The following is a 55,038-nucleotide window of genomic DNA, read 5'->3' as shown; positions in this document are numbered from 1 at the left end:
TACACGAGACCCCGTGTGAACACCTTTAACCGGGTGCTGCAGGGTGCCGTTGTTCAGCGCGACGTTAATCATATTGCGACGGGCTTTTTCCATCGCTTTCTGGATCGCTGCTGGAACTTCACGCGCTTTACCGTAACCAAAACCTACGCGACCGTTACCATCGCCTACTACAGTCAGAGCTGTGAAGGAGAAAATACGACCACCTTTAACGGTTTTAGATACGCGGTTTACCGCGATCAGCTTTTCCTGCAGTTCGCCAGCTTGTTTTTCGATGTGAGCCATCTTACACCTCTACCTTAGAACTGAAGGCCAGCTTCACGGGCAGCATCTGCCAGTGCCTGGACACGACCATGATATTGGAACCCGGAACGGTCAAAGGACACATCTTTGATGCCTTTTTCCAGAGCGCGTTCAGCGACAGCTTTACCCACAGCTGCAGCCGCGTCTTTGTTACCGGTGTACTTCAGTTGTTCAGCGATAGCTTTTTCTACAGTAGAAGCAGCTACCAGAACTTCAGAACCGTTCGGTGCAATTACCTGTGCGTAAATATGACGCGGGGTACGATGTACCACCAGGCGAGTTGCGCCCAGCTCTTTGAGCTTGCGGCGTGCGCGGGTCGCACGACGGATACGAGCAGATTTCTTATCCATAGTGTTACCTTACTTCTTCTTAGCCTCTTTGGTACGCACGACTTCGTCGGCGTAACGAACACCCTTGCCTTTGTAAGGCTCAGGACGACGGTAGGCGCGCAGATCTGCTGCAACCTGGCCGATCACCTGCTTATCAGCGCCTTTCAGCACGATTTCAGTTTGAGTCGGACATTCAGCAGTGATACCTGCCGGCAGCTGATGGTCAACCGGGTGAGAGAAACCTAAAGACAGGTTTACTACATTCCCTTTAACCGCTGCACGATAACCTACACCAACCAGCTGCAGCTTCTTAGTGAAGCCTTCGGTAACACCGATAACCATTGAGTTCAGCAGGGCACGCGCGGTACCAGCCTGTGCCCAACCGTCTGCGTAACCATCACGCGGACCGAAGGTCAGTGCATTATCTGCATGTTTAACTTCAACAGCATCGTTGAGAGTACGAGTCAGCTCGCCGTTTTTACCTTTGATCGTAATAACCTGACCGTTGATTTTGACATCAACGCCGGCAGGAACAACGACCGGTGCTTTAGCAACACGAGACATTTTTTCCTCCGATTAGGCTACGTAGCAGATAATTTCGCCACCAAGACCAGCCTGGCGCGCTGCACGATCAGTCATAACACCTTTAGAGGTAGAAACAACTGCGATACCCAGACCGGCCATAACTTTCGGCAGCTCATCTTTACGTTTGTAGATGCGCAGACCTGGGCGGCTGACACGCTGAATGCTTTCTACAACAGCTTTACCCTGGAAATACTTAAGAGTCAGTTCCAGTTCCGGCTTGGTGTCGCCTTCAACTTTAAAATCTTCAATAAAACCTTCTTCCTTCAGCACGTTGGCAATTGCCACTTTCAGCTTGGAGGAAGGCATGGTGACCGCAGCTTTGTTCGCGGCCTGACCGTTACGGATACGGGTCAGCATATCCGCGATCGGATCTTGCATGCTCATCTGTCTTTACTCCCGTGATTCAATTGGTGACAATTACCAGCTAGCCTTTTTCAGACCCGGAATTTCACCGCGCATAGCGGCTTCACGGACCTTAATACGGCTCAACCCGAACTTCCGCAGGAAAGCGTGCGGACGACCAGTTTGACGGCAGCGGTTACGCTGACGTGACGGGCTGGAATCACGCGGCAGAGTCTGCAGCTTAAGAACCGCATTCCAACGATCTTCGTCGGTTGCGTTCACATCAGAGATGATCGCTTTCAGTTCAGCGCGTTTCGCGAAGTATTTATCAGCTAAAGCTACGCGTTTTACTTCGCGTGCTTTCATTGATTGCTTAGCCATTTAGTAACCCTACCTTACTTGCGGAACGGGAAGTCAAAGGCAGCCAGCAGAGCACGGCCTTCTTCGTCAGATTTCGCAGTAGTGGTAATGGTAATATCCAAACCACGAACGCGGTCGACTTTATCGTAGTCGATTTCTGGGAAGATGATCTGCTCACGGACACCCATGCTGTAGTTACCACGACCGTCGAATGACTTAGCGGACAAGCCACGGAAGTCACGGATACGAGGAACAGCAATAGTGATCAGGCGCTCAAAGAACTCCCACATGCGTTCGCCACGCAGAGTTACTTTACAGCCGATCGGATAGCCCTGACGGATTTTGAAGCCTGCAACAGATTTGCGTGCTTTGGTGATCAACGGTTTTTGACCGGAGATTGCTGTCAGGTCTGCTGCTGCGTTATCCAGCAGTTTTTTGTCAGCGATCGCTTCACCAACACCCATGTTCAGGGTGATCTTCTCGACCCGAGGGACTTGCATGACAGAATTGTAGTTAAACTCAGTCATGAGTTTGTTAACTACTTCGTCTTTGTAGTAATCATGCAGTTTCGCCATCGTACTACTCCAAATTACTTGATAGTTTCGCTGTTAGACTTGAAGAAACGGACTTTTTTGCCGTCTTCGAATCTAAAGCCTACACGGTCAGCCTTGCCGGTTGCCGCATTGAAGATTGCAACGTTAGAAACCTGAATTGCAGCTTCTTTTTCAACGATGCCGCCCGGTTGGTTCAGAGCCGGAACCGGCTTCTGGTGTTTCTTAACCAGGTTGATACCTTCAACAATGACCTTGCCGGAAGACAGGACATTCTTAACTTTACCGCGTTTACCTTTATCTTTACCGGTTAACACGATAACTTCGTCATCACGACGGATTTTCGCTGCCATGATTCGCTCCTTAGAGTACTTCTGGTGCCAGAGAGATAATTTTCATGAACTTCTCGTTACGAAGTTCACGAGTTACCGGCCCAAAAATACGCGTACCGATAGGCTGCTCGCTGTTATTGTTTAAAATAACGCATGCATTACCATCGAAGCGAATGACAGAACCGTCCGGGCGACGAACACCCTTCTTGGTGCGCACCACTACCGCCTTCAGCACATCACCTTTTTTGACCTTACCACGCGGAATCGCTTCTTTGATGGTGATCTTAATGATGTCGCCTACGCCTGCGTAGCGACGGTGCGAGCCACCCAGAACCTTGATACACATTACGCGACGTGCACCGGAGTTGTCGGCGACGTTCAGCATAGTCTGTTCTTGGATCATTTTAGTGCTCCGCTAATGTCAACTACTACTGAGACCCGAAAATCAGGTCGTTAAAAAAACCCCATATCGAGGGCGCGGCATTATAACACCGCAAATCAGATATGGGTAGAAAAAATAAACGGCCCATCGCTGAGCCGTTTATTCGTTGAGAATGCGTACTGTATTACAGAACCGCTTTCTCTACAACGCGAACCAGAGTCCAGGATTTGGTCTTGGACAGCGGACGGCATTCGCGGATTTCAACCACGTCGCCGATACCGCATTCGTTGTTCTCGTCATGTACGTGCATTTTGGTCGTACGCTTGATGAATTTACCGTAGATCGGGTGTTTCACAAAACGTTCGATAGCAACAACAATGGATTTCTCCATTTTGTCGCTAACCACGCGACCTTGCAGAGTACGGATTTTATCGGTCATTACGCACCCGCCTTCTCAGTCAGTAAAGTCTTAACGCGTGCGACATCACGACGCACTTGCTTCAACAGGTGAGACTGTTGCAGCTGGCCACTTGCAGCCTGCATACGCAGGTTGAACTGCTCACGCAGCAGGTTCAGTAGCTCGGTGTTCAGCTCTTCAACGCTCTTCTCACGCAGCTCTTTTGCTTTCATTACATCACCGTCTTAGTTACAAAGGTGGTTTTAATCGGCAGTTTCGCTGCTGCCAGCTTGAATGCTTCACGGGCCAGCTCTTCCGGTACGCCGTCCATTTCATACAGGACTTTACCCGGCTGAATCAAGGCAACCCAATACTCCACGTTACCTTTACCTTTACCCATACGCACTGCCAGCGGCTTTTCAGTGATCGGTTTGTCCGGGAATACACGGATCCAGATCTTACCTTGACGCTTAACTGCACGGGTCATAGCACGACGTGCTGCTTCGATCTGACGGGCAGTCAGACGACCACGGCCAACAGCTTTCAGGCCGAAGCTGCCGAAGCTAACATCCGCGCCTGCAGCCAGACCACGGTTGCGGCCTTTGTGCATTTTACGGAATTTTGTACGCTTTGGTTGTAACATCAGCGACGCTCCTTATTTACGGCCTTTACGCTGCTGCTTTTTCGGTTGAGCAGCCGGTTTTTCCGGTTGTTCAACAGCAGCCATACCACCCAGGATCTCGCCTTTGAAGATCCACACTTTAACGCCGATTACACCATAAGTGGTGTGCGCTTCAGAGGTGTTGTAGTCGATGTCAGCACGCAGAGTGTGCAGCGGTACGCGACCTTCGCGGTACCATTCGGTACGTGCGATTTCCGCGCCGCCCAGACGGCCGCTAACTTCAACTTTGATACCTTTAGCGCCCAGACGCATGGCGTTCTGTACAGCACGCTTCATCGCACGACGGAACATAACGCGACGTTCCAGCTGAGAAGTGATGCTGTCAGCAACCAGTTTAGCGTCCAGTTCAGGTTTACGAACTTCGGCGATGTTGATCTGTGCAGGAACGCCAGCGATATCCGCTACGACCTTACGCAGTTTTTCTACGTCTTCACCTTTTTTACCGATAACGATACCCGGGCGAGCGGTGTGAATAGTCACACGAATGCTCTTAGCCGGACGCTCGATAACGATACGAGATACAGACGCTTTAGCCAGTTCCTTCGTCAGGTACTGACGTACTTTAAAATCGCTGTCCAGGTTGTCAGCGAATTCTTTGGTGTTCGCAAACCAGGTAGAGTTCCATGGTTTTACAATACCCAGGCGAATACCATTAGGATGTACTTTCTGACCCATTGCTAGTCTCCAGAGTCTCAGCGATCGGACACAACCACAGTGATGTGGCTGGTGCGCTTCAGGATGCGATCTGCACGACCTTTTGCACGCGGCATAATGCGCTTCATGCTCGGGCCTTCGTCTACGAAAATTTTCGTAACTTTCAGATCGTCAATGTCAGCGCCATCGTTGTGTTCAGCGTTAGCAATGGCAGATTCCAGAACTTTCTTGACCAGTACAGCCGCTTTCTTGTTGGTGTAGGTCAGAATATCCAGAGCCTGCGACACTTTCTTACCGCGAATCAGGTCAGCAACAAGGCGAACCTTCTGAGCAGAAGAACGAGCATGGCGATGTTTAGCGATAGTTTCCATCTCTTCCTCCTACCTTATTTCTTCTTCGCTTTTTTATCAGCAGCGTGGCCGCGATAAGTACGAGTCGGTGCGAATTCACCCAGTTTGTGACCGACCATTTCGTCGGAAACAAATACCGGAACGTGCTGACGACCATTATGGACAGCGATGGTCAAACCGATCATGTTAGGAAAGATCGTTGAACGACGGGACCAGGTGCGCAGGGGCTTCTTGTCTCCGCTTTCCACCGCTTTCTCTACCTTCTTCAGCAAGTGCAGGTCAATAAAAGGACCTTTCTTGAGAGAACGTGGCATGGCTTATCCTCTAAAATTATTTGCTACGGCGACGTACGATGAATTTATCAGTACGCTTGTTGCTGCGGGTCTTCTTACCTTTGGTCTGAACGCCCCACGGAGTTACCGGGTGCTTACCAAAGTTACGACCTTCACCACCACCATGTGGGTGGTCTACTGGGTTCATCGCAGTACCGCGAACGGTAGGACGAACGCCACGCCAGCGTGCAGCACCTGCTTTACCCAGAACGCGCAGCATATGCTCAGCATTGCCAACTTCGCCCAGGGTTGCACGGCAGTCTGCTTCGACTTTACGCATTTCACCAGAACGCAGACGCAGGGTGACATAAGCGCCATCGCGAGCAACGATCTGAACGTAAGTACCAGCGGAACGCGCCAGCTGACCGCCTTTACCTGGTTTCATTTCTACGTTATGAACGGTAGAACCAACCGGGATATTGCGCATCGGCAGGGTGTTGCCTGCTTTGATTGCAGCATCAACGCCAGACTGAATCTGGTCGCCAGCTTTCAGGCCTTTCGGGGCCAGGATGTAACGGCGTTCGCCGTCTTTGTACAGAACCAGCGCGATGTTCGCGGAACGGTTCGGATCGTACTCAAGACGTTCAACAACTGCCGGGATACCGTCTTTGTTGCGTTTGAAGTCAACAATACGATAAGCCTGTTTGTGACCACCACCGATATGACGAGTGGTGATACGGCCATTGTTGTTACGACCACCGGATTTGCTGTTTTTTTCAACCAGCGGAGCAAAAGGTTTGCCCTTGTGCAGCTCTGGGTTGACCACTTTAACGACGTGGCGACGACCCGGAGATGTCGGTTTACATTTAACAACTGCCATTGTATTACTCCTCCGACTTACTCAGCGCCGCCGACGAAGTCCAGATTCTGGCCTTCTTTCAGGGTGACGTAAGCTTTTTTCCAGTCGCTACGACGACCGATACGCTGTCCGTGACGTTTAACTTTCCCTTTAACGACCAGGGTGTTAACGACTTCGACTTCGACTTCAAACAGTTTCTGCACAGCAGCTTTGATTTCTGCTTTGGTCGCGTCTTTAGCAACTTTGAGAACGATGGTGTTAGTTTTTTCCATCGCAGTAGACGCTTTTTCAGAAACGTGCGGTGCGCGCAGCACCTTCAGCAGACGTTCTTCACGAATCATGCCAGCATCTCCTCAACTTGCTTAACAGCATCAGCAGTCATTACGACTTTGTCGAAGGCGATCAGGCTAACCGGGTCGATACCAGTCGCATCGCGTACGTCAACCTTGTGCAGGTTACGTGCGGCCAGGAACAGGTTCTCGTCCAGCTCACCGGTGATGATCAGCACATCTTCCAGAGCCATGTCTTTCAGTTTCTGTGCCAGCAGCTTAGTTTTCGGCGCTTCTACAGAGAACTTCTCGACAACGATCAGACGATCCTGACGTACCAGTTCGGACAGGATGCTTTTCAGCGCGCCGCGGTACATCTTCTTGTTAACTTTTTGACTGTGGTCCTGCGGACGAGCAGCGAAGGTCACGCCACCGGAACGCCAGATCGGGCTCTTGATAGAACCTGAACGCGCACGGCCAGTGCCTTTCTGGCGCCACGGTTTTTTACCGGAACCAGTTACTTCAGCACGAGTCTTCTGAGCACGAGTACCCTGACGAGCACCAGCTGCATAAGCAACAACAACCTGGTGAACCAGCGCTTCGTTGAAATCACGACCGAAGGTAGTTTCGGAAACAGTCAGCGCGCTCTGCGCGTCTTTCAATACTAATTCCATTGCTATCCCCTTACGCCTTCACAGCTGGTTTAACGATCAGGTCGCAACCGGTTGCACCCGGAACACCACCCTTAACCAGCAGCAGGTTGCGCTCAGCGTCAACGCGTACTACGTCAAGGCTCTGAACGGTTACGCGCTCATTACCCATCTGACCTGCCATTTTCTTGCCTTTGAACACTTTGCCCGGAGTCTGGTTCTGACCGATAGAACCCGGAACGCGGTGAGACAAGGAGTTACCGTGAGTAGCGTCCTGGGTACGGAAGTTCCAGCGCTTAACGGTACCAGCGAAACCTTTACCTTTAGAGGTACCGGTTACGTCAACTTTTTTAACGTCAGCAAACAGTTCAACGCTGATGCTCTGACCTACGGTGTATTCTTCGCCTTCAGCCAGACGGAATTCCCACAGACCACGGCCAGCTTCTACGCCAGCTTTAGCAAAGTGACCCGCTTCCGGCTTGGTGACACGGTTAGCTTTTTTAGCACCCGTAGTAACCTGAACAGCGCGGTAGCCATCGTTAGCCAGGTCTTTAACCTGAGTAACACGGTTTGCTTCAACTTCGATTACGGTTACTGGGATAGAGACGCCATCTTCAGTGAAGATGCGGGTCATACCCACTTTTTTACCGACTAAACCAATCATTGTATCAACCTCTCAATCGCTCGATGACCTGATTAACCCAGGCTGATCTGCACGTCTACACCGGCAGCCAGGTCCAGACGCATCAGAGCATCAACGGTTTTCTCGGTTGGCTCAACGATGTCAACCAGACGCTTGTGAGTGCGAATTTCGTACTGATCGCGCGCATCTTTGTTAACGTGCGGAGAGATCAGAACGGTAAAGCGCTCTTTGCGGGTCGGCAGCGGGATCGGACCGCGAACCTGCGCACCAGTGCGCTTGGCAGTCTCGACGATTTCCGCGGTTGATTGATCGATCAGACGATGATCAAACGCTTTCAGGCGGATACGGATTCTTTGGTTCTGCATGAGACCAGAGCTCCAATTATTTTATAAACGAAAATGATTACTCCTCACACCCATTACGATTGATGGGAGAGTGTAACCGTTCTTACGTAGCTCCCCGATTGGGAGCATTGTTAAATAGCCAAATCGGCTATTCGAGGTTCAAATCGAACCTGCCGTCAATTACGACAAGCCCGCGCATTATACGTAAATCTCAGCCTGACGCAAGTGTCGAATAGAAATTAAGCGCTTTATTCTTATGCGAGCACGATTCCAGATGGTACGCATGGGATGGTAACGCGCATCTTTTCTTTGGAAGGCATCAGGCAAACCTGGCAATACGTCGTTGTCGCTGTCGCATAAATCTATAAAGGTGAGCACAAGCCTTGACGAGGATTTGCTTATGTTTGTTGCCCTCCCCTTTCTCATTTTTTATGCGTCGTTCTCTTTATTACTTGGCATATACGACGCGCGTACCGGACTGTTGCCTGACCGGTTTACTTGTCCATTACTGTGGGGGGGTCTGCTTTATCACCAGATTTGCCTGCCGGAGCGTTTACCGGATGCGCTTTGGGGCGCTATCGCCGGCTATAGCGGATTCGCGTTAATTTACTGGGGCTATCGCCTGCGTTATCAGAAAGAGGGGCTTGGATATGGCGACGTCAAGTACCTTGCTGCCTTAGGGGCGTGGCATTGTTGGGAAACACTGCCGTTACTGGTTTTCCTTGCCGCCATGTTGGCCTGTGGCAGGTTTGGCGTCGCGCTACTGGTGAGAGGTAAATCGGCATTAATAAACCCGCTACCTTTTGGGCCATGGTTGGCGGTGGCGGGTTTCATAACAGGTTGGAAAGTTTTCTTTCCAGACGGTTAATCGGTAACCTTAATTTGTGATTGCAGATAATTTTGCATACCAAGTTTGGCAATCAAATCCAGCTCAGTTTCCAGCCAGTCGATGTGGCCTTCCTCGTCGGCAAGAATTTCAATCATCATATCCCGGCTGACATAATCATGAACGCTATCGGCATAGGCTATTGCCTCACGTAGATCTTTTGCGCCTTCCAGTTCGAGCCGGAGATCCGATCGTAGCATCTCTTCGACATCTTCACCGATGCCCAGCTTGCCCAGATCCTGTAGGTTCGGTATGCCTTCCAGAAATAAAATACGCTCAATATACTTATCGGCGTGTTTCATCTCATCAATGGATTCATGGTACTCAACATCATTAAGCCGGGTCAGGCCCCAGTTTTTGAACATACGGGCATGAAGAAAATACTGATTAATTGCGACAAGCTCATTTCCCAATAGTTTATTGAGATAATTTATGATTTTAACATCACCTTTCATTTTATAGTCCCTCCGCTTCCACTCTCTAGAGCGTAGATGGGGCTACAGGGATGTCAAAAAAAAGAGTGTGACTCAGGCGATCTCTTTAAATTCCGGCATTTGCGTTAACTCATCCTGCATCACTTCTCGCGCGGCGCGAATACACTTACCACATTGATTTCCCACAGGAATAAATTTACGCAACTGTTGAAATGACTGTGGATGAAATTGTCGTACAGCCTGGCGGATTTTTTTATCGCTTATACCATTACACAAACAAACGTACATGATCGCTCCCGTTCAATTTCCGCACAAAGTGTAAATGAGAATGGTTATGATTACAATAGCACAAAGCGATTTACGCCACGGGAGAAGCGTTAAAAAAGGCAAATAAATATAACAGCGGCTAAATAGCAGGCAACAAAAAGGGCGCCGAAGCGCCCTCTTCAATTCAAAACTAATTAACGAGTAATTAGCCCAGAACTTTAGCAACAACGCCCGCGCCAACGGTACGGCCGCCTTCACGGATTGCGAAACGCAGACCGTCGTCCATCGCGATCGGGTGGATCAGGGTAACAACCATTTTGATGTTGTCGCCCGGCATTACCATCTCTACGCCTTCCGGCAGTTCGATGGTACCAGTCACGTCAGTAGTACGGAAGTAGAACTGCGGACGGTAGCCTTTGAAGAACGGAGTATGACGGCCGCCTTCATCTTTGGACAGAATGTACACTTCAGATTCGAACTTGGTGTGCGGCTTGATGGTGCCCGGCTTAGCCAGTACCTGACCACGTTCGATTTCTTCACGTTTGATACCACGCAGCAGAACACCTACGTTCTCACCGGCACGGCCTTCGTCCAGCAGTTTGCGGAACATCTCAACGCCAGTACAGGTAGACTTCTGAGTCTCTTTGATACCAACGATTTCAACTTCTTCGCCCACTTTGATGATACCGCGCTCTACACGACCGGTAACAACGGTACCACGACCGGAGATGGAGAATACGTCTTCGATCGGCAGCAGGAACGGCTTGTCAATCGCACGCTCTGGTTCCGGGATGTAAGAATCCAGGAAGCCAGCCAGTTCGATGATTTTCGCTTCCCACTCTGCGTCGCCTTCCAGCGCTTTCAGAGCAGAACCACGAACGATCGGAGTGTCGTCGCCCGGGAAGTCGTACTGAGACAGAAGTTCACGAACTTCCATTTCAACCAGTTCCAGCAGCTCTTCGTCATCAACCATGTCGCATTTGTTCAGGAACACGATGATGTACGGAACGCCTACCTGACGACCCAGCAGGATGTGCTCACGGGTCTGCGGCATCGGGCCGTCAGTCGCAGCAACAACCAGGATCGCGCCGTCCATCTGCGCAGCACCGGTGATCATGTTTTTAACATAGTCGGCGTGCCCCGGGCAGTCTACGTGTGCGTAGTGGCGGGTCGGGGTATCGTATTCAACGTGAGAAGTGTTGATGGTGATACCACGCGCTTTTTCTTCCGGTGCGTTATCGATCTGGTCGAATGCACGAGCAGCACCGCCGTAGGTTTTAGCCAGTACGGTGGTGATTGCAGCGGTCAGGGTAGTTTTACCGTGGTCAACGTGGCCGATGGTGCCGACGTTAACGTGCGGTTTTGTACGTTCAAATTTTTCTTTAGACACGGCTATATTCCTTACTATAGCGCTCTCCCCTTCAGGAGAGAGCACGGGATTTTGGTTTTTAACCCTGCGGCTTATTTACCACGGGCTTCGATTACGGCCTGAGCAACGTTGTTCGGCGCATCATCATACTTCAGGAATTCCATAGTGTACGATGCGCGACCTTTGGTCAGAGAACGCAGCTGAGTTGCATATCCGAACATTTCAGACAGCGGTACTTCAGCGTGGATCTTAACGCCTGTAACTTCAGATTCCTGACCTTTGAGCATACCACGACGGCGGCTAAGGTCGCCGATAACGTCACCGGTATTCTCTTCAGGTGTTTCTACTTCAACCTTCATGATCGGCTCAAGCAGAACTGGTTTTGCTTTCTTAAAGCCTTCTTTAAAGGCGATAGACGCAGCCAGTTTAAACGCCAGCTCAGAGGAGTCAACGTCATGGTAAGAACCGAAGTGCAGACGCACACCGAGATCAACTACCGGATAACCCGCCAGCGGGCCAGATTTCAGCTGCTCCTGGATGCCTTTATCAACGGCCGGGATGTATTCGCCAGGAATTACACCACCTTTGATGTCGTTGATGAACTCGTAACCTTTCGGGTTAGAGCCCGGCTCCAGCGGGTACATGTCGATAACAACATGACCATACTGACCGCGACCACCAGACTGTTTCGCGTGTTTACCTTCGATGTCGGTAACTTTCGCGCGAATCGCTTCGCGGTAAGCAACCTGAGGTTTACCCACGTTAGCTTCAACGTTGAATTCACGCTTCATACGGTCAACGATGATATCCAGGTGAAGTTCACCCATACCAGCGATGATGGTCTGGTTAGATTCTTCATCAGTCCATACGCGGAATGACGGGTCTTCTTTCGCCAGACGGCCCAGAGCCAGACCCATTTTTTCCTGGTCAGCTTTGGTTTTCGGTTCTACCGCGATGGAGATTACCGGCTCAGGGAATTCCATACGTTCCAGAATGATCGGGTTTTCCGGATCACACAGGGTGTCACCGGTAGTCACGTCTTTCAGGCCGATAGCAGCCGCGATGTCGCCCGCGCGAACTTCTTTGATCTCTTCACGTTTGTTAGCGTGCATCTGAACGATACGACCGAAACGCTCACGTGCGGTTTTCACGGAGTTCAGTACGGTATCACCAGAGTTAACCACACCGGAGTACACACGGAAGAAGGTCAGGTTACCCACAAACGGGTCGGTAGCGATTTTGAACGCCAGCGCAGAGAACGGCTCGTCGTCGCTTGCGTGACGCTCAGCCGGAGTATCTTTACCGTCGTCCAGAATACCGTTGATCGCAGGTACGTCTACCGGGGATGGCAGGTAATCAATTACCGCATCCAGCATCGCCTGAACACCTTTGTTCTTGAATGCAGAACCACAGGTTACCAGGATGATTTCGTTGTTCAGAACGCGCTGACGCAGAGCTTGTTTGATCTCTTCTTCAGTCAGTTCTTCACCACCCAGGTATTTTTCCATCAGCTCTTCAGAAGCTTCTGCGGCGGACTCGATCAGGTTCTGGTGCCATTCGTTAGCCAGGTCCTGCATGTCAGCCGGGATATCTTCGTATTCGAAGGTAACGCCCTGGTCGGCATCGTTCCAGTTGATGGCTTTCATTTTCACCAGGTCAACAACGCCGGTGAAACCTTCTTCAGCACCAATTGCCAGCTGCAGCGGAACCGGGTTCGCGCCCAGACGGGTTTTGATCTGACCAACAACTTTCAGGAAGTTCGCGCCCATGCGGTCCATTTTGTTAACGAACGCAATGCGCGGAACTTTGTATTTGTTTGCCTGACGCCATACGGTTTCAGACTGCGGCTGAACACCACCAACTGCGCAGTAAACCATTACCGCACCATCGAGAACACGCATGGAACGTTCTACTTCGATAGTGAAGTCAACGTGCCCCGGGGTGTCGATGATGTTGATGCGATGCGGTTCATACTGCTTAGCCATACCAGACCAGAATGCAGTAGTCGCTGCGGAGGTGATAGTAATACCACGCTCCTGCTCCTGCTCCATCCAGTCCATGGTAGCTGCGCCGTCATGAACTTCACCGATTTTGTGGTTTACACCGGTGTAGAACAGAATACGTTCGGTAGTAGTGGTTTTACCGGCGTCGATGTGCGCACTGATACCGATATTACGGTAGCGTGCGATGGGTGTTGTACGAGCCATTTGATTCCTCGTTGATATCTTTAGGCGTTCAGTTAAGTTATCCAAAACGGGCGACTTACCTGAAGCGCCCGCCTGGTGACTATGACTCCGAAGGGATTACCAACGGTAGTGTGCGAACGCCTTGTTGGCTTCTGCCATACGGTGAACGTCTTCACGTTTCTTAACTGCAGTACCTTTGTTGTCTGCAGCATCAGAAAGTTCGTTCGCCAGGCGCAGAGCCATGGATTTATCACCGCGTTTACGAGCAGCTTCTACGATCCAACGCATTGCCAGAGCATTACGACGGACCGGACGGACTTCAACTGGTACCTGATAAGTAGAACCACCTACACGGCGGGATTTAACTTCTACAGTCGGGCGAACGTTTTCGAGAGCGACTTCGAAAGCTTCCAGTTCAGATTTACCAGAACGCTGAGCCAGGGTCTCCAGCGCGCTGTATACGATTGATTCTGCAGTAGATTTTTTACCATCTACCATCAGGATATTGACAAATTTAGCCAGCAGTTCTGATCCGAACTTCGGATCCGGCAGAATTTTACGCTGACCAATGACGCGACGACGTGGCATGGAAATACTCCGTTGTTAATTCAGGATTGTCCAAAACTCTACGAGTTTAGTTTGACATTAATTTAAAACGTTTGGCCTTACTTAACGGAGAACCATTAAGCCTTAGGACGCTTCACGCCGTACTTAGAACGAGCTTGCTTACGGTCTTTAACGCCGGAGCAGTCAAGCGCGCCACGAACGGTGTGGTAACGAACACCCGGGAGGTCTTTAACACGACCGCCACGGATCAGGATCACGGAGTGCTCCTGCAGGTTGTGACCTTCACCACCGATGTAGGAAGTCACTTCAAAACCGTTAGTCAGACGAACACGGCAAACTTTACGCAGTGCGGAGTTCGGTTTTTTAGGAGTGGTAGTATATACACGAGTACATACGCCACGTTTTTGCGGGCATGCTTCCAGCGCAGGCACGTTGCTTTTCGCAACTTTGCGAGCACGTGGTTTGCGTACCAGCTGGTTAACTGTTGCCATTAAATAGCTCCTGGTTTTAGCTTTTGCTTCGTAAACACGTAATAAAACGCCCTCACACAATATGAGGACGCCGAATTTTAGGGCGGTGTCGAAAAGGTGTCAAGAAATATACAACGATCCCGCCATCACCAGGCCATCTGGTTGGCATACTTAACCGTGAGTCTGACAAACTCAGTATAGTCAACCCTGACGACACTGTCTGAAATTTGACCACCCAGGCCACGGGCGTCAATATCTTCTTTCAAGGCATAGACCGTTATGGGGGCATCGCGCAGACTTTCAAGGAAGCGGTTACCTTCAATCGCGACGGTAACGCCATCCTGGAGCAACAAAAGCGCATCGCCCTCTTTTAGCAGGCGCAGCAAAGCGGGAAAATCAACGCTCGAAGCGCAATGAGGTAAGGTATGCAGCATAAACGCCTCAGAATCTCAGGATGACATCATAGTTGCCAAGCTCGCGGCGTAATACCACGGGTTCCAGCGGCGTGGCGTCTACCACAAAATTAACGTTTTCCAGACCACGCTCGCGCAGCGATGCCGCGCAGATCCAGCATTGATCAATATCGTACAAATCAAAGAGCTTGAAAGTAGCAATATAGTCACGCGCCAGCACAGCGTCTGGTTTTTGTCCCGGTAATAACTGAAAGACGCCGTCACTGATAAAAAAGACGCCCAGCGCTTCCGTTAGCGCTGACGTCGCCAGCAGCGCATCCAGTCCTTCACGGCCTGAGGCGCTGCCGTGCGGCGCGGTGGAAAAGACAAATGCAATACGTTTCATTAAAACTGCACCACCCGATCGCAGGTGAGAGATGCCTCCGCCAGCGCGCCCAGTCCGCTTAACGTAAAGCCCGGCTGAAGATTGGCGGACGGCAACGCCAGTCTGCCGGCTTCAGTTTCATCAATAATACCGCGACGAAGCGCCGCCGCGACACAGATGTTCAGCGCTACGCCATGCTGCGTATTCAATTTCTGCCAGGCGCGTACCAGATCATATTCATCGCTCGCCGGCGAGGTCAGGAGATTGGCGTTATAGACACCTTCCCGATAGAAAAAGACGCTGGCTAACTCATGCCCCTCATTGAGCAGCGCGTGGGCGAACTGCAATGCGCTGCTGGCCTGCTGGGTGCCATATGCCGGCCCGGTGACCATAATGGCATAACGCATTATTTATCCTGCCCCTGAAAATCGCCGCTTTTGAACTGGCGAATATAGAGGTAAACCGTGTGTTTTGAGATATTCAGACGATCGGCTACCTGGTTAATGGCGTCTTTAATATCGAAAATGCCTTTTTCGTACAGGTTAAGGACGATCTGACGATTTTTCGCATTGTTAGAGACATTACGATCGGCATTCACTTCTTCGATCGTGAACTCCAGCGTCTGGGTGACTAAATCTTCGACTGAGGAGGCAAAATTAACCGCTGAGCCGACTTCCGGCGTTTCCGGCGGAATAAAGGTATTCATAATCTGTGAAAATGGCACATCAAGATTCATGTTGATGCACAGTAGACCAATGACGCGCTGCTCGCGGTTGCGAATGGCAATCGTCAACGACTTCATCAAGACACCGCTTTTCGCGCGCGTGAAATAGCATTTCGACACGCTACTGTCCGCCCCTGTCATGTCGTGCAACATGCGCAACGCCAGGTCGGTAATCGGCGAGCCAATTTTACGGCCCGTATGTTCGCCATTGGCAATACGAATGGCAGAACATTTTAGATCCTGCAAAGAGTGCAATACGATTTCACAATGGGAACCTATAAGCATCGCTAACCCGTCCACTACCGCTTCGTAGGATTTCAGAATATCGAAGTCGGTTTGCTCGAAGGGACGCTGATCCAGCAAATCAAGTTCACTGGTTTCGTTGGTTAAAAGCGACCTGGACATGAAAAAAAACACTCCTTTTCAGGAGCCTGTCGTTATGTTTTCAGGGCAGGCTCATTATTTACGCGGATGATTAAATTAATACAGTGAGGGTTCATCTTTCCAGTACTAATTTGCTCGTCTATTTCAGACTACGTGTGCGTTGGCGGTCATTCAGCCTACGGTCTCGCCCTTAACGACCAGCACAAGCGCCGTTATCCGCAAATCAAATTATGGTGAGTAATATATCCGGCCTGAATAAAAAAAACCGCCGCTATTACAAGCGGCGGCTCTCAGTTTTTATTTTTTAGCAGCATCTGCGGCTTTAGCGTCAGCCGCATCGGCAGGTTTAGCATCCGCTTTCGGCGCTGGTTTGATATCCAGCAGCTCTACGTCGAATACCAGGGTGGAGTTCGCCGGGATACCCGGAACGCCCGTTTTACCGTAGGCCAGCGCCGGTGGGATAACCAGTTTGATCTTGCCGCCTTTCTTAATATTTTTCAGGCCTTCAGTCCAGCCAGGGATAACGCCGTCCAGACGGAAGGAGAGCGGTTCGCCGCGCGTGTAAGAGTTATCAAACTCTTTACCGTCGATCAGCGTACCTTTGTAGTTCACCACAACGGTATCGCTATCTTTCGGCGCCTCGCCTGTGCCTTCTTTCTCTACTTTGTAAAGCAGACCGGTAGAGGAGGTTTTCACGCCTTTCTCTTTAGCAAAAGCGTCGCGGAACGCTTTACCTTTTGCTTCGTTATCGGCAGCGTCTTTTTCCATCTTCGCCTGAGCAGCGCTCTTCACGCGTGCTTCAAACGTCTGCAGCGTTTGCTCAATTTCCTGATCGGACAGTTTGCTCTTATCGGCAAAGGCATCCTGAACGCCGGCAATCAACTGATCTTTATCCAGTTTGATGCCCAACTTTTCCTGCTCTTTAAGCGAATTTTCCATGTAACGACCCAGCGAGGCGCCCAGCGCATAAGCCGCTTTTTGATCGTCGTTTTTAAATGCTGCTTTGCTATCAGCGGTAGCTGCCGGTTTCGCCGCATCAGCAGCAAAAGTGATCGGTGCGTGCATAGCAACGGCCATCGTCGTTGCCAGCAGCGTGGCTTTAAACAGTGATTTCATCCATATCTCCAGGGCCGGGGCATCTCGCCCCATGTTAACTTACGTAAGAAGCGTACTATAAATCGTTGCAGAACAAATCAACATACGAACACGCCCTATTATCACTTCTTTTCAGACTCTTTTTGTTTAAATTAGTTTCGTAGGGCGCGTAATGGTTGCTGTGAAAGCCGGTAAAGTTAAGTAGAATCCGCCGACGGAGACAACATAAAGAGGTACATCATGCAGGATATCACGATGGAAGCTCGTCTGGCTGAACTGGAAAGCCGTCTGGCGTTCCAGGAGATTACCATAGAAGAACTAAACCTGACGGTAACCGCACATGAAATGGAGATGGCGAAGCTGCGCGATCATCTGCGTTTGCTCACGGAAAAGTTAAAAGCCAGTCAGCCGTCAAATATCGCCTCTCAGGCAGAAGAAACGCCGCCGCCGCATTATTGAGACGAAAAAAAAGCGGGGATAACCCGCTTTTTTGTGCCCGATGATTTATCGAACCAATGATAATACCCTAAGGATTTCGAGTCACAGCAAGGCGGCAAGCTTGAAAATTCCCCGGGAGCATAGATAACTATGTGACCGGGGTTTGAAAGCGTAGCCAACACCGCGGTGGCTTGAAAGACGACGGGGATTAATGGCAACCGCAGCCGCCTTTACCACCACCGCCGCAGCAGCCTTCGCCGCCGTGCTCGTGACCATGGTCATGACCATGACCGCCACAGCAGCCGTCTTCACCGTGATCGTGGTGGTGATCGTGCGCGCCATGAACATGACCGTGAGCCAGTTCTTCTTCAGTCGCTTCACGAATCGCAACAACTTCTACGTTAAATTTCAGATTCTGGCCCGCCAGCATGTGGTTACCATCAACCACAACGTGATCGTCTTCCACTTCGGTAATCTCTACCGGTACCGGGCCCTGGTCGGTTTCCGCCAGGAAACGCATCCCTACCTGCAGTTCATCAACGCCCATAAAGACGTCTTTAGGCACACGCTGCACCAGATTTTCGTCATACTGGCCGTAAGCGTCGTTCGCGCCAACAGCGACATCAAATTTGTCGCCAACTTCATGGCCTTCCAGCGCGGTTTCCAGACCAGAGATCAGGGAGCCGTGACCGTGCAGGTAATCCAGCGGCGCACTCACCGGAGACTCATCAACCAACACACCGTCTTCTGTACGTACCTGATAGGCCAGGCTGACCACCAGGTCTTTTGCTACTTTCATGATATCTCCTGAGCATGGGAAGAATAGTGGCGCAGATTGTAGCGGAATTCTGCAGCCGTGTACCCCTTAGCTTAAAAAAACCTGCGGCATATCGCTAGTCCGGATGAAAAATCCCGATCACTTGCTCTTCTTTGCGAACATGCTCGCGAACGTCTTTATCCGCTTCCCGCATTTGATGCCCGCACTTAACGCATTCAACAATATCGACATTATTTTCACGCCACATCGCCATTGTGTCCTGCGCCTGACAGGCCGGACATTTCGCGCCTGCAATAAAACGTTTACGGATTGCCATTGTTTTACCCCTACTCAAATTCATCCCAGCCATCCAACTGGCGCCGTTCCTGTTGCATTTCGCGCTGAAAAATCTCCTCCAGTTCGCGTCGGGCCTCTCTGGCGCGCGAAATCTGTACCATGTCGCTATGCTCCGGGATCAGCTCCCGCAACATTCGCATATCCAGCCGGCGAAAATGCAACTGCGCGCGTTGCGCCTGATGCGGATGCATACCTAACGACACCAGAGTTTTACGTCCCAATTCCAGCGCGCTGGAAAACGTTTCACGGGAAAACTGCGTGACGCCAGCCTGTAATAACTCATGGGCCTCCACACGTCCACGCGCTCGCGCAAGAATATGCAGATGAGGAAAATGCTGCTGACACAGCGCCACCAGCTTCATCGTGTCTTCCGGTTCATTACACGTGATGACTATCGACTCCGCCGCCTCCGCGCCCGCAGAACGCAGCAGCTCGACTTGTGTAGCGTCGCCGTAATACACTTTATAACCATATTTGCGCATCAGATTAACGGCGCCGATATCGCGTTCCAGCACGGTGATACGCATCTTATTCGCCATCAATAAGCGAGCGATCACCTGACCAAAACGGCCAAAGCCGACGACAATCACCTGGGGCTTATCATCCTCAACCCACGGCTTTTCATCATTCTCTTCCGGGCCATTAAGGCGGCGCGATAACCACTTATCAATCCCTTTCATCAGTAGCGGCGTGGTCATCATTGATAACGTGACAGTCACCAATAATAACGCCATCTGGTCGCCCTGAAACAGGCGCTGAGAAGAGGCGGTAGAAAAGAGCACAAAAGCGAACTCGCCCCCCTGACTCAGCACGCTGGCAAACTGCATCCGTTCAGAACTTCTTATTCCATATAACCGCGCCAGCAGATACAGCGTCAGCATTTTTATGACGACCAGAATAACAACGCTCGCCGCCACCCACAGTAAATGGGTATAAAGTACGCCGAGATTTAGCGACATACCGACGGAGATAAAGAACAGCCCAAGCAGTAAACCTTTAAAGGGATCGATAGCGTTTTCCAGCTCATGCCGGTATTCGCTCTCTGCCAGTAAAACGCCGGCAATGAAGGTTCCCAGGGCCATCGACAGTCCCAGCGCATCCATAAATAAGGCGGCGCTCAACACCAGCAACAGCGTCGCGGCAGTGAAGACCTCCCGCACGCCGGACGCAGCAATAAAACGAAATACCGGGCGCAGCAGGTAACGACCGCCAATCAGCATTACCGCGAAAGCCAGTACCTTCATTGCCACTTTAAACCAGTCGAAATGCTCGTCGGCCGATCCCGCCAACAAAGGCACCAACGCCAGCGCGGGGATCACCGCTAAATCCTGAAACAGTAAGACGGAAAACCCTAACTGCCCGGACTCGCTACGGTTCATGCCTTTCTCGCGCATCAGTTGTAGCGCCATCGCCGTCGAAGACATCGCCAGGCCAATCCCGCCGACGACCGCCGCCTGCCATAAGAAATCAGCAAGCATCAATAACCCCGCCAGCACCGCCGCGCTTAACAGCACCTGAGCAGCGCCGACGCCGAAGATAGAGCGCCGCAGTTGCCAAAGCCGTGACGGATTGAGTTCGAGACCAATGATAAACATCAGAAACACGACGCCCAGTTCGGAAAAGTGCAGGATCTCGTCAACGTCGCTGATGAAGCCCAGCCCCCACGGACCGATGGCGATTCCCGCCAGCAAATACCCTAGCACCGCGCCGATGCCCAGCCTGGCGGCTAACGGCACCGCCGCCGCCGCCGCGAAGAGGAACAACACTCCCGCGGTCAATAAATCAGCACCTTCCATCAATAGCCTCCCGCGCTCACAGGATTCGCCAGCCACTCGCCATAGGCTTTCGCATGACTGGCCAGCGTCTGCGGCGACTGGCGGCGCGCCCAGTACACAATAATGGGCGGCATCCAGTGCATCCGGCACATGGCCGCGGTCAGTTCAAAAGGGCGGAGTACATCGCTCATTGGATAGCGGTTTAGCGCGTCATACCGGTAAGCGCTCTCCGGCTCGCCGGTCGTAATCACGCTACGCCAGTACTTTCCCACCAGTTGGTTTCCCCCTGGTCCGCTGGCGAACCCCCGACTCAAAACGCGATCAAGCCATTCTTTCAGTAAAGCCGGACAGCTATAGGTGTAAAGGGGATGCTGAAAAACAATGACGTCGTGCTCACGTAACAGGGCTTGTTCATAGGGCGTGTCGATAAAAAAATCAGGATAGCGCGCATAAAGATCGTGCACGGTTACGTTATTGTGCTGTATGGCCGGTTTAAGCAGTACCCGGTTAGCAACCGAGTCCTGAGATTCCGGATGGGCATACAACAGCAAGACTTTCGCTGGCTGAGACATCAATCCCCCTCCCGGTTGTTTTGGGTCGATACATGCCATTCTTCAGGCCGCTTCTACGTTGACAGCGTTTGTTCAACTCAGGAACGTACTCTATGTCCGCCGCTGGGGATTAATGAGAGATATTCTTGTCCCTCACCAAAGGCGGCCTGAATGATTTTGTGTATCGTTGTTGTTTTGAGCTACCATTGCGCTCCAGCGCGGCGGTACGCCCGAATATTACATTATCATAATGATAAATTAACATAGTCTGAACATACGGCGCCTTATGATTGTTTTCTCCTCGTTACAAATTCGTCGCGGCGTGCGCGTCCTACTGGACAATGCCTCGGCTACCATTAATCCAGGCCAGAAAGTCGGCCTGGTGGGTAAAAACGGCTGCGGTAAATCTACCCTGCTGGCATTGCTAAAAAATGAAATCAGCGCCGATGCCGGGAGTTTTACCCTGCCCGGAACCTGGCAATTAGCGTGGGTGAATCAGGAAACACCTGCGTTGCCTCAGCCAGCGATTGAGTATGTCATTGACGGCGACCGTGAATACCGGCAGCTGGAGGCGCAGCTTAACGACGCCAACGAACGTAACGACGGACATGCTATCGCCTCCATACATGGCAAGCTGGACGCCATCGACGCATGGACCGTTCGTTCGCGCGCCGCCAGCCTGCTACACGGTCTCGGCTTCTCTAACGATCAGCTGGAACGTCCGGTCAGCGACTTTTCCGGCGGCTGGCGGATGCGCCTTAACCTGGCCCAGGCGCTGATTTGCCGTTCCGATTTACTGCTGCTCGACGAACCGACCAACCACCTCGATCTGGATGCCGTCATCTGGCTGGAAAAATGGCTGAAGAGCTATCCGGGCACCCTGATTCTGATCTCCCACGATCGCGACTTTCTTGACCCGATAGTGGATAAAATTATCCATATCGAACAACAGACTCTGTTCGAGTACACCGGCAACTACAGCGCGTTTGAAGTTCAGCGCGCCACGCGCCTGGCGCAACAGCAGGCGATGTATGAGAGTCAGCAGGAGCGTGTGGCGCATCTGCAAAGCTACATCGACCGTTTCCGCGCCAAGGCCACCAAGGCCAAGCAGGCGCAAAGCCGTATCAAGATGCTTGAGCGTATGGAGCTGATTGCGCCGGCTCATGTCGACAACCCGTTCCATTTCAGCTTCCGCGCGCCGGAAAGCCTGCCGAACCCGCTGCTGAAAATGGAAAAAGTCAGCGCAGGTTATGGCGATCGCATCATTCTGGAATCCATCAAGCTGAACCTGGTGCCCGGCTCGCGTATCGGCCTGCTGGGCCGCAACGGCGCGGGGAAATCGACGCTGATCAAGCTGCTGGCGGGCGAACTGGAACCGTTGCACGGTGAAATCGGCCTCGCCAAAGGCATTAAGCTCGGCTACTTCGCCCAGCACCAGTTGGAGTTCCTGCGCGCCGATGAATCCCCGTTGCAGCATATGGCGCGTCTGGCGCCGCAGGAACTGGAGCAGAAGCTGCGCGACTATCTCGGCGGCTTCGGTTTCCAGGGCGACAAAGTAACGGAAGAGACGCAACGTTTCTCCGGCGGCGAGAAAGCGCGCCTGGTGCTGGCGCTGATTGTCTGGCAGCGTCCAAATCTGCTGTTGCTCGATGAACCGACCAACCACCTGGATCTCGACATGCGCCAGGCGCTCACCGAAGCGCTGATTGATTTCGAAGGCGCATTGGTCGTCGTGTCGCACGACCGCCACCTGATTCGCTCCACCACTGACGACCTCTATCTGGTTCACGACAAAAAGGTCGAACCGTTCGACGGCGACCTGGAAGATTATCAGCAGTGGCTGAGTGACGTGCAGAAGCAGGAAAACCAGGCCGACGACGCGCCGAAGGAAAACAACGCCAACAGCGCCCAGTCACGCAAAGATCAGAAGCGTCGCGAAGCCGAGCTACGCACTCTGACGCAGCCGCTGCGTAAAGAGATTACCCGTCTGGAAAAAGAGATGGAAAAGCTCAACGCCCAGTTAGCGCAGGCGGAAGAGAAGCTCGGCGACAGCAGCCTGTATGACCCCAGCCGTAAAGCGGAGATGACCGAGTGTCTGCAACTGCAGGCCAGCGCCAAATCCGGGCTGGAAGAATGTGAAATGGCATGGCTTGAGGCGCAGGAGCAGCTTGAGCAGATGATGCAGAACGACTAAGAGCCTATCCCATTAGGCTATTTTATTCGCCATTTTAGGGCCGGGCAGTGCTCGAAATCCTCACGTACTATGTGTACGCTCCGGTTTCTGCGCGCTGTCCTGCCCCAAACTGGCTTCAACAATTACGCCTACTGGGATAGGCTCTAACGCACGGGGCGGACGATGAACCTGTCAATTACCGATGACATTACCTTCCGCAAGCTCACCATCTTCATGATGTTTGTGGAGAAGGGTAACATCGCCCGCACCGCCGAGGCGCTGCACACGCTGAAAGAGAACGTTCGTTGTCCGCTGTTCGTCCATAAAGGCCTCTTCGGTACTCGTCCCGGTATAAAGATTACCGTTGCGGTCGGCAGCACCGGAACAGAAGCCTGCGTTATGTGATTTAGCGGCAAAGGTTGCCGTGATTTATTTTCGTCAGCGCGTCGTTCACGCCAAATAATGTAAACGTCACCTCATCAACGCCAAGATTTTTCAGACGCGCAGTGTGTTTTTTAATATAAGCCTGCGCCGTTTCTTCGGATTCAAACAAGTAAATGCCGCCAGCTTGCTGGTTTTTCTCGCTTTCTGTCCAGATTTTCCAGATGAAGCCCGGCTCCTCATTGATAGACTCCGCCAGCCCGACCAGTTGCTGAGTCATCTCCTCGCCAAAAGGGCCGCTAAAGTTAAAATGGATCTGTAAAAGTGTCTTCGACATGCCTTCTCCTTGAGTCACATAACTATCGTGTTGCCACACTACCACGATTAATTCGGCTGATGCAGAGGTTCACGCGATTTCTGTGGGGTATTACGCGCGCCTTGCATACCGCCCCCTCTGGTGAAATGAGGCGCAATTTTATTTCGCCAGACGACCAATTGAACGTAAAATCACATATTGACTAATCTGTGAACCTTATGCGCGGTATAGTATTGTTTCCAATTATCAATTGTTCTGGTGCTATGGTTGAGATCACGTCCACAGAAATGACCCCGCCTGTCAATGACTCGCATGAATTTATTCCCATGCGTGGCATTCGTAATCGCCATTTACAAACTATGCTGCCGCGCTTAATCCGCCGCAAAGTGAAGTTCAACGCCCACTGGCAGCGGCTGGAGCTACCGGACGGCGATTTTGTCGATCTGGCATGGAGCGAAGAACCGCAACAGGCAAAGCATAAACCGCGGCTGGTGGTCTTTCACGGTCTGGAAGGCAGCCTGAACAGCCCCTATGCCCACGGGCTGATTGAGGCGGCGCAAAAGCGCGGCTGGCTGGGCGTGGTGATGCACTTTCGCGGCTGTAGCGGCGAACCCAACCGTCTGAATCGTATTTACCACTCCGGTGAAACGGAGGACGGAGCCTGGTTTTTACGCTGGCTACAGCGGGAGTTCGGCGCCGTTCCGACAGCCGCCGTGGGCTATTCGCTCGGCGGTAATATGCTGGCGTGCCTGCTGGCGAAAGAAGGCCGCGATATTCCCATCGAGGCGGCGGTGATTGTTTCTGCGCCCTTTGTTCTCGAAGCCTGTAGCTACCATATGGACAAAGGGTTTTCCCGCGTCTATCAGCGTTATTTGCTTAATCTGTTAAAAGCGAATGCGTCACGCAAGCTGGCGGCGTACCCCGGGTCGCTGCCGGTGAATCTGGCGCAACTGAAATCAATGCGCCGAATTCGCGAGTTTGACGACCTGATCACCGCGAAAATTCACGGCTTTGCCGACGCCATCGACTACTATCGTCAGTGTAGCGCCATGCCGTTGCTTAACCAGATTGCTAAACCGACGCTGATTATTCACGCTAAAGACGATCCGTTTATGGATCATCATGTGATCCCTAAAGCGGAAGATCTGCCCCCGCAGGTGGAGTATCAGCTGACTGAGCATGGCGGACACGTAGGATTTATCGGCGGTACGCCGCTGCGCCCTGAAATGTGGCTGGAACGCCGAATTCCTGACTGGCTGACAACGTACCTGGAGGCGTCATCATGATCATTCCCTGGCAGGGGCTCGCCCCCGACACGCTGGACAACCTGATCGAAAGCTTTGTGTTGCGCGAAGGCACCGATTATGGTGAACATGAACGTTCGCTTGAACAAAAAGTCGCTGACGTAAAACGCCAACTGCAATCCGGCGAGGCCGTGCTGGTATGGTCTGAATTACATGAAACGGTCAATATTATGCCGAAAAAGCAGTTTCGCGAATAAAACGCCTTTGCCGACAATACATTATTACTAAAGCTCAATCATGGAGTTGCCATGTCAGCCAAACATCCGGTGATAGCAGTAACAGGGTCAAGCGGCGCGGGGACCACCACCACCAGCCTCGCGTTTCGTAAAATTTTCGCGCAGTTAAATCTGCACGCCGCCGAGGTGGAAGGCGACAGTTTTCATCGTTACACCCGCCCGGAAATGGACATGGCGATCCGCAAAGCGCGTGACGCCGGGCGGCATATCAGCTATTTCGGGCCTGAAGCCAATGACTTCAGCCTACTGGAACATACCTTTATTGAGTACGGGCAGACGGGTAAAGGCCAGTCGCGTAAATATCTGCATACCTATGATGAAGCCGTACCGTGGAATCAGGTTCCCGGCACGTTTACGCCCTGGCAGCCGCTTCCCGAACCGACCGATGTGCTGTTTTATGAAGGACTGCACGGCGGCGTCGTCACCCCGCAACATGATGTCGCGCGTCATGTTGATCTGTTGGTTGGCGTGGTGCCTATCGTCAACCTCGAGTGGATTCAGAAACTGATTCGCGACACCAGCGAGCGCGGACACTCCCGTGAAGCGGTGATGGATTCCGTGGTGCGTTCCATGGACGACTACATCAATTACATTACGCCGCAGTTCTCGCGTACCCATATCAACTTCCAGCGCGTACCGACCGTCGACACGTCCAATCCGTTCGCCGCAAAGGGTATTCCCTCGCTGGATGAGAGTTTTGTGGTGATCCATTTCCGCAACCTGGAAGGGATCGATTTTCCCTGGCTCCTGGCGATGCTCCAGGGCTCGTTTATTTCTCACATTAATACATTAGTGGTGCCGGGCGGCAAAATGGGGCTGGCAATGGAGCTGATTATGTTGCCGCTGGTGCAGCGATTAATGGAAGGCAAAAAAATCGAATAACCGCGGTGAAATGCCCGATGGCGCTACGCTTATCGGGCCTACGAGATAAAAACGGGTAGGCCGGATAAGGCCACGCCGCCATCCGGCATCACGTGTTACGCCGCAATCACTTCATACGAATGGGTAATATTGACCGCTTTTTCCAGCATTAGCGCCACCGAGCAATATTTTTCCGCGGAGAGATCGACAGCGCGCGCGACGGCAGCCTCTTTCAGATCGCTGCCGGTAACGATAAAATGCAGATTAATGTGCGTAAACAGGCGCGGCGCGTCTTCCCGGCGCTCAGATGTCAGCTTCACTTCGCAGTTGGTGACATTCTGACGGCCCTTTTGCAGGATTGATACCACATCAATAGCGCTACATCCGCCAGCCGCCATTAATACCATCTCCATCGGACTCGGCGCTTTGTCACCGGAGTTGCCATCCATTAAAATCTGGTGGCCGGAGGAGGACTCTCCGAGGAACGTGAGCCCTTCAACCCACTTTACACGCGCTTGCATATTTCGTAACTCCAATGTTTCAATTTTCCTGAAAGATTACGCGCATACAACAAAAGTCGCAATGGAAGGCGACCTGGGTCATGCTGAAGCGAGACACCAGGAGACACACGGCGAAAGCTATGCTAAAACAGACAAGATGCTACAGTAATACATTGACGTACTGCATGTATGCAGAGGACATCACATTACAGGCTACAATCTATTTTCGTAGCCCCCTTCCCAGGTAGCGGGAAGTATATTTTTGCAACCCCAGAGACAGTGCCGTTTTCTGGCTCTGGAGACAGCTTATAACAGAGGATAACCGCGCATGGTGCTTGGCAAACCGCAAACAGACCCGACTCTTGAATGGTTCTTGTCTCATTGCCACATTCATAAGTACCCGTCAAAGAGCACGCTGATTCACCAGGGTGAAAAAGCAGAAACGCTGTACTACATCGTTAAAGGCTCCGTGGCAGTGTTGATCAAAGATGAAGAAGGGAAAGAAATGATCCTTTCTTATCTGAATCAGGGTGATTTTATTGGTGAACTGGGCCTGTTTGAAGAAGGCCAGGAACGCAGCGCCTGGGTACGTGCGAAAACCGCATGTGAGGTCGCTGAAATTTCCTACAAAAAATTTCGCCAATTAATCCAGGTCAACCCGGATATTCTGATGCGTCTCTCTTCCCAGATGGCTCGTCGCTTACAAGTCACCTCTGAAAAAGTAGGTAACCTCGCCTTCCTTGACGTCACCGGGCGTATCGCTCAGACGCTGCTGAATCTGGCGAAACAGCCCGATGCCATGACGCACCCGGATGGGATGCAGATCAAAATCACCCGTCAGGAAATTGGCCAAATCGTCGGCTGCTCCCGCGAAACCGTTGGTCGTATTTTGAAAATGCTGGAAGATCAAAACCTGATCTCCGCGCATGGCAAGACCATCGTCGTCTACGGCACCCGTTAATTCCGTCAGAATGGCGCGTTTTATCATGCGCCATTTTTGTTTGCATCGATGTGGCGAAGACTGATTTATCACCCAGAGATTAATTACGCACTACGGCAAACGCTGGTGCTGTGCCTGCCTGTGGCTGTTGGTTTATTGATAGGCCAGCTACACCTGGGCTTGCTTTTCTCTCTCGTTCCCGCCTGCTGCAACATTGCAGGTCTGGATACCCCGCACAAACGCTTTTTTAAACGCCTGATCATCGGCGCGTCGCTGTTCGCCGGATGCAGTCTGGTAACGCAACTTCTGCTGGCGGAATCCATCCCCCTGCCGTTGATCCTGACCGGGCTCACGCTGGTGCTTGGCGTGACGGCGGAAATTAGCCCGCTTCACGCGCGGCTACTGCCAGCGTCGCTGATTGCCGCCATCTTTACCCTGAGTCTTGCGGGATACATGCCCGTCTGGGAGCCGCTGCTCATTTATGCGCTGGGCACGCTATGGTACGGCGTGTTTAACTGGTTTTGGTTCTGGCTATGGCGCGAACAGCCGCTGCGCGAGTCATTGAGTTTGTTATACCGTGAACTGGCCGATTATTGCGAAGCGAAATACAGCCTGCTCACCCAACATATCGATCCGGAAAAAGCGCTGCCTCCCCTGCTGATACGCCAGCAAAAAGCGGTCGATCTCATTACCCAGTGTTACCAACAGATGCATATGCTTTCGGCGCACAACAATAATGATTACAAGCGCCTGTTACGGGCTTTTCAGGAAGCGATGGATTTGCAGGAGCACATCTCCGTCAGCTTGCATCAGCCGGAAGAGGTACAGAAACTGGTAGAACGCAGCCATGCGGAAGAGGTGATTCGCTGGAATGCGCAAACGGTCGCCGCCCGTCTGCGCGTGCTGGCGGATGACATTCTTTATCATCGTCTGCCGACGCGCTTCTCCATGGAAAAACAGATTGGCGCTCTGGAGAAGATCGCTAATCAGCATCCTGAAAATCCGGTAGGCCAGTTCTGCTATTGGCACTTCAGTCGAATCGCCCGTGTGCTGCGTACTCAGCGACCGCTGTACGCCCGCGACCTGATGGCCGATAAACAGCGTCGTTTGCCGCTACTTCCGGCGCTGAAAAATTATATGTCTCTTAAATCGCCGGCGCTACGCAACGCCGGACGCATCAGCGTGATGATGAGCATCGCCAGTCTGATGGGCAGCGCGTTGCACCTGCCTAAACCGTACTGGATCCTCATGACGGTGCTGTTTGTCACCCAAAACGGCTATGGCGCGACGCGCGTACGTATTCTGCACCGTTCGGTCGGAACGCTGGTCGGCCTGGTGATTGCCGGCGTCACGCTGCACTTACATATTCCCGAAAGCATTACGCTGGCGGTCATGCTGGTACTAACGCTGGCAAGTTATCTGATTATTCGTAAAAACTACGGCTGGGCGACGGTCGGCTTTACGGTGACGGCGGTATACACCATCCAGTTACTGACGTTAAACGGAGAGCAGTTTATTGTGCCGAGGCTGATCGATACGCTGATTGGCTGTTTAATTGCCTTTGGCGGCATGGTCTGGCTGTGGCCGCAATGGCAAAGCGGGCTATTACGTAAAAACGCCCATGATGCGCTGGAAGCCGATCAAGAAGCTATCCGACTGATCCTCAGTAACGATCCGCAGGCCACCCCGCTCGCTTATCAAAGAATGCGGGTCAACCAGGCGCATAACACGTTATTCAACTCGTTAAATCAGGCAATGCAGGAACCCGGATTCAATACCCACTATCTGTCTGATATGAAACTATGGGTCACACACAGCCAGTTTATTGTCGAGCATATCAACGCTATGACGACGCTGGCGCGGGAACACACCATGCTGACGCCGGATCTGGCGCAGCGCTATCTGGAATCTTGCGAGATTGCGATTCAGCGCTGCCAGCAGCGCCTGGAGTACGACAGGCCAGGCGGCTCCGGCGATGTCAATATTCTGGAGTCGCCGGACATGCCGTCACATGGCTTATTGAGCACTCTGGAACAACATTTACAGCGCATCATTGGCCATCTGAACACCATGCACACCATTTCGTCGATGGCCTGGCGTCAGCGTCCGCATCACGGTATCTGGCTGAGTAAGCGGCTACGGGATACAAAAAGTTAAGACCGACTGCCGGATGCGCTACGCTTATCCGGCAATCCGCCATCAGGCCACCACCTTCCCTACCGCCTGCGCAAAGCGCTGCATTCCTTCATTGATATCCGCCTCTTCCACCACCAGCGACGGGGCAAAACGCATCACGTCGGCTCCGGCATTGAGCACCATCACGCCGGCCTCCGCGCCTGCGTACAGAAAATCGCGCGCCCGACCTTTGTACTTCGGCTTCAGTTCCGCGCCAATCAGCAGCCCCATGCCGCGAATATCGCTGAAAATGTCAAATTGCTCGTCAATCGCCTGCAAATGTTGCACAAACTGTTGTCGCTTAGTGTGAATGCCTTGTAGTACCTCTGGCGTATTAATAATATCGAATGCCGCGCCAGCCACCGCACAGGCCAGCGGATTGCCGCCATAGGTTGAACCATGCGAACCGACATGGAAGGCCGAGGCGATCTCCTGCGTGGTCAGCATGGCGCTCACCGGAAAACCGCCGCCTAACGCTTTGGCGCTGGTGAGGATATCCGGCGTGACGCCGTAGTGCATATAGGCAAACAGGTCTCCGGTGCGCCCCATCCCACACTGCACTTCATCAAACACCAGCAACGCCTGATGCTCGTCACACAGGTCGCGTAACCCTTTGAGGAATTCCGGTGTAGCCGCCTGCACGCCGCCTTCACCCTGAATCGGCTCGACCACCACCGCGCAGGTGTGGTCATCCATTACCGCTTTCACCGCATGAAGATCGTTGAAGGGAACGTGAATAATATCGGCGGGTTTCGGCCCAAAGCCGTCGGAATATTTCGGCTGCCCGCCGACAGAGACGGTAAACAAGGAACGGCCATGAAAGGCGTTATGGAAGGCAATGATTTTCGTTTTGAACGGGCTATGGCGCACGCAGGCATAATGACGCGCCAGTTTAAAAGCGGTTTCGTTCGCTTCGGTGCCGGAATTCATAAACAGCACGCGCTCGGCAAACGTGGCGTCGATCAGTTTACGTCCCAGACGCAACGCCGGTTCATTGGTAAAAACGTTACTGGTATGCCACAAGATTTCCCCCTGGGATTTCAGCGCCTCGACCAGTGCCGGATGGCAATGGCCCAGCGCAGTCACTGCAATCCCGCCGGCGAAATCGATATACTCTTTGCCCTGCTGATCCCATACGCGGCTGCCTTTACCTTTGACCGGAATAAAGTCCGCCGGTGCATAAACAGGCAGAATTACCTCATCAAAAGTTGCGCGCGTAATAGCCGTTTGTTCAGTTGCCATATCATTACCACCCGGTTAAGTAGAAATGCCAGTGAAATTATAATCACAAAATATGAATAAAAAATCACTCAATAGCAACCACAAATCAACGCCGGAGGAAATTTTTCAGCAGAGCGTGTCCTTGTTCGCTGAGAATACTTTCCGGGTGGAACTGCACGCCTTCCAGATCCCACTCGCGGTGGCGAATGCCCATAATCTCCTGCGTTTCGCTCCAGGCGGTGATCTCAAAACACTCTGGCAACGTGGCAGGGTCGACAATCAGCGAGTGGTAACGTGTCACGGTTAACGGGCTGGGCAATCCCCGAAACACGCCCTGTCCATTATGCGTAACAGGTGACGTTTTACCGTGCATCACTTTCGCTGCCCGCACCACCGACGCGCCAAAGGCCTGCGCCATCGCCTGATGACCCAGGCAAACGCCCAGCATCGGAATACGTCCGGCATAATGGCGGATGACCGCCAGTGAAATGCCAGCGTCATTCGGCGTACAGGGGCCAGGAGAGATAACGATTTTTTGCGGGTTCAAAGCGTCAATGTGCGCCAGCGTCAGCGCATCATTGCGCCGGACCTGCACTTCCGCGCCCAGCTCACAAAAATACTGGTAGAGGTTCCAGGTAAAGGAATCATAGTTATCGATAAGCAGGATCATGGCGGCTCCGGGTGAGTAGAACCGCCCTATTTTACTCAGTTTCGCGAGCTTCGCTTATCGCTTTCTGAAAAATCGCCTGCAAAGCAGAGAGATCGCCCATCGCGCCGCTCTGGTTCGCCTGCTTCCATGTTTCAACCGCAATACCTTGCCAACTCAGCGCGTAGCCTGCATGTAACGCCAGCTGTTCAAAGAAGATGCGCTGCGCCAGCCCGCTCCCCAAACGAAACGGATGAAGCACGTTAATTTCACAGTAGTAATGCGCCAGCCGCTCGACAAACTTCTCGTGCGCCAGACCGACCAGATAGCCCTCTTCTTCCAGATCCTGCATCAGAGCGTTGCCCTCTTTTTCGATATAGGCAAAGTGGCAGAAACGGGTATCGCCCTGGTAAATATCGACCTCCCGCAGTTGCCCTGCCCAGTCGAAAATATCCTGATAGAGCTGGCGATGAATCGCGCACAGATGAGGCAAGCCGCGTATCAGCGGCCCCAGTTCAATCGTGGCGGCACGGAGCGCGGTCATTTCATATGCCGCTTGCGCCAGTCGCTGGGCCTGATGAATCCCCAGCCGATTACGCATCACATTCAGCCCCGGATAGAGGTACGGATCGCGCCCTTCGCCAAATTTATCGCTCATAGTGCCTCCGAAGCTCGTCAAGACGTGCCAGCGCTTCATCGGCGGTCAGAGTTACTAAGGGGATCTCAATACCTTCGAGACGGCGGCTTTGCTGGAAGTTAACGTTGCGCCGCTGTTCCCAAAAGCGTGACTTTTGTTTATCGGTAAGTTTCTTCACCGGGCCTCCCTGAATATGTCTGTGCTTGACCACAAGTATAAGCAGCAATTCCAGGTTACGCTGAGACAGGGAGAAAACGCGGGCGGCTCGCGCCCGCGCAGGCATGTTTTATGGCAGGACTTTCGCGGAAAGGATAACGACTGGTTTTGTCGGCACATTCTGATAAGGCCCGACATCGTGCGTCGGTACCTGTGAGATTTTATCGGCGACATCCATACCTTTTACCACTTTACCAAATACCGCATAGCCAAAGTCGCGCTGGCCGTGGTCGAGAAAAGCGTTATCCGCGACGTTAATAAAGAACTGGCTGGTGGCGCTGTCTTTATCTGCGGTGCGCGCCATCGCGATCGTGCCGCGAGTATTACGCAGACCGTTGTCGGCTTCATTCTTAATCGGCGGATTCGGTTTCTTCTGCTGCATCTGCTCGTTAAAACCACCGCCCTGAATCATAAAGCCAGGAATAACTCGGTGAAACGTAGTGTTGTTATAGAAACCACTGTTGACGTAATCGACAAAGTTTTTCACAGAAACCGGCGCTTTCTGGCTGTTCAGCTCCAGCTCAATATTCCCGGCGGAGGTGGTTAACAGCACATGAGGATCGCCTTTTGCTGCCAACGCTGCGGGAGAAAGAGCAGAAAGAGCGAAAACAGCTGCGACAGCCGCCAGAGTCGATTTGAGCATGAGATTTCCTTAAAGAGAGCAGAAATAAAGCAAGTGGAATGATTTTAAAGAGCCTTCCTGGGCCAGGCCAGCCCTTTACCTAATTTTACGTATATGAAACAAATGTAACGTTACGACGCAACGCCGTATTCTTGCAATATGATGTGACAAACATCACATTAAAAAATGCAATGAACATTACTATCACTAATAATTATTTAAATGCATCACAAAAGCGCCTAAAATCTGCCCGCTTAACGCGCCCTCCACGCGCTTCACTTCTCTTCAAGGCCAGACATGACTAACAGCAACCGCATCAAGCTCACATGGATCAGCTTTCTTTCCTACGCCCTGACCGGGGCGCTGGTGATTGTCACCGGGATGGTGATGGGAAATATCGCAGACTATTTTCAGCTGCCCGTTTCCAGCATGAGTAACACCTTTACTTTCCTGAACGCCGGGATTTTGATCTCGATCTTCCTCAATGCGTGGTTGATGGAAATCATCCCGCTGAAAACACAGCTACGCTTTGGTTTTATCCTGATGGTGCTGGCGGTGGCCGGGCTGATGTTCAGCCACAGCCTGGCGTTGTTCTCAGCGGCGATGTTTGTGCTGGGGCTGGTCAGCGGGATCACCATGTCGATTGGCACCTTCCTGATTACGCAACTGTATGAAGGGCGTCAGCGCGGTTCCCGACTGCTGTTTACCGACTCCTTCTTCAGCATGGCGGGGATGATTTTTCCTATGGTCGCCGCCTTCCTGCTGGCGCGTAGTATTGAGTGGTACTGGGTCTACGCCTGCATCGGCCTGGTCTACCTGGCGATTTTTATCCTGACCTTCGGCTGTGAATTTCCGGCGCTGGGTAAACATGCGCAGCACTCTCAGGCGCCTGTCGTCAAAGAAAAATGGGGCATTGGCGTACTGTTTCTCGCCGTCGCCGCGCTGTGCTATATCCTTGGCCAGTTGGGCTTTATCTCCTGGGTGCCGGAATACGCCAAAGGCCTCGGCATGAGCCTGAATGACGCCGGGGCGCTGGTGAGTGATTTCTGGATGTCCTATATGTTTGGCATGTGGGCGTTCAGCTTTATCCTGCGCTTTTTCGATCTGCAACGCATTCTGACCGTACTGGCGGGTATGGCGGCGGTACTGATGTATCTGTTTATTACCGGCACGCAGGCGCATATGCCGTGGTTTATTCTGACGCTGGGCTTCTTCTCCAGCGCCATTTATACCTCCATCATTACGCTGGGATCGCAGCAAACGAAAGTGGCCTCGCCTAAGCTGGTTAACTTTATTCTGACCTGCGGCACCATAGGAACGATGCTGACCTTCGTCGTCACCGGCCCGATTGTAGCGCACAGCGGCCCACAGGCGGCGTTACTCACCGCGAATGGTCTGTATGCGGTGGTCTTTGTGATGTGCTTTGCGCTCGGCTTTGTATCCCGTCATCGCCAGCATAGTTCGCCAGCGGCGCATTGATAATGATTGCCGGATGGCGACGCGATGCGTCTTATCCGGCCTACAGCGTAAGCTGTTGGTAGGCCGGATAAGGCGACGTCGCCCTCCGGCACTCTATCCCCCCCTGACGAGGTAGGCCTGTTGGTCTAAAAACCCCTCATTTTGTATGTTATTTGTACAAACCTGAAAAGCCTGACAATTCCGCCACTTATAAAAATCCTGACAAATCAGCCATATACCCATTAAGAGGTATATAAAGGTGAATTTGATTTACATCAATAAGCGGGGTTGCTGAATCGTTAAGGTAGGCGGTAATAGAAAAGAAATCGAGGCAAAAATGAGCAAAGTCAGACTCGCTATTATCGGTAATGGTATGGTCGGCCACCGCTTTATTGAGGATCTCCTTGATAAATCCGACGCTAGCCTGTTCGACATTACCGTGTTCTGTGAAGAACCCCGTAAAGCCTATGACCGTGTCCACCTGTCATCCTACTTCTCTCACCACACCGCGGAAGAGCTCTCTCTGGTGCGTGAAGGATTTTACGAGAAGCACGGCGTGAAGGTACTGGTTGGCGAACGCGCAATTACCATTAACCGTCAGGAGAAAGTGATTCACTCCAGCGCGGGTCGTACCGTTTATTATGACAAGCTGATCATGGCGACCGGTTCATATCCATGGATTCCGCCGATTAAAGGCTCCGAAACCCAGGATTGCTTCGTTTACCGTACCATTGAAGACCTCAACGCTATCGAAGCCTGCGCCCGTCGCAGCAAGCGCGGGGCGGTGGTCGGCGGCGGTCTGCTGGGGCTGGAAGCCGCTGGCGCGCTGAAAAACCTCGGCGTGGAAACACACGTCATTGAATTTGCGCCAATGCTGATGGCGGAACAGCTCGATCAGATGGGCGGCGAGCAGTTACGTCGCAAGATCGAAAGCATGGGCGTGCGTGTACACACCAGTAAAAACACGCAAGAGATTGTTCAGCAGGGTAACGAAGCGCGTAAGACTATGCGTTTTGCCGACGGCAGCGAGCTGGAAGTCGATTTTATCGTCTTCTCTACCGGTATTCGCCCCCGCGACAAGCTGGCTACCCAGTGCGGTCTGGCCGTCGCGCAGCGCGGCGGGATCGTGATTAACGACACCTGCCAGACGTCCGACCCGGATATCTACGCTATCGGCGAGTGCGCCAGTTGGAACAACCGCGTTTACGGTCTGGTCGCACCGGGCTATAAAATGGCCCAGGTTGCCGTTGACCATATCCTCGGCAGTGAAAACGCCTTTGAAGGGGCGGATCTCAGCGCCAAGCTGAAGCTGCTGGGCGTGGACGTCGGCGGCATCGGCGACGCGCATGGCCGCACGCCGGGCGCGCGTAGCTACGTTTACCTCGATGAAAGCAAAGAAGTCTACAAACGTCTTATTGTCAGCGAAGATAACAAAACGCTGCTCGGCGCAGTACTGGTCGGTGACACCAGCGATTACGGCAATTTGCTGCAACTGGTACTGAACGCCATCGAACTGCCGGAAAACCCGGATTCGCTGATTCTGCCGTCGCACGCGGGCAGTGGTAAACCCGCTATCGGCGTGGATAAACTGCCGGACAGCGCGCAGATCTGCTCCTGCTTCGATGTGACTAAAGGCGATCTGATCGCCGCTATCAATAAAGGCTGCCATACCGTGGCGGCGCTGAAAGCGGAAACCAAAGCCGGAACCGGCTGCGGCGGCTGCATCCCGCTGGTGACGCAGGTACTGAACGCCGAACTGGCGAAACAGGGTATTGAAGTCAACAACAACCTGTGCGAGCACTTTGCTTATTCTCGTCAGGAACTGTTCCACTTAATCCGCGTGGAAGGTATCAAAACCTTTGAAGAACTGCTGGCGAAACACGGTAAAGGCTACGGCTGCGAAGTGTGTAAGCCGACCGTCGGTTCGCTGCTGGCGTCGTGCTGGAACGAATACATCCTCAAACCGCAGCACACGCCGCTACAGGATACTAACGACAACTTCCTGGCGAATATCCAGAAAGACGGTACTTACTCGGTGATCCCGCGCTCCGCTGGCGGTGAAATCACCCCGGAAGGTCTGGTGGCCGTGGGTCGTATCGCCCGCGAGTTTAACCTCTATACCAAAATCACCGGTTCTCAGCGTATCGGTCTGTTTGGCGCGCAAAAAGACGATCTGCCGGAAATCTGGCGTCAGCTGATTGAAGCGGGCTTCGAAACCGGTCATGCGTACGCCAAAGCGCTGCGAATGGCGAAAACCTGCGTCGGCAGCACCTGGTGCCGCTACGGCGTGGGCGACAGCGTCGGTTTCGGCGTGGAGCTGGAAAACCGCTACAAAGGCATTCGTACCCCGCACAAAATGAAATTCGGCGTCTCCGGCTGTACCCGTGAATGTGCGGAAGCGCAGGGTAAAGATGTCGGTATCATCGCCACAGAAAAAGGCTGGAACCTGTACGTCTGCGGTAACGGCGGCATGAAACCGCGTCATGCGGATCTGCTGGCAGCCGATCTCGATCGCGACACGCTGATCAAGTACCTCGACCGCTTTATGATGTTCTACATCCGTACCGCCGATAAGCTGACGCGTACCGCGCCGTGGCTGGATAACCTGGAAGGCGGCATCGAGTATCTGAAATCGGTCATCATCGACGATAAGCTGGGCCTGAACGAACATCTGGAAGAAGAGATGGCGCGCCTGCGTGCAGCGGTGGTCTGCGAGTGGACAGAAACCGTTAACACCCCATCCGCACAGGTTCGCTTTAAGCACTTTATCAACAGCGACAAACGCGACCCGAACGTCCAGGTTGTGCCTGAACGTGAACAGCATCGACCGGCCACGCCGTATGAACGTATCCCGGTCACTCTGGTGGAGGAAAACGCATGAGTCAGTGGCAAAACATCTGCAAAATCGATGACATCCTGCCGGGAACCGGCGTCTGCGCGCTGTCAGGCGGCGAACAGGTGGCGATTTTCCGTCCTTACCATAGCGATCAGGTGTTCGCGATCAGCAACATCGACCCGTTCTTTGAGGCCAGCGTGCTGTCTCGTGGACTGATTGCGGAACACCAGGGCGAACTGTGGGTCGCCAGCCCGCTGAAAAAGCAGCGCTTCCGCCTGAGCGATGGGCTGTGCATGGAAGATGAGCAGTTCTCTGTGAAACATTACGACGCGCGGGTAAAAGACGGCGTGGTGCAGTTGCGCGGTTAATTATTTTTGGGAGGCGCAACGCCTCCCCTTTTTTGACGTACTTGTAGGTCTTTTATTGGTAGGCCTGATAAGCGTAGCGCCATCAGGCAATTGCAAAAGCACATTGCCGGATGGCGGCATAAATGCCTTATCCGGCCTACGGTTACGATTTTTTTTATTTTTTGTACTTCAAGGATAATCAAATGTTTACAGACACTATCAATAAGTGTGCGGCTAACGCTGCGCGCATCGCACGCCTGTCGGCGAATAATCCGCTCGGCTTCTGGGTCAGTTCGGCAATGGCCGGGGCTTATGTCGGTCTCGGCATCATTCTTATTTTCACCCTCGGCAATCTGCTCGACCCGTCCGTGCGTCCTTTGGTGATGGGAGCCACCTTCGGTATCGCCTTAACGCTGGTCATCATCGCCGGTTCCGAACTGTTTACCGGCCACACCATGTTCCTGACGCTAGGCGTCAAAGCAGGCACCATCAGCCACGGTCAAATGTGGGCTATCCTGCCGCAAACCTGGCTCGGCAACCTGATCGGTTCCGTGTTTGTCGCCCTGCTTTACAGCTGGGGCGGCGGCAGTTTGTTGCCGGTCGATACCAGCATCGTTCACTCAGTCGCGCTGGCGAAAATCACCGCGCCCGCCACGGTACTGTTCTTCAAAGGCGCGCTGTGTAACTGGCTGGTTTGTCTGGCAATCTGGATGGCGATCCGCACCGAAGGCACGGCAAAATTTCTTGCTATCTGGTGGTGTCTGCTGGCGTTTATCGCTTCCGGCTACGAGCACTCCGTCGCGAATATGACGCTGTTCGCCCTCTCCTGGTTTGGTCATCACAGCGACGCCTATACCCTGTCCGGAATCGGACACAACCTGTTATGGGTCACTCTGGGTAATACTTTGTCCGGCGTCGTGTTCATGGGATTGGGTTATTGGTATGCTACGCCGAAATCGGAGCGTCCTGTTCCGCAAAAAACCAACCAAATTAAGGTTACAGCCAACCATTAAGGGGTAATGTCGTGGACCATTTGCCTATATTTTGTCAATTACGCGACCGCGACTGTCTGATCGTCGGCGGTGGCGATGTCGCAGAACGCAAAGCACGGTTACTGCTGGAAGCAGGCGCACGTTTAACGGTCAATGCGCTAACCTTTATTCCACAGTTCACCGTATGGGCAAATGAAGGCATGTTGACTCTGGTTGAGGGACCGTTCGACGAAACGCTTCTCGACTCGTGTTGGCTGGCGATCGCGGCCACTGACGACGATACCGTCAACCAGCGCGTCAGCGACGCGGCGGAGTCACGCCGTATCTTCTGCAACGTGGTGGATGCGCCGAAAGCCGCCAGCTTTATCATGCCCTCCATTATTGACCGCTCGCCGCTGATGGTCGCCGTCTCCTCGGGCGGCACTTCCCCGGTGCTGGCGCGTCTGCTGCGCGAGAAACTGGAATCGCTGCTGCCGCAGCATCTGGGGCAGGTCGCGCGCTATGCCGGGCAACTCCGCGCCCGAGTGAAAAAGCAGTTTGCCACGATGGGCGAGCGTCGTCGCTTCTGGGAAAAATTTTTCGTCAATGACCGGCTGGCGCAGTCGCTGGCGAATGCCGACGAGAAAGCGGTTAACGCGACAACCGAACGCCTGTTTAGCGAACCGCTGGATCACCGTGGCGAAGTCGTGCTGGTCGGCGCCGGGCCGGGCGATGCCGGACTGCTGACGCTGAAAGGGTTACAACAAATCCAACAGGCGGATATCGTGGTTTACGATCGCCTCGTCTCCGACGACATTATGAACCTGGTACGCCGCGATGCCGATCGGGTCTTTGTGGGGAAACGCGCGGGTTACCACTGCGTCCCACAGGAAGAAATCAACCAGATCCTGCTGCGTGAAGCGCAAAAAGGTAAACGCGTGGTACGCCTGAAAGGCGGCGATCCCTTTATCTTTGGTCGCGGCGGCGAAGAGCTGGAAACGCTGTGTCATGCCGGTATTCCTTTCTCGGTAGTGCCGGGGATTACCGCGGCTTCCGGCTGCTCCGCCTACTCCGGTATTCCGCTAACCCATCGCGATTACGCCCAGAGCGTACGTCTGGTCACCGGTCACCTGAAAACCGGCGGCGAGCTGGACTGGGAAAACCTGGCGGCAGAAAAACAGACGCTGGTGTTCTACATGGGGCTGAATCAGGCAGCGACTATCCAGGAAAAACTGATCGCATTCGGTATGCAGGCCGATATGCCGGTTGCGCTGGTAGAAAACGGTACCTCTGTGAAGCAACGCGTCGTCCACGGTGTGCTGACGCAGCTTGGTGAATTAGCGCAACAGGTTGAAAGCCCGGCGCTGATTATCGTTGGCCGGGTCGTTGGCTTACGCGATAAATTAAATTGGTTCTCTAATTATTAATTAAAATAAAGCCCTGAATAACAGGGCTTTATTTTACAACTACTCGTAATCTCAAATTATTTTTACTTAAAAGTGAATTAAGAAACTTACTTTAAATACACCAGGCAAATTTAAATAGTAATAATCTTGCCTAAAAACCCTTTCATTCGTCAAATTCACCCATTATTCATTCACCTAATAAATAACACCGTTAAGCACTCAATTTGACCTGACCTGGTTATCGGGTGATAAAATAAACACTAAAGCATAATTTTTCTTCTGGTCATTTCATCATTGCCTGTACCGCTCTCTGCATATGTTTAGTACGCAAGGAAAATATTAATTAAGGATGAACCCTATGCAAAAGAAAAAACTTATTTCTATCGCTATCGCTTTAACGCTACAAAGTTATTACATTCCGGCCATCGCCGCAGAAAATAACGATGATGAAAAAGAATGTCCCAGTAATATCTCCTCCCTGCCTAAAGAAAAACGCGCAAAACTCTCACCGACCTGCCTTGCTACACCTGAAAATGATAATCACTGGGGCTGGGTTGCTGGCGGCGTTGCTGCACTGGTCGCAGGTGTGGCTATTGGCGTTGAAAATAACGGTGGCGGAGATTCTAATCATTCTTATACCCCCCCTACGCCCGATAATGGCGGCGACGTTACCCCGCCCGACGATGGCGGCAACGTCACCCCGCCTGACGATGGCGGCGATGACAATGTGATCCCACCCGATGATAGCGGCGATGATGATGTGACCCCACCCGACGATAGCGGCGATGACGATGTAACCCCACCCGATGATAGCGGCGATGACGATGTAACCCCGCCCGACGATAGCGGCGATGACGATGTAACCCCGCCCGACGATAGCGGCGATGACGATGTAACCCCGCCTGATGATAGCGGCGATGACGATGTAACCCCGCCCGACGATAGCGGCGATGACGATGTAACCCCGCCTGACGATAGCGGCGATGACGATGTAACCCCGCCTGACGATAGCGGCGATGACGATGTAACCCCGCCTGACGATAGCGGCGATGACGATGTAACCCCACCCGACGATAGCGGCGATGACGATGTAACCCCGCCCGACGATAGCGGCGATGACGATGTGACCCCGCCCGATGATAGCGGCGATGATGATGACACGCCCCCGGATGACTCTGTTATTACCTTCAGCAACGGCGTCACCATCGATAAAGGCAAAGACACCCTGACCTTCGATAGCTTCAAACTGGATAACGGCAGCGTTCTCGAGGGTGCCGTGTGGAATTATTCAGAACAGGACAACCAGTGGCAGCTCACCACCGCAGACGGCAAAACGCTGAACGTCACCGGCTGGGACGTGACCGACGCCAATGCCGCCGTGATTGAAGGCACCCAGGAAAACGGTCTCTACTGGAAGTACGACAGCCGTGGCTATCTGATTATTGCCGACGATAAAACCACCGTTATCAGCGGCGATGACCAGGCGCATAATTCCGATCGCGGCATGGATATCAGCGGCCAGGATCGCACCGGCGCGATTATTTCCGGCGATCGAACCGTCAACACGCTCACCGGGGACTCCAGTGTGACCGACGGCGCCACCGGCATGGTTATTTCCGGTGACGGCACCACCAACACCATTTCGGGCCACTCCACGGTGGACAACGCCACCGGCGCGCTGATTTCCGGCAACGGCACCACCACTAATTTCGCCGGTGACATTGCCGTGAGCGGCGGCGGCACCGCCATCATCATCGACGGCGACAACGCCACGATTAAGAATACCGGTACCTCTAACATCAGCGGCGCAGGCTCCACCGGCACCGTCATTGACGGCAATAACGCCCGCGTCAACAACGACGGTGATATGACCATCACCGACGGCGGCACCGGCGGCCACATTACCGGCGACAACGTGGTTATCGATAACGCCGGGAGCACCACCGTCAGCGGCGCAGACGCCACGGCGCTGTATATCGATGGCGACAACGCGCTCGTTATCAACGAAGGTAATCAGACTATCTCCGGCGGCGCCGTCGGTACGCGCATTGACGGCGACGACGCCCATACCACCAATACCGGTGATATCGCGGTGGATGGCGCGGGCTCTGCCGCCGTGATTATCAACGGCGACAACGGCAGCCTGACCCAGGCGGGCGATCTGCTGGTCACCGACGGCGCGATGGGCATCATCACCTACGGTACCGGAAATGAAGCAAAAAATACCGGCAACGCCACCGTACGTGATGCAGACTCCATAGGTTTTGTGGTTGCAGGCGAAAAAAACACCTTCAAAAACAAAGGGGATATTGACGTCAGCCTTAACGGCACTGGCGCGCTGGTGAGCGGCGATATGTCGCAGGTTACGCTGGATGGCGATATTAACGTTGTCTCAGTCCAGGACAGCGAAGGCGTATTTAGCTCAGCGACAGGCGTGAACGTGAGCGGCGACAACAACGCCGTTGATATCACCGGCAACGTAAATATCAGCGCCGACTACGGGCAGGATGATCTGGCTGCCGGGGATCCCCCGTTAACCGGCGTTGTTGTCGGCGGTAACGGCAATACCGTTACCCTTAATGGCACGCTGAATATTGATGACAACGATCTGTCCGCCACCAGCGGACAATACCTGGACGTTGTTGGCCTGAGCGTAACAGGTGATGATAACGACGTTGAGATTGACGGCGGTATTAATATCACCCACAGCGAGGATCCACTTGATAGAACCTCTGCCGACATTACCGGCATCAGCGTCAGCGGTAACAGTACTGTTACGCTAAACGGTCATTCTACCATTGATACCAACACGATAGTGGGTGGTCACGTTGTACTGGCGCGGGTCAACAATGGCGGCTCCCTGATTCTGGGTGATGACTCAGTTGTTGACGTTAATGTCAGTTATATACCCACAAACCTTTTCACCTACAACGCGTTGCTGATGGCTGATGGCGAAGGCACATCAATTGAAAATAAAGGCGATATTACAAGCCATGGCGTGTATTCCATCATTCGCGCAGATAACGGCGCGGAAGTCAGCAACAGCGGAGATATTCTTGTCTACGCGACCAATAGCAACAGCGGTGAGGATCGTGCAACCATCACAAGGGCTAGTGGCGAGGGATCGGCTGTTCATAACAAAGCCGACGGCGATATCACCATCATTTCTGACCAGACGCCGCAGGGCAGTGGCGGTGATGGCGCATACCCACTGAAATGGTACACCCACACCTTTTACGCCATGTTGGCTGCGGATTATGGCGATGTCGTTAACGATGAGGAAGCCACTATCCATTTGCAGGGCGCGGGTGTATATGGCGTCGCTGCCAGCAGAGGAACAGCGTCAAACGCAGGCGATATCTATCTGGACGGCTTTGTCCCGACGCTGGACGATGAAAATAACATCACCGACACAAATTACTGGAAACCGTCGCAGCTTTATCTCACCAGCTCAGGAATGGTGGCGGGGTCTACCGATGCCGATGGCGACGCCACCGCTATCAACACCGGCACCATTACCGTTAACAACGCCGGGTTCGGCATGATGGCGCTCAACGGCGGCACCGCCATTAACCAGGGCGTAATCACTCTGACCGCCGATGCAGGCGTGACCGGCCAGGCAAACGAGTTGGTCGGCATGGCGGCGCTCAGCGGCGGCACCGTCATCAACGACACCAGCGGTATCATCAATATTGATGCCGATTACGGTCAGCCCTTCCTGACCGACGGCAGTAGCCTGATTGTTAACTATGGCCAGGTCTGCTTTGGCGACGATTGCCAAAGCAGCGAAGAGTACAATCCAACAAACAGTGACGTTTCTATCCCTTACGCGGATGGCGCGACTATTGCCGATGCCGGAACGAGCGCCACGCTTGAAAATAACGCCGTGGTAACAGGGAACGCCAGCAATGCCGGGGAGGTCAGCGGCAAGCCAATCTCAATCCTGGATAGCGGCACGCTGACCAACAACGACAGCGGCGTTATCAATAGCGACACCACGATATCCGGTAACCTTGTCAATGATGGCACCATAAACGGTAAACTGACGCAAAATGGCGGCGATATCGTTAATAATGGCACCATTGACAGCCGTAGCCTGACGACCGGCGGCGTATTAACTAACGGCACGGATGGCACCATGACCTCCGGCGCAAAAGTTACCGGTGCGAATAGCGCCATCATCAACGATGGTACCTTCCAGCTTGGCTCCGCAACAGACTCGACCAATGCCTCAATGCTGGAAATTAACGATAACGCACAATTCTTTAATACCGGCACGCTGATCCTTGATAACAACAAAAACGCCATTCACCTGAATCCGAATAACGGAACGCTGTATAACACAGGGACGATGGATCTTACGGCAACCTCCAATAAGGGGGCGATTAACTATTGGGGAGCAGGCGCTACATTCATCAATGACGGCACAGTCAATGCCACCACGGCGACGCTGGCTTATGCGGCCGGTGGCGCAGGTAGCGCGCCGCAGCAACACGCGTTCTTCTGGAACCAGTCAGAGGGCATAATCAACTACGATGCGGATAATGGCCGCGCGGTAGATTTTTCTGCCAACAGCAATTACGTGGCAGTCAACGACGGCACCATGAATATCAGCGGTAATAACGCTTACGGTATGTATGGCGGCAAGAATGCGCAGTTGGTCAACAACGGCACCATTGAGCTGGGTACAGAAGGTACCACCGACACGGGCATGGTGGCGATGGCGCTGGATAAAAATGCCACCGCCGACGCGGTTATTGAGAACAACGGCACGATTAATATTCACGCCAATAACTCTTACGCGTTCAGCGTGGCGGGCGCAGGTCATGTGGTCAATAACGGTACGGTCGTCATTGACGATAACGTGACGGGTTCCGGCCTCATTAAACAGGGTGACAGCGTTAACGTCGAAGGGACGAACGGTAATAACGGCAACAGCGACGAGGTGCATTATGCTGACTATACGTTGCCGGGAACGCCGGTTGAACCTGACGGTAACATGACTTCCGGCTCCACCACCGACGGCACGTCCAACAACCTGAACGGCTACGTGGTTGGCACTAACGCCGACGGCAGCGCAGGCCAGCTTAAGGTCAGCAATGCCAGCATGAACGGTGTGGAAATTAACACCGGGTTCACCGCAGGCACCGCCGACACCACCGTCAGCTTTGACAACGTGGTTGAGGGCAGCAACCTGTCCGACGCAGGCGCGATTCAGTCCACTTCCGTAGTCTGGAACGCCCAGGGTAGCCAGGATGCCGACGGCAACGTTGACGTCACCATGACCAAAAACGCCTATGCCGATGTGGCGACCGACAGCTCGGTAAGCGACGTGGCGCAGGCGCTGGACGCCGGTTACACCAACAACGAGCTGTACACCAGCCTCAACGTGGGTACTACCGCCGAGCTGAACAGCGCACTCAAGCAGGTGAGCGGTGCTCAAGCCACCACGGTATTCCGTGAAGCACGTGTACTCAGCAACCGCTTTACCATGCTGGCCGACGCCGCGCCGCAGATCAAAGATGGCCTGGCGTTCAACGTCGTGGCGAAAGGCGACCCGCGCGCGGAGCTGGGCAACGACACCCAGTACGATATGCTGGCATTACGCCAGACGTTGGATCTCACCGCCAGCCAGAATCTGACGCTGGAGTACGGTATTGCGCGTCTGGATGGCGACGGTTCGAAAACCGCAGGCGATAACGGCCTGACCGGCGGCTACAGCCAGTTCTTTGGCCTGAAGCACAGCATGGCGTTTGATGAAGGTCTGGCGTGGAACAACAGCCTGCGCTATGACGTGCATAACCTCGACAGCAGCCGTTCTGTCGCCTATGGCGATGTCAACAAAATTGCCGATTCCGACATGCGTCAGCAGTACCTTGAGTTTCGCAGTGAAGGGGCGAAAACTTTCACCATGATGAGTGATACGCTGAAAGTCACGCCGTATGCCGGAGTGAAATTCCGTCACACCATGGAAGATGGCTACAAAGAGCGCAGCGCCGGAGATTTTAACCTGTCCATGAACTCTGGCAACGAAACGGCGGTAGACTCTATTGTCGGCCTGAAGCTGGATTACGCCGGGAAAGACGGCTGGAGCGCTACCGCTACCCTGGAAGGCGGCCCGAACCTGAGCTACAGCAAGAGCCAGCGTACAGCGTCATTACAGGGTGCGGCGGGTCAATCGTTCGGCGTGGATGACGGTCAAAAAGGCGGCGGCGTTAATGGTCTGGCAACCATCGGCGTGAAATACAGCAGCAATGATACCGCGCTACATCTGGATGCCTACCAGTGGAAGGAAGACGGTATCAGCGATAAAGGCTTTATGCTTAACGTTAAGAAAACATTTCGTTAAATAAACGACATTATATAACACTAATAAAGGCCGCTTATTATTAAGCGGCCTTTTTAAATCATATCCCCTGGTAAAGATAAAGTCCTTATTTGGACTACCTGTATAGTTTAATAATTGCTATCGTACTATACGCTAAATAGATCTTATATTTATTCCACCAGTAGTGCTCGTTTTATCAACAAGGATTTTGAAATGTTTAAATTTGTAAAAATTGCCGTTGTGGCAGGGGTTCTGGCGACGCTCACTGCTTGTACTGGTCATATCGAAAACAAAAAAAATAACTGCAGCTACGATTATTTGCTGCACCCTGCAATTTCTATTTCTAAAATTATTGGCGGTTGCGGCCCGGCTGCCGATCAATAATAGAAACGACTGCGCAGATACAAAAAAACCGGGATTTTCCCGGTTTTTTTACAGGTCTGATAAACGGTACGGCGCAGATGCCTTGTCCAACTTACGCTCGTTTGTAGGCCCGATAAGCTCGCGCCATCGGGCAAGCAATAACCCTTACGGTTTCGCCACAAAGCCAATGGCTTCGTAAACGGCTTTCAGCGTTTCGGCCGCACGTGCGCTGGCTTTTTCCGCCCCGTCTTTCATCACCTTCTGCAAGAACGCTTCGTCGTTGCGGAAACGGTGATAGCGCTCCTGCAACTCAGACAACATTCCGGAAACCGCCTCCGCCACTTCGCCTTTCAAATGGCCATACATTTTACCTTCAAACTGTTTTTCCAGTTCAGGAATGCTCTGACCGGTCACGGCGGAAAGAATATCCAGCAGGTTAGAGACACCCGCTTTCTCTTTCACATCATAACGCACTACCGGCGGCTCGTCGGAGTCAGTGACCGCACGTTTGATTTTCTTCACTACCGATTTCGGATCTTCCAGCAGGCCGATCACGTTATTACGGTTATCGTCCGATTTGGACATTTTCTTTGTCGGCTCCAGCAACGACATCACACGCGCGCCGGATTTTGGAATAAACGGTTCCGGTACTTTGAAAATATCGCCATACAGCCCGTTAAAACGCTGGGCGATATCGCGGCTCAGTTCCAGATGCTGCTTCTGATCTTCGCCTACCGGCACCAGATTGGTTTGGTACAACAGGATGTCTGCCGCCATCAGCACCGGGTAATCAAACAGGCCGGCGTTAATGTTTTCCGCATAGCGCGCAGATTTATCTTTAAACTGCGTCATACGGCTCAGCTCGCCGAAATAGGTATAGCAGTTCAGCGCCCAGCCAAGCTGCGCATGTTCCGGCACATGGGACTGAACGAAAATAGTGCTCTTTTCAGGATCAATACCACATGCCAGGTACAGCGCCAGCGTATCCAGCGTCGCTTTACGTAGCTGCTGCGCGTCCTGACGCACGGTAATAGCATGTTGGTCTACGATGCAGTAGATGCAATGATAGTCATCCTGCATGTTTACCCACTGACGCAATGCCCCCATATAGTTGCCAATGGTCAATTCACCTGAGGGCTGTGCGCCACTAAAAACGATGGGCTTAGTCATTTTTTATTTCCTGGTTATCGCTATGCGGAAGCCCAAGTGCGGGCAAAAGATCGTTAAAACTGTCATAAATGACGTCCGGCTCGCTAAGAGCGATCGCTTCGCCATAATTGTAGCCGTATGTCAGGCCAACCGAAGGGCAGCCCGCCGCTTTTGCAGCCTGAATATCATTACGCGAATCGCCGACAAAAAGCATCTGCTCCGGCATCATGCCCAGCCGGCTTGCCACCAGCAACAGCGGCTCCGGATGCGGCTTCTTATTTTGCACATCATCGCCGCCGATAACCACACTAAAGTATTTGGCGATATCAAGCGATTCCAGCAACGGCGCGACGAACGGCGTCGGCTTATTCGTCACCAGACCTAATGACAATCCGCTGGCGTGCAGCGCGCCCAGCGTGTCGGCGACATGCGGAAATAAAAAGGTGCCTTCTTCCGCCACTTCGCCATAATACCTGTCGAACAGTTTACGCAGAATGCGTACCTGTTCCTCGGCAGGAATATCTTCATCAACGGGCGGTTTCCCCATCGTCTTACGCAGCGTGGCGCGCTCCTCGCAAGCCCAGGTCAGCGCGCGTTCCATCAATACGTCTGCGCCGTTACCAATCCAGGTAATCACGCGCTCCTCGCCCGCGACCGGCAGTTCCAGCGCATACAACGCCATATCCACCGCCGCGGCAAGACCCGGCGCGCTATCCACCAGCGTACCGTCAAGATCAAAGGCGACGCCCCGAATATTCTGCAACTTATCCATGAGTTACCTTTGCCAGCTCACTGCGCATTTCATCAATCACTTTTTTGTAGTCGGGTTTATCGAAAATTGCCGACCCCGCAACAAACATGTCCGCACCAGCTGCGGCGATCTCGCCGATATTGTTCACCTTCACGCCGCCGTCCACTTCCAGGCGAATGTCGTAACCGGAGGCATCAATGCGGCGACGCACTTCGCGCAGTTTATCCAGCGTCTGCGGAATAAAAGACTGGCCGCCGAAACCTGGGTTCACGGACATCAGCAGGATCACATCCAGTTTGTCCATGACGTAATCGAGATAACTGAGCGACGTTGCCGGGTTGAATACCAGCCCCGCTTTACAGCCGTGTTCTTTAATCAACTGTAGCGTGCGGTCAACATGTTCGGAGGCTTCCGGGTGAAAAGTAATGATGCTCGCGCCAGCGGCGGCAAAGTCGGGCACGATACGGTCGACTGGCTTGACCATCAGGTGGACATCAATAGGCGCGGTAATACCGTACTGACGCAGGGATTTCAGCACCATCGGGCCGATAGTCAGGTTCGGCACATAGTGATTATCCATGACGTCAAAGTGTACAACATCAGCACCGGCAGCCAGCGCTTTGGCGGTGTCTTCACCCAGGCGAGCAAAATCAGCCGACAGAATTGAGGGGGCAATCAAATACTGTTTCATCCGCTTCTCCTTGAGAATTATTTTCTTGCAGGCGTTGCGACTCCTGGTTGGTACAGAGCCAGCAGTTCGTCCACCTTTTTACGTGTGCCGCCGTTGCTGCTTATACTGCGTCTAACTTTGACGACATGCAATTTTGCGAGTTGATACCACTCGCGTGTGAGCGCCGTATCATGGTTGGAAATGAGCACCGGTATCCGGTTACTGACCAGATTCTCAGCGATTTCCGCCAAATGCGCTTGTTGCGTCAGGCTAAAACTATTGGTGTGATACGCTGTGAAGTTAGCCGTGGCGGACAGCGGCGCATAAGGCGGATCGCAATAGACCACCGACGACTTGTCCGCACGCGCCATACTGTCTGCGTATGACTCACAGTAAAAGAACGCATTCTGCGCTTTTTCTGCAAAGTGGTACAACTCCGCTTCCGGGAAGTAAGGTCTTTTATAACGACCAAACGGTACATTAAATTCCCCGCGTAAGTTATAGCGACAGAGTCCGTTATAACCGTAGCGGTTCAGATATAAAAACAGTACCGCCCGACGAAAGGGGTCCTGGCAGGTGTTGAACTCCTCACGGAGTTGGTAATAGACCTCAGCCTGGTTAGTTTCAGGCATAAACAGCTCGCGCGAAGCCTGTACATACTCGTCAGTACGTAACTTCACGATGTTATAGAGGCTAATAAGGTCGCTGTTGATATCGGCGAGGATATAACGAGAAAAGTCGGTGTTAAGAAACACCGATCCGGCACCCACAAAAGGTTCAACAAGGCACTCGCCTTTTGGCAAATGTCGTTTGATATCATCAAGCAGAGGGTATTTTCCCCCTGCCCACTTCAAAAAAGCGCGATTTTTTTTCATGCTGACTAACTAATTACACCTTCTCCGGCTGTGGAGAAAGCTCCGACAGCATCCTGCGCTTTAGGCTGTGCCGCGTTGCTTTACGGCGCATTTGACGGTAGCAAATGCGCCCCTCGCGCCTGTCCTGAACAAAAATAGCTGTCAGCGACACTCACAGGCAATTGCAGGACACAGCCTGGATTATTTCAGATCGGCCTGAACCTGATGCAACGGTTTTGCCCACGGGTTTTTCGCCTGCACATCGGCAGGTAAGGTGGACACCGCACGTTTAGCATCTTCTTTCGAAGCATACATCCCCGTTACCAGCACATACCACGGTTGTCCATTACGCGTCGTCTCGTATACCACATAATTTTTCAGGTTCTCTTTCTTCGCCCAACCGTTCAGGTTGTCGTAATTTGAAGAACTACTGAGCTGCAATGTGTAGTGGCTGGATGGCGCGCTCTTTAATGCGCCAACGTTGCCGGCGCTTTTCCCGCCGCCTGCGACAGGCGTCGTCGAGGCTTGCGCTGGCTTCGCGGTTTGTACCGGCGCAGCGCTTGCCGTCGCTGTCGGCGCAGCCGTCGTGGTGGTCGCTTTCGGCGTCGCGGCTGGCGCTGCCGGTTCCGTGCGTTTCACTGGCGCGACCGGTTTCTTCGGTTCCGCAGTGGTGGTTTTCGCCGTGGTCTGCGGTTTCTTAGGTTCAATGACGGCCTGTTTACGTTCCGGACGCGTGGTATGACGCTCGGTAGGTTCGCTAACCGCCGCCTGACGCGTCGTGCTGCCATTGCGAACTGGCGCGACGGTTGCAGGCTCTGTCGGCAACGTAGAATTCACCGCAACATTGTTCATCTGCTCTGGATTCTGCGTCAGCGCATTATTCAGATCGCCCTGCACTTCCACGTGCTGCTGACCGTCAGCGACCACAGGTGACTGTCCCTGCGTCGGCGTTGAAGAAATCGGCGGCAACGAAATATCCTGCGACGTATTGCCCGCGGTTTGTTCTGCGGAGGTGGCGCCCGGCGCAGGCTGGGTCGCATTCGCCTGATCGGCGGCGTTACCGGAAAGATCGATACTCTTTTCGCCAGAGGCCGACGGCTCGCTGGAAGACGTTGAGGGGGCTTTCAGCGCGGAGCCGATACCGATAATCAACAGCAGCAGCACCAGTACGCCAACGCCCATCATCATGTACTGACGAGAGGCTGGCTTATGGGCCGCTTTTTTACGCTTACGTGGACGGCGTTCAACACGCTCCTCGTCCACCGTATCGTCTTCATCGGATTCGTACTCTTCTTCAACTTCAGGTTCTTCACTACGCGCTTTACGCGTACGCGTCGGACGGCGATCGTCGGCGTCCAGATCAACGTCATCAAAGTTGATCTGCGGCTCATTATCGCGTTCTGAAGATTGACGAGAACGACCAGTACGACGATCGCTGGGATCGGGTTTCAGCTCGTCTTCTGGTTTGAATTCATCCATTTAACACCCCACTCAAAGGTTAATGCTTACGACATTGCACATAACCTGAAGCTAAAAGACTGACATCTACGCAATATCAGTCTGACCTTTCTTGTTGTTACGCCTGCTGACAGTCAGCAATCGCGCTAAGAACGACTTCGTGCGACACTCCGCCGCGCACTTCACTTTTCCCTATGGCCAGCGGAAGCACTAAACGCAGCTCCCCCGCTAACACTTTTTTATCTCGCAGCATGTGCGGCAAATAGTCCTGCGCGGACATCTCGCAAGGGCCATTGACTGGCAGCCCGGCCCGTTCGAGTAGAGCGATGATGCGCTGCGTATCAGCAGAACTGAACTGCCCCAAACGCTCGGATGCGCGCGCAGCCATCACTATACCTGCGGCAACGGCTTCACCATGTAACCAATTGCCATATCCCATTTCCGCTTCAATGGCGTGGCCAAAGGTATGTCCAAGATTCAGTAAAGCACGTAAGCCCGCTTCACGCTCGTCGGCGGCAACAACTTCGGCTTTCAGCTCGCAACAACGACGAATACAGTACGCCATCGCCGGGCCGTCCAGACGCAATAGCGCATCCAGATTATCCTCAAGCCAGGTGAAGAAGTCCGCGTCAAGTATAATGCCGTATTTGATCACCTCTGCCAGTCCCGATGCCAGTTCGCGTGCGGGAAGCGTTTTCAGGCAATCAAGATCGACAACCACAGAAGCGGGTTGGTAAAACGCGCCAATCATGTTTTTGCCAAGGGGATGGTTGACGGCGGTTTTCCCGCCCACGGAAGAATCAACCTGCGACAGTAAGGTAGTTGGCACCTGGATGAAACGTACGCCTCGCTGGTAGCTGGCCGCCGCAAAACCGGTGAGATCGCCAATCACGCCGCCGCCAAGCGCGACCAGCGTGGTATCACGACCATGCGGTTTTTTCAGTAACGCCGTAAACACCGTATCCAGCACCGTCAGGCTCTTATACTGCTCGCCGTCAGGAAGAATCACGCTGTCTACGTTAACGCCCGCCCGTTCGAGTACGCCGCGAACCTTGTCCAGATAAAGCGGCGCCAGGGTTTCGTTGGTCACTAACATGACCTGATCGCCTGATTTCAGCGGCAAGAATGAAGCTGGTTCGTTAAACAAACCAGCCGCGATGGTGATCGGGTAACTACGTTCCCCGAGAGTGACTGTAATCCTCTCCATGACGCGACATCCACCTTAGTTACTTGTGCCCGCTTACCCAGCGTATTCTGCTTGAATTAGTTGCTTTCCAGCATATGAATAATCTGGTTTGCCACAACCTTAGCGCTTTGATCGTCGGTGCGAATGGTGACGTCGGCAATCTCTTCGTACAGCGGATTGCGTTCGTTAGCCAGCGCTTCCAGAACTTCGCGAGGCGGTGCTTCAACCTGCAACAGCGGGCGTTTTTTATCACGCTGCGTGCGCGCTAGTTGTTTTTCGATGGTCGTTTCAAGGTAGACCACGACGCCACGCGCGGAGAGACGGTTACGCGTTTCACGCGATTTTACAGAGCCACCGCCGGTTGCCAGCACAATACCCTGTTTTTCCGTCAATTCGTTGATAACTTTTTCTTCACGATTACGGAAGCCGTCTTCACCTTCAACATCGAAGACCCAGCCCACATCAGCTCCGGTTCGTTTCTCAATCTCTTGATCAGAATCGTAAAATTCCATATTGAGTTGTTGAGCTAACTGGCGCCCAATAGTGCTTTTTCCGGCACCCATAGGCCCAACCAGAAAGATATTGCGTTTCTCTGCCATTTTTTCGGTACTACTAAGACTATTCGTTAATGGTAAACCCGCTTCACAGACACCCAGCGCAGCAGGACATGAACTGAAACCTCATAAGATATTGCGAGAGTCAGACTGAAAATTATCTCAATACTCAAGCGGGTTTGGCAACTGAATAAATCACCAAGCCTGATTGTTGCAAAACCCGAGTTAGCGTTGCCGGATGGCGACCAGAACAACATATCCGGCCTACAAATTGCTCTACTTTCAAACAATTGTGCGCAATCCGCAGAACCAATACGTCTGCATCAGCGGACATTCAGCCGTTTATCATCGGTCTTATGCACACCTTAGGCAAGGCAAAGCGCATTAATCAATGCGTAAGCAACGAAAAGCACGACTCTCAAATCGGTACTCCTTGTATGCTAAATACATCCGCACGTCAAATCCCGCAGATGCGTTCAGTGCAAAAACAGCGCTTTTTTATGCATAAATTATTCTGTCGCCACCAGTCTGGGGGTGATAAACACCACTAATTCGCGTCGCTCGTCCTCTTTGCCGTCATGGCGGAAGAGCTGACCAAGCCAGGGAATATCCCCCAACAGCGGCACGCTATCGCTACCCGATTTATTTTTTCGCGAAAAAATACCGCCCAGCGCCAGCGTCTCGCCGCTTTTTACCTCTACCTGCGTTTCAATTTCCTGTTTATCTATCGCCAGCACTTCGCCGTCAGCCTGTTGTAGTACCTGACCGGGGACATTCTGGCTGATATGTAACTTCAGGCGGATGCGCCCTTTTTGCAAAACGGTGGGCGTCACCTCCATTCCCAGCACCGCTTCTTTAAATTCCACGGAGGTCGCGCCGCTTTCGCCGCTGGAAACCTGATAAGGAATTTCGCTGCCTTGCTTGATACTGGCTGGCTGCAGATGGGAAGCCAGCAGCCGGGGGCTGGCGATAATATCCAACTGCTGCTTTTGCTCCAGCGCTGACAGTTCCAGATCCAGCAAGCGTCCGTTAATGCGCCCGATGTTAAACCCGACGCGTGAGGTGGCGGCGGCGACAGATAAATCACTGGAAAGCGTCGTCACGTCACCCACCGCGCCCGCTTGCGTCGCGTCAGCCAGCG

Annotated in this window: 65 protein-coding genes (2 of these 65 cut by a window edge); 16 read left to right on the top strand and 49 right to left on the bottom strand. The window is 52.9% G+C overall.

Features of this window, described 5'->3' with window-relative positions; genetic code table 11:
* The 19 genes from rpsE to rpsJ form a co-directional block, all read right to left on the bottom strand.
* On the bottom strand, window positions 1–282 hold the 5' portion of the coding sequence (gene rpsE, locus QEN32_RS02140; protein ID WP_000940121.1) for a 30S ribosomal protein S5. Its footprint begins 222 nt before the window's first position; the window shows 282 of its 504 coding nt (coding positions 1–282); its start codon is at window positions 280–282; the stop codon falls past the left edge of the window.
* Between the two features lie 14 nt (window positions 283–296).
* Window positions 297–650, bottom strand: a complete 354-nt coding sequence (rplR, locus tag QEN32_RS02135; protein ID WP_000358956.1) for a 50S ribosomal protein L18 — start codon at window positions 648–650, stop codon at window positions 297–299.
* Between the two features lie 9 nt (window positions 651–659).
* Window positions 660–1,193: a 50S ribosomal protein L6 gene (rplF, locus tag QEN32_RS02130; RefSeq protein ID WP_000091939.1), complete on the bottom strand. Its 534-nt coding sequence runs from the start codon at window positions 1,191–1,193 to the stop codon at window positions 660–662.
* A 12-nt stretch (window positions 1,194–1,205) separates the two neighbouring features.
* Window positions 1,206–1,598 carry a 30S ribosomal protein S8 gene (gene rpsH, locus QEN32_RS02125; protein WP_000062611.1) on the bottom strand — a complete coding sequence of 131 codons (393 nt, stop codon included), beginning with the start codon at window positions 1,596–1,598 and terminating at the stop codon, window positions 1,206–1,208.
* Between the two features lie 33 nt (window positions 1,599–1,631).
* Window positions 1,632–1,937, bottom strand: a complete 306-nt coding sequence (rpsN, locus tag QEN32_RS02120; protein WP_001118932.1) for a 30S ribosomal protein S14 — start codon at window positions 1,935–1,937, stop codon at window positions 1,632–1,634.
* A gap of 14 nt (window positions 1,938–1,951) precedes the next feature.
* The gene (rplE, locus tag QEN32_RS02115; protein ID WP_001096206.1) at window positions 1,952–2,491 is read right to left on the bottom strand and encodes a 50S ribosomal protein L5; all 540 of its coding nucleotides are present in this window, start codon (window positions 2,489–2,491) and stop codon (window positions 1,952–1,954) included.
* Between the two features lie 14 nt (window positions 2,492–2,505).
* Window positions 2,506–2,820 (bottom strand): 50S ribosomal protein L24, encoded by a 315-nt coding sequence (gene rplX / locus QEN32_RS02110; RefSeq protein WP_000729185.1) that lies wholly within the window; start codon window positions 2,818–2,820, stop codon window positions 2,506–2,508.
* 10 nt (window positions 2,821–2,830) lie between these two features.
* Window positions 2,831–3,202, bottom strand: coding sequence for a 50S ribosomal protein L14 (gene rplN, locus QEN32_RS02105; protein WP_000613954.1), 372 nt, complete (start codon window positions 3,200–3,202; stop codon window positions 2,831–2,833).
* A gap of 163 nt (window positions 3,203–3,365) precedes the next feature.
* Window positions 3,366–3,620, bottom strand: coding sequence for a 30S ribosomal protein S17 (rpsQ, locus tag QEN32_RS02100; RefSeq protein ID WP_000130101.1), 255 nt, complete (start codon window positions 3,618–3,620; stop codon window positions 3,366–3,368).
* The gene (gene rpmC, locus QEN32_RS02095; RefSeq protein WP_000644742.1) at window positions 3,620–3,811 is read right to left on the bottom strand and encodes a 50S ribosomal protein L29; all 192 of its coding nucleotides are present in this window, start codon (window positions 3,809–3,811) and stop codon (window positions 3,620–3,622) included. The genes rpsQ and rpmC overlap by 1 nt, the downstream gene beginning before the upstream one ends.
* The gene (rplP, locus tag QEN32_RS02090) at window positions 3,811–4,221 is read right to left on the bottom strand and encodes a 50S ribosomal protein L16 (RefSeq protein WP_000941208.1); all 411 of its coding nucleotides are present in this window, start codon (window positions 4,219–4,221) and stop codon (window positions 3,811–3,813) included. Before rplP ends, rpmC begins: the two co-directional genes overlap by 1 nt.
* A gap of 12 nt (window positions 4,222–4,233) precedes the next feature.
* Complete coding sequence (rpsC, locus tag QEN32_RS02085; protein ID WP_000529945.1) at window positions 4,234–4,935, bottom strand: 30S ribosomal protein S3; 702 nt, start codon at window positions 4,933–4,935, stop codon at window positions 4,234–4,236.
* 17 nt (window positions 4,936–4,952) lie between these two features.
* Entirely contained in the window at window positions 4,953–5,285 is a 333-nt protein-coding gene (gene rplV / locus QEN32_RS02080; RefSeq protein WP_000447529.1) for a 50S ribosomal protein L22, read from the bottom strand.
* Window positions 5,286–5,299: 14 nt separating this feature from the next.
* Window positions 5,300–5,578: a 30S ribosomal protein S19 gene (gene rpsS / locus QEN32_RS02075; RefSeq protein WP_001138115.1), complete on the bottom strand. Its 279-nt coding sequence runs from the start codon at window positions 5,576–5,578 to the stop codon at window positions 5,300–5,302.
* A gap of 16 nt (window positions 5,579–5,594) precedes the next feature.
* A complete protein-coding gene (gene rplB, locus QEN32_RS02070; protein ID WP_000301869.1) occupies window positions 5,595–6,416 on the bottom strand; it encodes a 50S ribosomal protein L2 in 822 nt (273 codons plus the stop codon).
* A 17-nt stretch (window positions 6,417–6,433) separates the two neighbouring features.
* Window positions 6,434–6,736 carry a 50S ribosomal protein L23 gene (gene rplW / locus QEN32_RS02065; protein WP_000617546.1) on the bottom strand — a complete coding sequence of 101 codons (303 nt, stop codon included), beginning with the start codon at window positions 6,734–6,736 and terminating at the stop codon, window positions 6,434–6,436.
* Window positions 6,733–7,338 carry a 50S ribosomal protein L4 gene (rplD, locus tag QEN32_RS02060; RefSeq protein WP_000424395.1) on the bottom strand — a complete coding sequence of 202 codons (606 nt, stop codon included), beginning with the start codon at window positions 7,336–7,338 and terminating at the stop codon, window positions 6,733–6,735. The genes rplW and rplD overlap by 4 nt, the downstream gene beginning before the upstream one ends.
* Before the next feature lie 10 nt (window positions 7,339–7,348).
* Entirely contained in the window at window positions 7,349–7,978 is a 630-nt protein-coding gene (gene rplC / locus QEN32_RS02055; protein WP_000579838.1) for a 50S ribosomal protein L3, read from the bottom strand.
* A 32-nt stretch (window positions 7,979–8,010) separates the two neighbouring features.
* Window positions 8,011–8,322, bottom strand: a complete 312-nt coding sequence (gene rpsJ / locus QEN32_RS02050) for a 30S ribosomal protein S10 (RefSeq protein WP_001181005.1) — start codon at window positions 8,320–8,322, stop codon at window positions 8,011–8,013.
* 379 nt (window positions 8,323–8,701) lie between these two features.
* Between rpsJ and hopD the strand changes: the two genes are divergently transcribed.
* A complete protein-coding gene (hopD, locus tag QEN32_RS02045) occupies window positions 8,702–9,169 on the top strand; it encodes an A24 family peptidase (protein ID WP_024798447.1) in 468 nt (155 codons plus the stop codon).
* On the opposite strand, the gene bfr is transcribed toward hopD, so the two are convergent.
* The 11 genes from bfr to fkpA all read right to left on the bottom strand — a co-directional run bounded on the left by bfr (window position 9,166) and on the right by fkpA (window position 17,481).
* Window positions 9,166–9,642, bottom strand: a complete 477-nt coding sequence (gene bfr / locus QEN32_RS02040; RefSeq protein WP_000675530.1) for a bacterioferritin — start codon at window positions 9,640–9,642, stop codon at window positions 9,166–9,168. The two genes, hopD and bfr, sit on opposite strands and share 4 nt — an antisense overlap.
* A gap of 72 nt (window positions 9,643–9,714) precedes the next feature.
* On the bottom strand, window positions 9,715–9,909 hold the full coding sequence (gene bfd / locus QEN32_RS02035) for a bacterioferritin-associated ferredoxin (protein ID WP_000289082.1): 195 nt from the start codon (window positions 9,907–9,909) through the stop codon (window positions 9,715–9,717).
* Between the two features lie 184 nt (window positions 9,910–10,093).
* Window positions 10,094–11,278, bottom strand: coding sequence for an elongation factor Tu (gene tuf, locus QEN32_RS02030; RefSeq protein ID WP_000031748.1), 1,185 nt, complete (start codon window positions 11,276–11,278; stop codon window positions 10,094–10,096).
* A gap of 71 nt (window positions 11,279–11,349) precedes the next feature.
* Window positions 11,350–13,464: an elongation factor G gene (gene fusA / locus QEN32_RS02025; RefSeq protein ID WP_000124693.1), complete on the bottom strand. Its 2,115-nt coding sequence runs from the start codon at window positions 13,462–13,464 to the stop codon at window positions 11,350–11,352.
* Between the two features lie 96 nt (window positions 13,465–13,560).
* Window positions 13,561–14,031, bottom strand: coding sequence for a 30S ribosomal protein S7 (gene rpsG / locus QEN32_RS02020; RefSeq protein WP_001138042.1), 471 nt, complete (start codon window positions 14,029–14,031; stop codon window positions 13,561–13,563).
* A 95-nt stretch (window positions 14,032–14,126) separates the two neighbouring features.
* A complete protein-coding gene (gene rpsL / locus QEN32_RS02015; protein WP_000246815.1) occupies window positions 14,127–14,501 on the bottom strand; it encodes a 30S ribosomal protein S12 in 375 nt (124 codons plus the stop codon).
* Between the two features lie 125 nt (window positions 14,502–14,626).
* On the bottom strand, window positions 14,627–14,914 hold the full coding sequence (gene tusB, locus QEN32_RS02010) for a sulfurtransferase complex subunit TusB (protein WP_000903400.1): 288 nt from the start codon (window positions 14,912–14,914) through the stop codon (window positions 14,627–14,629).
* Between the two features lie 7 nt (window positions 14,915–14,921).
* On the bottom strand, window positions 14,922–15,278 hold the full coding sequence (gene tusC / locus QEN32_RS02005) for a sulfurtransferase complex subunit TusC (RefSeq protein ID WP_000820706.1): 357 nt from the start codon (window positions 15,276–15,278) through the stop codon (window positions 14,922–14,924).
* Complete coding sequence (gene tusD, locus QEN32_RS02000) at window positions 15,278–15,664, bottom strand: sulfurtransferase complex subunit TusD (RefSeq protein WP_001268010.1); 387 nt, start codon at window positions 15,662–15,664, stop codon at window positions 15,278–15,280. Before tusD ends, tusC begins: the two co-directional genes overlap by 1 nt.
* Window positions 15,664–16,386 (bottom strand): transcriptional regulator, encoded by a 723-nt coding sequence (locus tag QEN32_RS01995; protein WP_000091471.1) that lies wholly within the window; start codon window positions 16,384–16,386, stop codon window positions 15,664–15,666. Before QEN32_RS01995 ends, tusD begins: the two co-directional genes overlap by 1 nt.
* Window positions 16,387–16,662: 276 nt before the next feature.
* Window positions 16,663–17,481 carry an FKBP-type peptidyl-prolyl cis-trans isomerase gene (fkpA, locus tag QEN32_RS01990; RefSeq protein ID WP_000838222.1) on the bottom strand — a complete coding sequence of 273 codons (819 nt, stop codon included), beginning with the start codon at window positions 17,479–17,481 and terminating at the stop codon, window positions 16,663–16,665.
* A gap of 219 nt (window positions 17,482–17,700) precedes the next feature.
* On the opposite strand from fkpA, the gene QEN32_RS01985 reads away from it, so the two are divergent.
* Window positions 17,701–17,919: a protein SlyX gene (locus QEN32_RS01985; RefSeq protein ID WP_001152701.1), complete on the top strand. Its 219-nt coding sequence runs from the start codon at window positions 17,701–17,703 to the stop codon at window positions 17,917–17,919.
* A gap of 187 nt (window positions 17,920–18,106) precedes the next feature.
* Here the strand turns inward: QEN32_RS01985 and slyD are convergent, their stop codons facing one another.
* From slyD to kefG, 4 genes are all read right to left on the bottom strand, one after another.
* Window positions 18,107–18,697: a peptidylprolyl isomerase gene (gene slyD / locus QEN32_RS01980; protein ID WP_000861341.1), complete on the bottom strand. Its 591-nt coding sequence runs from the start codon at window positions 18,695–18,697 to the stop codon at window positions 18,107–18,109.
* Window positions 18,698–18,791: 94 nt separating this feature from the next.
* Window positions 18,792–18,992, bottom strand: coding sequence for a YheV family putative zinc ribbon protein (locus QEN32_RS01975; RefSeq protein ID WP_001007735.1), 201 nt, complete (start codon window positions 18,990–18,992; stop codon window positions 18,792–18,794).
* 10 nt (window positions 18,993–19,002) lie between these two features.
* Window positions 19,003–20,808 carry a glutathione-regulated potassium-efflux system protein KefB gene (gene kefB / locus QEN32_RS01970; RefSeq protein WP_265322221.1) on the bottom strand — a complete coding sequence of 602 codons (1,806 nt, stop codon included), beginning with the start codon at window positions 20,806–20,808 and terminating at the stop codon, window positions 19,003–19,005.
* Window positions 20,808–21,359, bottom strand: coding sequence for a glutathione-regulated potassium-efflux system ancillary protein KefG (gene kefG / locus QEN32_RS01965; protein ID WP_000081820.1), 552 nt, complete (start codon window positions 21,357–21,359; stop codon window positions 20,808–20,810). Before kefG ends, kefB begins: the two co-directional genes overlap by 1 nt.
* A gap of 265 nt (window positions 21,360–21,624) precedes the next feature.
* On the opposite strand from kefG, the gene QEN32_RS01960 reads away from it, so the two are divergent.
* Both QEN32_RS01960 and QEN32_RS01955 read left to right on the top strand, forming a co-directional pair.
* A complete protein-coding gene (locus QEN32_RS01960) occupies window positions 21,625–23,532 on the top strand; it encodes an ABC transporter ATP-binding protein (protein WP_000634765.1) in 1,908 nt (635 codons plus the stop codon).
* Window positions 23,533–23,694: 162 nt separating this feature from the next.
* Window positions 23,695–23,916, top strand: coding sequence for a LysR family transcriptional regulator (locus QEN32_RS01955; protein WP_001054028.1), 222 nt, complete (start codon window positions 23,695–23,697; stop codon window positions 23,914–23,916).
* Window position 23,917: 1 nt separating this feature from the next.
* Here QEN32_RS01955 and QEN32_RS01950 read toward each other — a convergent pair whose 3' ends face one another.
* Complete coding sequence (locus QEN32_RS01950; RefSeq protein ID WP_000047690.1) at window positions 23,918–24,229, bottom strand: monooxygenase; 312 nt, start codon at window positions 24,227–24,229, stop codon at window positions 23,918–23,920.
* A gap of 197 nt (window positions 24,230–24,426) precedes the next feature.
* On the opposite strand from QEN32_RS01950, the gene QEN32_RS01945 reads away from it, so the two are divergent.
* Genes QEN32_RS01945 through QEN32_RS01935 form a run of 3 tightly spaced genes read left to right on the top strand, consistent with a single transcriptional unit; the run spans window position 24,427 to window position 26,630 of the window.
* Entirely contained in the window at window positions 24,427–25,494 is a 1,068-nt protein-coding gene (locus tag QEN32_RS01945; RefSeq protein ID WP_001214115.1) for a hydrolase, read from the top strand.
* A complete protein-coding gene (locus QEN32_RS01940) occupies window positions 25,491–25,709 on the top strand; it encodes a YheU family protein (RefSeq protein WP_000586568.1) in 219 nt (72 codons plus the stop codon). Before QEN32_RS01945 ends, QEN32_RS01940 begins: the two co-directional genes overlap by 4 nt.
* Window positions 25,710–25,760: 51 nt before the next feature.
* Window positions 25,761–26,630: a phosphoribulokinase gene (locus QEN32_RS01935; RefSeq protein WP_001274690.1), complete on the top strand. Its 870-nt coding sequence runs from the start codon at window positions 25,761–25,763 to the stop codon at window positions 26,628–26,630.
* 95 nt (window positions 26,631–26,725) lie between these two features.
* On the opposite strand, the gene QEN32_RS01930 is transcribed toward QEN32_RS01935, so the two are convergent.
* The gene (locus QEN32_RS01930) at window positions 26,726–27,130 is read right to left on the bottom strand and encodes an OsmC family protein (protein WP_001148919.1); all 405 of its coding nucleotides are present in this window, start codon (window positions 27,128–27,130) and stop codon (window positions 26,726–26,728) included.
* Window positions 27,131–27,437: 307 nt separating this feature from the next.
* On the opposite strand from QEN32_RS01930, the gene crp reads away from it, so the two are divergent.
* Entirely contained in the window at window positions 27,438–28,070 is a 633-nt protein-coding gene (gene crp / locus QEN32_RS01925; protein ID WP_000242758.1) for a cAMP-activated global transcriptional regulator CRP, read from the top strand.
* 48 nt (window positions 28,071–28,118) lie between these two features.
* Window positions 28,119–30,206, top strand: a complete 2,088-nt coding sequence (locus QEN32_RS01920; protein WP_000269312.1) for a YccS/YhfK family putative transporter — start codon at window positions 28,119–28,121, stop codon at window positions 30,204–30,206.
* A gap of 42 nt (window positions 30,207–30,248) precedes the next feature.
* Here the strand turns inward: QEN32_RS01920 and QEN32_RS01915 are convergent, their stop codons facing one another.
* The 5 genes from QEN32_RS01915 to ppiA all read right to left on the bottom strand — a co-directional run bounded on the left by QEN32_RS01915 (window position 30,249) and on the right by ppiA (window position 33,587).
* The gene (locus QEN32_RS01915; protein WP_023181213.1) at window positions 30,249–31,466 is read right to left on the bottom strand and encodes an aspartate aminotransferase family protein; all 1,218 of its coding nucleotides are present in this window, start codon (window positions 31,464–31,466) and stop codon (window positions 30,249–30,251) included.
* 85 nt (window positions 31,467–31,551) lie between these two features.
* Entirely contained in the window at window positions 31,552–32,115 is a 564-nt protein-coding gene (gene pabA / locus QEN32_RS01910) for an aminodeoxychorismate synthase component 2 (RefSeq protein ID WP_000601880.1), read from the bottom strand.
* A gap of 31 nt (window positions 32,116–32,146) precedes the next feature.
* Window positions 32,147–32,749 carry a putative adenosine monophosphate-protein transferase Fic gene (locus QEN32_RS01905; RefSeq protein WP_001280665.1) on the bottom strand — a complete coding sequence of 201 codons (603 nt, stop codon included), beginning with the start codon at window positions 32,747–32,749 and terminating at the stop codon, window positions 32,147–32,149.
* A complete protein-coding gene (locus QEN32_RS01900; protein ID WP_001519136.1) occupies window positions 32,739–32,906 on the bottom strand; it encodes a YhfG family protein in 168 nt (55 codons plus the stop codon). The genes QEN32_RS01905 and QEN32_RS01900 overlap by 11 nt, the downstream gene beginning before the upstream one ends.
* A gap of 108 nt (window positions 32,907–33,014) precedes the next feature.
* Complete coding sequence (gene ppiA / locus QEN32_RS01895; RefSeq protein ID WP_000920478.1) at window positions 33,015–33,587, bottom strand: peptidylprolyl isomerase A; 573 nt, start codon at window positions 33,585–33,587, stop codon at window positions 33,015–33,017.
* Window positions 33,588–33,863: 276 nt separating this feature from the next.
* Here ppiA and tsgA point away from each other — a divergent pair, with 276 nt between their 5' ends.
* From tsgA to QEN32_RS01860, 7 genes are all read left to right on the top strand, one after another.
* Complete coding sequence (gene tsgA, locus QEN32_RS01890; RefSeq protein WP_000185268.1) at window positions 33,864–35,045, top strand: MFS transporter TsgA; 1,182 nt, start codon at window positions 33,864–33,866, stop codon at window positions 35,043–35,045.
* 316 nt (window positions 35,046–35,361) lie between these two features.
* Window positions 35,362–37,905 (top strand): NADPH-nitrite reductase large subunit, encoded by a 2,544-nt coding sequence (nirB, locus tag QEN32_RS01885; RefSeq protein ID WP_000049249.1) that lies wholly within the window; start codon window positions 35,362–35,364, stop codon window positions 37,903–37,905.
* The gene (gene nirD / locus QEN32_RS01880) at window positions 37,902–38,228 is read left to right on the top strand and encodes a nitrite reductase small subunit NirD (RefSeq protein WP_000084814.1); all 327 of its coding nucleotides are present in this window, start codon (window positions 37,902–37,904) and stop codon (window positions 38,226–38,228) included. The genes nirB and nirD overlap by 4 nt, the downstream gene beginning before the upstream one ends.
* A gap of 182 nt (window positions 38,229–38,410) precedes the next feature.
* Window positions 38,411–39,220, top strand: a complete 810-nt coding sequence (nirC, locus tag QEN32_RS01875) for a nitrite transporter NirC (RefSeq protein ID WP_023231895.1) — start codon at window positions 38,411–38,413, stop codon at window positions 39,218–39,220.
* 11 nt (window positions 39,221–39,231) lie between these two features.
* Complete coding sequence (cysG, locus tag QEN32_RS01870; RefSeq protein ID WP_000349897.1) at window positions 39,232–40,605, top strand: siroheme synthase CysG; 1,374 nt, start codon at window positions 39,232–39,234, stop codon at window positions 40,603–40,605.
* A gap of 328 nt (window positions 40,606–40,933) precedes the next feature.
* Window positions 40,934–46,933, top strand: coding sequence for an autotransporter adhesin BigA (locus tag QEN32_RS01865; RefSeq protein WP_265322219.1), 6,000 nt, complete (start codon window positions 40,934–40,936; stop codon window positions 46,931–46,933).
* A gap of 192 nt (window positions 46,934–47,125) precedes the next feature.
* Window positions 47,126–47,296: a YhfL family protein gene (locus QEN32_RS01860; RefSeq protein WP_000472323.1), complete on the top strand. Its 171-nt coding sequence runs from the start codon at window positions 47,126–47,128 to the stop codon at window positions 47,294–47,296.
* 144 nt (window positions 47,297–47,440) lie between these two features.
* Here QEN32_RS01860 and trpS read toward each other — a convergent pair whose 3' ends face one another.
* The 8 genes from trpS to hofQ all read right to left on the bottom strand — a co-directional run.
* Complete coding sequence (trpS, locus tag QEN32_RS01855; protein WP_000165562.1) at window positions 47,441–48,445, bottom strand: tryptophan--tRNA ligase; 1,005 nt, start codon at window positions 48,443–48,445, stop codon at window positions 47,441–47,443.
* Window positions 48,438–49,196 carry a phosphoglycolate phosphatase gene (gene gph / locus QEN32_RS01850; protein ID WP_265322218.1) on the bottom strand — a complete coding sequence of 253 codons (759 nt, stop codon included), beginning with the start codon at window positions 49,194–49,196 and terminating at the stop codon, window positions 48,438–48,440. Before gph ends, trpS begins: the two co-directional genes overlap by 8 nt.
* Window positions 49,189–49,866: a ribulose-phosphate 3-epimerase gene (gene rpe / locus QEN32_RS01845; protein WP_000816287.1), complete on the bottom strand. Its 678-nt coding sequence runs from the start codon at window positions 49,864–49,866 to the stop codon at window positions 49,189–49,191. Before rpe ends, gph begins: the two co-directional genes overlap by 8 nt.
* A 17-nt stretch (window positions 49,867–49,883) precedes the next feature.
* Window positions 49,884–50,720: an adenine-specific DNA-methyltransferase gene (dam, locus tag QEN32_RS01840; RefSeq protein WP_000742132.1), complete on the bottom strand. Its 837-nt coding sequence runs from the start codon at window positions 50,718–50,720 to the stop codon at window positions 49,884–49,886.
* A gap of 180 nt (window positions 50,721–50,900) precedes the next feature.
* Complete coding sequence (gene damX / locus QEN32_RS01835; protein WP_265322217.1) at window positions 50,901–52,178, bottom strand: cell division protein DamX; 1,278 nt, start codon at window positions 52,176–52,178, stop codon at window positions 50,901–50,903.
* A gap of 97 nt (window positions 52,179–52,275) precedes the next feature.
* Window positions 52,276–53,364, bottom strand: coding sequence for a 3-dehydroquinate synthase (gene aroB / locus QEN32_RS01830; RefSeq protein ID WP_000439820.1), 1,089 nt, complete (start codon window positions 53,362–53,364; stop codon window positions 52,276–52,278).
* Window positions 53,365–53,420: 56 nt separating this feature from the next.
* Window positions 53,421–53,942, bottom strand: a complete 522-nt coding sequence (aroK, locus tag QEN32_RS01825; RefSeq protein ID WP_000818621.1) for a shikimate kinase AroK — start codon at window positions 53,940–53,942, stop codon at window positions 53,421–53,423.
* Window positions 53,943–54,406: 464 nt separating this feature from the next.
* A protein-coding gene (gene hofQ, locus QEN32_RS01820) for a DNA uptake porin HofQ (protein ID WP_000832803.1) crosses the window boundary here: on the bottom strand, window positions 54,407–55,038 show its 3' portion. The gene runs 607 nt beyond the window's last position; 632 of the gene's 1,239 nt are visible here — the last part of the coding sequence; the start codon falls outside the window, past its right edge; the stop codon is at window positions 54,407–54,409.

Source organism: Salmonella sp. SA14318, from assembly GCF_029866905.1.
Taxonomy (GTDB): Bacteria; Pseudomonadota; Gammaproteobacteria; order Enterobacterales; family Enterobacteriaceae; genus Salmonella; species Salmonella enterica.
The sequence above is the reverse complement of the archived record's forward strand: the minus strand, read 5'-3'. Positions and strand labels throughout refer to the sequence as shown.

Bases quoted from the DNA above. Each gene is read 5' to 3' on its own strand.
- rplR (WP_000358956.1), bottom strand. From the start codon at position 650: ATGGATAAGAAATCTGCTCGTATCCGTCGTGCGACCCGCGCACGCCGC.
- rplF (WP_000091939.1), bottom strand. From the start codon at position 1,193: ATGTCTCGTGTTGCTAAAGCACCGGTCGTTGTTCCTGCCGGCGTTGAT.
- rpsH (WP_000062611.1), bottom strand. From the start codon at position 1,598: ATGAGCATGCAAGATCCGATCGCGGATATGCTGACCCGTATCCGTAAC.
- rpsN (WP_001118932.1), bottom strand. From the start codon at position 1,937: ATGGCTAAGCAATCAATGAAAGCACGCGAAGTAAAACGCGTAGCTTTA.
- rplE (WP_001096206.1), bottom strand. From the start codon at position 2,491: ATGGCGAAACTGCATGATTACTACAAAGACGAAGTAGTTAACAAACTC.
- rplX (WP_000729185.1), bottom strand. From the start codon at position 2,820: ATGGCAGCGAAAATCCGTCGTGATGACGAAGTTATCGTGTTAACCGGT.
- rplN (WP_000613954.1), bottom strand. From the start codon at position 3,202: ATGATCCAAGAACAGACTATGCTGAACGTCGCCGACAACTCCGGTGCA.
- rpsQ (WP_000130101.1), bottom strand. From the start codon at position 3,620: ATGACCGATAAAATCCGTACTCTGCAAGGTCGCGTGGTTAGCGACAAA.
- rpmC (WP_000644742.1), bottom strand. From the start codon at position 3,811: ATGAAAGCAAAAGAGCTGCGTGAGAAGAGCGTTGAAGAGCTGAACACC.
- rplP (WP_000941208.1), bottom strand. From the start codon at position 4,221: ATGTTACAACCAAAGCGTACAAAATTCCGTAAAATGCACAAAGGCCGC.
- rpsC (WP_000529945.1), bottom strand. From the start codon at position 4,935: ATGGGTCAGAAAGTACATCCTAATGGTATTCGCCTGGGTATTGTAAAA.
- rplV (WP_000447529.1), bottom strand. From the start codon at position 5,285: ATGGAAACTATCGCTAAACATCGCCATGCTCGTTCTTCTGCTCAGAAG.
- rpsS (WP_001138115.1), bottom strand. From the start codon at position 5,578: ATGCCACGTTCTCTCAAGAAAGGTCCTTTTATTGACCTGCACTTGCTG.
- rplB (WP_000301869.1), bottom strand. From the start codon at position 6,416: ATGGCAGTTGTTAAATGTAAACCGACATCTCCGGGTCGTCGCCACGTC.
- rplW (WP_000617546.1), bottom strand. From the start codon at position 6,736: ATGATTCGTGAAGAACGTCTGCTGAAGGTGCTGCGCGCACCGCACGTT.
- rplD (WP_000424395.1), bottom strand. From the start codon at position 7,338: ATGGAATTAGTATTGAAAGACGCGCAGAGCGCGCTGACTGTTTCCGAA.
- rplC (WP_000579838.1), bottom strand. From the start codon at position 7,978: ATGATTGGTTTAGTCGGTAAAAAAGTGGGTATGACCCGCATCTTCACT.
- rpsJ (WP_001181005.1), bottom strand. From the start codon at position 8,322: ATGCAGAACCAAAGAATCCGTATCCGCCTGAAAGCGTTTGATCATCGT.
- hopD (WP_024798447.1), top strand. From the start codon at position 8,702: ATGTTTGTTGCCCTCCCCTTTCTCATTTTTTATGCGTCGTTCTCTTTA.
- bfr (WP_000675530.1), bottom strand. From the start codon at position 9,642: ATGAAAGGTGATGTTAAAATCATAAATTATCTCAATAAACTATTGGGA.
- bfd (WP_000289082.1), bottom strand. From the start codon at position 9,909: ATGTACGTTTGTTTGTGTAATGGTATAAGCGATAAAAAAATCCGCCAG.
- fusA (WP_000124693.1), bottom strand. From the start codon at position 13,464: ATGGCTCGTACAACACCCATCGCACGCTACCGTAATATCGGTATCAGT.
- rpsG (WP_001138042.1), bottom strand. From the start codon at position 14,031: ATGCCACGTCGTCGCGTCATTGGTCAGCGTAAAATTCTGCCGGATCCG.
- rpsL (WP_000246815.1), bottom strand. From the start codon at position 14,501: ATGGCAACAGTTAACCAGCTGGTACGCAAACCACGTGCTCGCAAAGTT.
- tusB (WP_000903400.1), bottom strand. From the start codon at position 14,914: ATGCTGCATACCTTACCTCATTGCGCTTCGAGCGTTGATTTTCCCGCT.
- tusC (WP_000820706.1), bottom strand. From the start codon at position 15,278: ATGAAACGTATTGCATTTGTCTTTTCCACCGCGCCGCACGGCAGCGCC.
- tusD (WP_001268010.1), bottom strand. From the start codon at position 15,664: ATGCGTTATGCCATTATGGTCACCGGGCCGGCATATGGCACCCAGCAG.
- QEN32_RS01995 (WP_000091471.1), bottom strand. From the start codon at position 16,386: ATGTCCAGGTCGCTTTTAACCAACGAAACCAGTGAACTTGATTTGCTG.
- fkpA (WP_000838222.1), bottom strand. From the start codon at position 17,481: ATGAAATCACTGTTTAAAGCCACGCTGCTGGCAACGACGATGGCCGTT.
- QEN32_RS01985 (WP_001152701.1), top strand. From the start codon at position 17,701: ATGCAGGATATCACGATGGAAGCTCGTCTGGCTGAACTGGAAAGCCGT.
- slyD (WP_000861341.1), bottom strand. From the start codon at position 18,697: ATGAAAGTAGCAAAAGACCTGGTGGTCAGCCTGGCCTATCAGGTACGT.
- QEN32_RS01975 (WP_001007735.1), bottom strand. From the start codon at position 18,992: ATGGCAATCCGTAAACGTTTTATTGCAGGCGCGAAATGTCCGGCCTGT.
- kefB (WP_265322221.1), bottom strand. From the start codon at position 20,808: ATGGAAGGTGCTGATTTATTGACCGCGGGAGTGTTGTTCCTCTTCGCG.
- kefG (WP_000081820.1), bottom strand. From the start codon at position 21,359: ATGTCTCAGCCAGCGAAAGTCTTGCTGTTGTATGCCCATCCGGAATCT.
- QEN32_RS01960 (WP_000634765.1), top strand. From the start codon at position 21,625: ATGATTGTTTTCTCCTCGTTACAAATTCGTCGCGGCGTGCGCGTCCTA.
- QEN32_RS01955 (WP_001054028.1), top strand. From the start codon at position 23,695: ATGAACCTGTCAATTACCGATGACATTACCTTCCGCAAGCTCACCATC.
- QEN32_RS01950 (WP_000047690.1), bottom strand. From the start codon at position 24,229: ATGTCGAAGACACTTTTACAGATCCATTTTAACTTTAGCGGCCCTTTT.
- QEN32_RS01945 (WP_001214115.1), top strand. From the start codon at position 24,427: ATGCGCGGTATAGTATTGTTTCCAATTATCAATTGTTCTGGTGCTATG.
- QEN32_RS01940 (WP_000586568.1), top strand. From the start codon at position 25,491: ATGATCATTCCCTGGCAGGGGCTCGCCCCCGACACGCTGGACAACCTG.
- QEN32_RS01935 (WP_001274690.1), top strand. From the start codon at position 25,761: ATGTCAGCCAAACATCCGGTGATAGCAGTAACAGGGTCAAGCGGCGCG.
- QEN32_RS01930 (WP_001148919.1), bottom strand. From the start codon at position 27,130: ATGCAAGCGCGTGTAAAGTGGGTTGAAGGGCTCACGTTCCTCGGAGAG.
- crp (WP_000242758.1), top strand. From the start codon at position 27,438: ATGGTGCTTGGCAAACCGCAAACAGACCCGACTCTTGAATGGTTCTTG.
- QEN32_RS01920 (WP_000269312.1), top strand. From the start codon at position 28,119: ATGTGGCGAAGACTGATTTATCACCCAGAGATTAATTACGCACTACGG.
- QEN32_RS01915 (WP_023181213.1), bottom strand. From the start codon at position 31,466: ATGGCAACTGAACAAACGGCTATTACGCGCGCAACTTTTGATGAGGTA.
- pabA (WP_000601880.1), bottom strand. From the start codon at position 32,115: ATGATCCTGCTTATCGATAACTATGATTCCTTTACCTGGAACCTCTAC.
- QEN32_RS01905 (WP_001280665.1), bottom strand. From the start codon at position 32,749: ATGAGCGATAAATTTGGCGAAGGGCGCGATCCGTACCTCTATCCGGGG.
- ppiA (WP_000920478.1), bottom strand. From the start codon at position 33,587: ATGCTCAAATCGACTCTGGCGGCTGTCGCAGCTGTTTTCGCTCTTTCT.
- tsgA (WP_000185268.1), top strand. From the start codon at position 33,864: ATGACTAACAGCAACCGCATCAAGCTCACATGGATCAGCTTTCTTTCC.
- nirB (WP_000049249.1), top strand. From the start codon at position 35,362: ATGAGCAAAGTCAGACTCGCTATTATCGGTAATGGTATGGTCGGCCAC.
- nirD (WP_000084814.1), top strand. From the start codon at position 37,902: ATGAGTCAGTGGCAAAACATCTGCAAAATCGATGACATCCTGCCGGGA.
- nirC (WP_023231895.1), top strand. From the start codon at position 38,411: ATGTTTACAGACACTATCAATAAGTGTGCGGCTAACGCTGCGCGCATC.
- QEN32_RS01865 (WP_265322219.1), top strand. From the start codon at position 40,934: ATGAACCCTATGCAAAAGAAAAAACTTATTTCTATCGCTATCGCTTTA.
- QEN32_RS01860 (WP_000472323.1), top strand. From the start codon at position 47,126: ATGTTTAAATTTGTAAAAATTGCCGTTGTGGCAGGGGTTCTGGCGACG.
- trpS (WP_000165562.1), bottom strand. From the start codon at position 48,445: ATGACTAAGCCCATCGTTTTTAGTGGCGCACAGCCCTCAGGTGAATTG.
- gph (WP_265322218.1), bottom strand. From the start codon at position 49,196: ATGGATAAGTTGCAGAATATTCGGGGCGTCGCCTTTGATCTTGACGGT.
- rpe (WP_000816287.1), bottom strand. From the start codon at position 49,866: ATGAAACAGTATTTGATTGCCCCCTCAATTCTGTCGGCTGATTTTGCT.
- dam (WP_000742132.1), bottom strand. From the start codon at position 50,720: ATGAAAAAAAATCGCGCTTTTTTGAAGTGGGCAGGGGGAAAATACCCT.
- damX (WP_265322217.1), bottom strand. From the start codon at position 52,178: ATGGATGAATTCAAACCAGAAGACGAGCTGAAACCCGATCCCAGCGAT.
- aroB (WP_000439820.1), bottom strand. From the start codon at position 53,364: ATGGAGAGGATTACAGTCACTCTCGGGGAACGTAGTTACCCGATCACC.
- aroK (WP_000818621.1), bottom strand. From the start codon at position 53,942: ATGGCAGAGAAACGCAATATCTTTCTGGTTGGGCCTATGGGTGCCGGA.